This is a genomic window from Ruegeria sp. F5 (assembly GCF_056533845.1).
This window is the reverse complement of the sequence record NZ_JBQFOU010000020.1, coordinates 1-54,583: the sequence shown is the minus strand read 5'-3', so window position 1 is coordinate 54,583 and position 54,583 is coordinate 1. Positions and strand designations below refer to the sequence as shown.

General features: G+C 58.7%; 56 protein-coding genes, 1 tRNA gene and 1 pseudogene (1 of these 58 cut by a window edge). 26 read left to right on the top strand and 32 right to left on the bottom strand.

Annotated features, from left to right (window positions below):
* Window positions 1-790, bottom strand: partial view of a LysR family transcriptional regulator gene (locus ACR0K1_RS21670; RefSeq protein ID WP_480851849.1) — the 5' portion only. 98 nt of this gene lie to the left of the window's left edge; the window shows 790 of its 888 coding nt (coding positions 1-790); it begins with the start codon at window positions 788-790; the stop codon falls past the left edge of the window.
* A gap of 104 nt (window positions 791-894) precedes the next feature.
* Between ACR0K1_RS21670 and ACR0K1_RS21665 the strand changes: the two genes are divergently transcribed.
* Genes ACR0K1_RS21665 through ACR0K1_RS21655 form a run of 3 tightly spaced genes read left to right on the top strand, consistent with a single transcriptional unit; the run spans window position 895 to window position 3,464 of the window.
* A complete protein-coding gene (locus ACR0K1_RS21665; protein ID WP_480851848.1) occupies window positions 895-1,185 on the top strand; it encodes a putative quinol monooxygenase in 291 nt (96 codons plus the stop codon).
* Between the two features lie 26 nt (window positions 1,186-1,211).
* Window positions 1,212-2,225: a zinc-binding alcohol dehydrogenase family protein gene (locus ACR0K1_RS21660; RefSeq protein WP_480851847.1), complete on the top strand. Its 1,014-nt coding sequence runs from the start codon at window positions 1,212-1,214 to the stop codon at window positions 2,223-2,225.
* A complete protein-coding gene (locus tag ACR0K1_RS21655; RefSeq protein ID WP_480851846.1) occupies window positions 2,226-3,464 on the top strand; it encodes a VOC family protein in 1,239 nt (412 codons plus the stop codon).
* A gap of 759 nt (window positions 3,465-4,223) precedes the next feature.
* Here ACR0K1_RS21655 and ACR0K1_RS21650 read toward each other — a convergent pair.
* The 5 genes from ACR0K1_RS21650 to ACR0K1_RS21630 all read right to left on the bottom strand — a co-directional run bounded on the left by ACR0K1_RS21650 (window position 4,224) and on the right by ACR0K1_RS21630 (window position 8,791).
* Window positions 4,224-5,210, bottom strand: coding sequence for a zinc-dependent alcohol dehydrogenase family protein (locus ACR0K1_RS21650; protein WP_480851845.1), 987 nt, complete (start codon window positions 5,208-5,210; stop codon window positions 4,224-4,226).
* An 82-nt stretch (window positions 5,211-5,292) separates the two neighbouring features.
* Window positions 5,293-6,138 carry an enoyl-CoA hydratase/isomerase family protein gene (locus ACR0K1_RS21645; RefSeq protein WP_480851844.1) on the bottom strand — a complete coding sequence of 282 codons (846 nt, stop codon included), beginning with the start codon at window positions 6,136-6,138 and terminating at the stop codon, window positions 5,293-5,295.
* A 94-nt stretch (window positions 6,139-6,232) separates the two neighbouring features.
* The gene (locus ACR0K1_RS21640) at window positions 6,233-7,021 is read right to left on the bottom strand and encodes an SDR family NAD(P)-dependent oxidoreductase (RefSeq protein WP_480851843.1); all 789 of its coding nucleotides are present in this window, start codon (window positions 7,019-7,021) and stop codon (window positions 6,233-6,235) included.
* 13 nt (window positions 7,022-7,034) lie between these two features.
* Complete coding sequence (locus tag ACR0K1_RS21635) at window positions 7,035-8,000, bottom strand: TIGR03571 family LLM class oxidoreductase (RefSeq protein ID WP_480851842.1); 966 nt, start codon at window positions 7,998-8,000, stop codon at window positions 7,035-7,037.
* A 14-nt stretch (window positions 8,001-8,014) separates the two neighbouring features.
* Entirely contained in the window at window positions 8,015-8,791 is a 777-nt protein-coding gene (locus ACR0K1_RS21630) for a CmcJ/NvfI family oxidoreductase (protein ID WP_480851841.1), read from the bottom strand.
* 108 nt (window positions 8,792-8,899) lie between these two features.
* Here ACR0K1_RS21630 and ACR0K1_RS21625 point away from each other — a divergent pair, with 108 nt between their 5' ends.
* On the top strand, window positions 8,900-9,811 hold the full coding sequence (locus tag ACR0K1_RS21625; protein WP_480851840.1) for a LysR family transcriptional regulator: 912 nt from the start codon (window positions 8,900-8,902) through the stop codon (window positions 9,809-9,811).
* Between the two features lie 71 nt (window positions 9,812-9,882).
* Here the strand turns inward: ACR0K1_RS21625 and ACR0K1_RS21620 are convergent, their stop codons facing one another.
* Window positions 9,883-11,415 carry a phospholipase D family protein gene (locus ACR0K1_RS21620; RefSeq protein WP_480851839.1) on the bottom strand — a complete coding sequence of 511 codons (1,533 nt, stop codon included), beginning with the start codon at window positions 11,413-11,415 and terminating at the stop codon, window positions 9,883-9,885.
* Window positions 11,416-11,781: 366 nt separating this feature from the next.
* Between ACR0K1_RS21620 and ACR0K1_RS21615 the strand changes: the two genes are divergently transcribed.
* Window positions 11,782-12,498 carry a hypothetical protein gene (locus ACR0K1_RS21615; protein WP_480851838.1) on the top strand — a complete coding sequence of 239 codons (717 nt, stop codon included), beginning with the start codon at window positions 11,782-11,784 and terminating at the stop codon, window positions 12,496-12,498.
* A gap of 37 nt (window positions 12,499-12,535) precedes the next feature.
* Here the strand turns inward: ACR0K1_RS21615 and ACR0K1_RS21610 are convergent, their stop codons facing one another.
* The 5 genes from ACR0K1_RS21610 to ACR0K1_RS21590 all read right to left on the bottom strand — a co-directional run bounded on the left by ACR0K1_RS21610 (window position 12,536) and on the right by ACR0K1_RS21590 (window position 17,082).
* Complete coding sequence (locus ACR0K1_RS21610) at window positions 12,536-12,985, bottom strand: MarR family winged helix-turn-helix transcriptional regulator (RefSeq protein WP_480851837.1); 450 nt, start codon at window positions 12,983-12,985, stop codon at window positions 12,536-12,538.
* On the bottom strand, window positions 12,975-14,075 hold the full coding sequence (locus tag ACR0K1_RS21605; RefSeq protein ID WP_480851836.1) for an Acg family FMN-binding oxidoreductase: 1,101 nt from the start codon (window positions 14,073-14,075) through the stop codon (window positions 12,975-12,977). The genes ACR0K1_RS21610 and ACR0K1_RS21605 overlap by 11 nt, the downstream gene beginning before the upstream one ends.
* Window positions 14,076-14,291: 216 nt before the next feature.
* Complete coding sequence (locus ACR0K1_RS21600) at window positions 14,292-14,969, bottom strand: GntR family transcriptional regulator (RefSeq protein WP_480617017.1); 678 nt, start codon at window positions 14,967-14,969, stop codon at window positions 14,292-14,294.
* Window positions 14,966-15,997 carry a Gfo/Idh/MocA family protein gene (locus tag ACR0K1_RS21595; protein ID WP_480851835.1) on the bottom strand — a complete coding sequence of 344 codons (1,032 nt, stop codon included), beginning with the start codon at window positions 15,995-15,997 and terminating at the stop codon, window positions 14,966-14,968. The genes ACR0K1_RS21600 and ACR0K1_RS21595 overlap by 4 nt, the downstream gene beginning before the upstream one ends.
* A complete protein-coding gene (locus ACR0K1_RS21590) occupies window positions 15,994-17,082 on the bottom strand; it encodes an isocitrate/isopropylmalate dehydrogenase family protein (RefSeq protein ID WP_480617019.1) in 1,089 nt (362 codons plus the stop codon). Before ACR0K1_RS21590 ends, ACR0K1_RS21595 begins: the two co-directional genes overlap by 4 nt.
* A 136-nt stretch (window positions 17,083-17,218) precedes the next feature.
* Between ACR0K1_RS21590 and ACR0K1_RS21585 the strand changes: the two genes are divergently transcribed.
* From ACR0K1_RS21585 to otnC, 7 genes are read left to right on the top strand one after another with little or no spacing between them, the layout of a single operon-like run.
* Entirely contained in the window at window positions 17,219-18,226 is a 1,008-nt protein-coding gene (locus ACR0K1_RS21585; protein ID WP_480617020.1) for a Bug family tripartite tricarboxylate transporter substrate binding protein, read from the top strand.
* A gap of 57 nt (window positions 18,227-18,283) precedes the next feature.
* Window positions 18,284-19,033 (top strand): hypothetical protein, encoded by a 750-nt coding sequence (locus tag ACR0K1_RS21580; RefSeq protein ID WP_480617021.1) that lies wholly within the window; start codon window positions 18,284-18,286, stop codon window positions 19,031-19,033.
* Between the two features lie 4 nt (window positions 19,034-19,037).
* Entirely contained in the window at window positions 19,038-20,549 is a 1,512-nt protein-coding gene (locus tag ACR0K1_RS21575) for a tripartite tricarboxylate transporter permease (protein WP_480617022.1), read from the top strand.
* A complete protein-coding gene (locus ACR0K1_RS21570) occupies window positions 20,549-20,836 on the top strand; it encodes a putative quinol monooxygenase (protein ID WP_480617023.1) in 288 nt (95 codons plus the stop codon). Before ACR0K1_RS21575 ends, ACR0K1_RS21570 begins: the two co-directional genes overlap by 1 nt.
* Window positions 20,833-21,630 carry an N-acyl homoserine lactonase family protein gene (locus ACR0K1_RS21565; protein ID WP_480617024.1) on the top strand — a complete coding sequence of 266 codons (798 nt, stop codon included), beginning with the start codon at window positions 20,833-20,835 and terminating at the stop codon, window positions 21,628-21,630. Before ACR0K1_RS21570 ends, ACR0K1_RS21565 begins: the two co-directional genes overlap by 4 nt.
* Entirely contained in the window at window positions 21,627-22,904 is a 1,278-nt protein-coding gene (otnK, locus tag ACR0K1_RS21560; protein WP_480851834.1) for a 3-oxo-tetronate kinase, read from the top strand. Before ACR0K1_RS21565 ends, otnK begins: the two co-directional genes overlap by 4 nt.
* The gene (gene otnC / locus ACR0K1_RS21555; protein ID WP_480851833.1) at window positions 22,901-23,542 is read left to right on the top strand and encodes a 3-oxo-tetronate 4-phosphate decarboxylase; all 642 of its coding nucleotides are present in this window, start codon (window positions 22,901-22,903) and stop codon (window positions 23,540-23,542) included. Before otnK ends, otnC begins: the two co-directional genes overlap by 4 nt.
* Before the next feature lie 94 nt (window positions 23,543-23,636).
* Here the strand turns inward: otnC and ACR0K1_RS21550 are convergent, their stop codons facing one another.
* Complete coding sequence (locus tag ACR0K1_RS21550) at window positions 23,637-24,482, bottom strand: LysR family transcriptional regulator (protein WP_480851832.1); 846 nt, start codon at window positions 24,480-24,482, stop codon at window positions 23,637-23,639.
* A gap of 86 nt (window positions 24,483-24,568) precedes the next feature.
* Between ACR0K1_RS21550 and ACR0K1_RS21545 the strand changes: the two genes are divergently transcribed.
* Complete coding sequence (locus ACR0K1_RS21545; protein ID WP_480617028.1) at window positions 24,569-25,036, top strand: c-type cytochrome; 468 nt, start codon at window positions 24,569-24,571, stop codon at window positions 25,034-25,036.
* 10 nt (window positions 25,037-25,046) lie between these two features.
* On the top strand, window positions 25,047-25,958 hold the full coding sequence (locus ACR0K1_RS21540) for a c-type cytochrome (RefSeq protein ID WP_480617029.1): 912 nt from the start codon (window positions 25,047-25,049) through the stop codon (window positions 25,956-25,958).
* 44 nt (window positions 25,959-26,002) lie between these two features.
* Here the strand turns inward: ACR0K1_RS21540 and ACR0K1_RS21535 are convergent, their stop codons facing one another.
* Window positions 26,003-26,761, bottom strand: coding sequence for an SDR family NAD(P)-dependent oxidoreductase (locus ACR0K1_RS21535; RefSeq protein WP_480617030.1), 759 nt, complete (start codon window positions 26,759-26,761; stop codon window positions 26,003-26,005).
* Window positions 26,762-26,888: 127 nt separating this feature from the next.
* Window positions 26,889-27,782 (bottom strand): AraC family transcriptional regulator, encoded by an 894-nt coding sequence (locus tag ACR0K1_RS21530; protein ID WP_480617031.1) that lies wholly within the window; start codon window positions 27,780-27,782, stop codon window positions 26,889-26,891.
* Between the two features lie 167 nt (window positions 27,783-27,949).
* Between ACR0K1_RS21530 and ACR0K1_RS21525 the strand changes: the two genes are divergently transcribed.
* The gene (locus ACR0K1_RS21525; RefSeq protein WP_480617032.1) at window positions 27,950-28,900 is read left to right on the top strand and encodes an SDR family oxidoreductase; all 951 of its coding nucleotides are present in this window, start codon (window positions 27,950-27,952) and stop codon (window positions 28,898-28,900) included.
* 218 nt (window positions 28,901-29,118) lie between these two features.
* On the opposite strand, the pseudogene ACR0K1_RS21520 reads toward ACR0K1_RS21525, so the two are convergent.
* Window positions 29,119-29,997 (bottom strand): annotated as a pseudogene (locus tag ACR0K1_RS21520) (LysR substrate-binding domain-containing protein).
* 117 nt (window positions 29,998-30,114) lie between these two features.
* Here ACR0K1_RS21520 and ACR0K1_RS21515 point away from each other — a divergent pair.
* Together ACR0K1_RS21515 and ACR0K1_RS21510 are read left to right on the top strand one after the other, a co-directional pair.
* Window positions 30,115-30,864 carry an SDR family oxidoreductase gene (locus tag ACR0K1_RS21515; protein ID WP_480617034.1) on the top strand — a complete coding sequence of 250 codons (750 nt, stop codon included), beginning with the start codon at window positions 30,115-30,117 and terminating at the stop codon, window positions 30,862-30,864.
* Window positions 30,865-30,881: 17 nt separating this feature from the next.
* A complete protein-coding gene (locus ACR0K1_RS21510; RefSeq protein ID WP_480851831.1) occupies window positions 30,882-31,289 on the top strand; it encodes an ectoine synthase in 408 nt (135 codons plus the stop codon).
* A 9-nt stretch (window positions 31,290-31,298) separates the two neighbouring features.
* Here ACR0K1_RS21510 and ACR0K1_RS21505 read toward each other — a convergent pair whose 3' ends face one another.
* Window positions 31,299-32,267, bottom strand: coding sequence for a hypothetical protein (locus ACR0K1_RS21505; RefSeq protein WP_480617036.1), 969 nt, complete (start codon window positions 32,265-32,267; stop codon window positions 31,299-31,301).
* Window positions 32,268-32,383: 116 nt separating this feature from the next.
* Window positions 32,384-32,797, bottom strand: coding sequence for a hypothetical protein (locus ACR0K1_RS21500; protein WP_480851830.1), 414 nt, complete (start codon window positions 32,795-32,797; stop codon window positions 32,384-32,386).
* Between the two features lie 247 nt (window positions 32,798-33,044).
* Between ACR0K1_RS21500 and htpX the strand changes: the two genes are divergently transcribed.
* Window positions 33,045-33,944: a zinc metalloprotease HtpX gene (htpX, locus tag ACR0K1_RS21495; RefSeq protein WP_480617038.1), complete on the top strand. Its 900-nt coding sequence runs from the start codon at window positions 33,045-33,047 to the stop codon at window positions 33,942-33,944.
* Between the two features lie 169 nt (window positions 33,945-34,113).
* On the opposite strand, the gene ACR0K1_RS21490 is transcribed toward htpX, so the two are convergent.
* The 4 genes from ACR0K1_RS21490 to ACR0K1_RS21475 all read right to left on the bottom strand — a co-directional run bounded on the left by ACR0K1_RS21490 (window position 34,114) and on the right by ACR0K1_RS21475 (window position 39,434).
* Window positions 34,114-34,854 carry an aspartate/glutamate racemase family protein gene (locus tag ACR0K1_RS21490; RefSeq protein ID WP_480851829.1) on the bottom strand — a complete coding sequence of 247 codons (741 nt, stop codon included), beginning with the start codon at window positions 34,852-34,854 and terminating at the stop codon, window positions 34,114-34,116.
* 35 nt (window positions 34,855-34,889) lie between these two features.
* Window positions 34,890-36,128 carry an NAD(P)/FAD-dependent oxidoreductase gene (locus ACR0K1_RS21485; protein WP_480617040.1) on the bottom strand — a complete coding sequence of 413 codons (1,239 nt, stop codon included), beginning with the start codon at window positions 36,126-36,128 and terminating at the stop codon, window positions 34,890-34,892.
* A 4-nt stretch (window positions 36,129-36,132) separates the two neighbouring features.
* Window positions 36,133-38,346 carry a TRAP transporter permease gene (locus tag ACR0K1_RS21480; protein WP_480851828.1) on the bottom strand — a complete coding sequence of 738 codons (2,214 nt, stop codon included), beginning with the start codon at window positions 38,344-38,346 and terminating at the stop codon, window positions 36,133-36,135.
* Between the two features lie 80 nt (window positions 38,347-38,426).
* On the bottom strand, window positions 38,427-39,434 hold the full coding sequence (locus ACR0K1_RS21475) for a TAXI family TRAP transporter solute-binding subunit (RefSeq protein WP_480617042.1): 1,008 nt from the start codon (window positions 39,432-39,434) through the stop codon (window positions 38,427-38,429).
* A 121-nt stretch (window positions 39,435-39,555) separates the two neighbouring features.
* On the opposite strand from ACR0K1_RS21475, the gene ACR0K1_RS21470 reads away from it, so the two are divergent.
* Window positions 39,556-40,497 (top strand): LysR family transcriptional regulator, encoded by a 942-nt coding sequence (locus ACR0K1_RS21470; RefSeq protein WP_480851827.1) that lies wholly within the window; start codon window positions 39,556-39,558, stop codon window positions 40,495-40,497.
* 52 nt (window positions 40,498-40,549) lie between these two features.
* Here the strand turns inward: ACR0K1_RS21470 and ACR0K1_RS21465 are convergent, their stop codons facing one another.
* Window positions 40,550-40,846 (bottom strand): antibiotic biosynthesis monooxygenase family protein, encoded by a 297-nt coding sequence (locus ACR0K1_RS21465; protein WP_480851826.1) that lies wholly within the window; start codon window positions 40,844-40,846, stop codon window positions 40,550-40,552.
* A 102-nt stretch (window positions 40,847-40,948) separates the two neighbouring features.
* A complete protein-coding gene (locus ACR0K1_RS21460; protein WP_480617045.1) occupies window positions 40,949-41,407 on the bottom strand; it encodes an Lrp/AsnC family transcriptional regulator in 459 nt (152 codons plus the stop codon).
* 119 nt (window positions 41,408-41,526) lie between these two features.
* Between ACR0K1_RS21460 and ACR0K1_RS21455 the strand changes: the two genes are divergently transcribed.
* Window positions 41,527-42,327, top strand: coding sequence for a phenylalanine 4-monooxygenase (locus ACR0K1_RS21455; RefSeq protein ID WP_480617046.1), 801 nt, complete (start codon window positions 41,527-41,529; stop codon window positions 42,325-42,327).
* 15 nt (window positions 42,328-42,342) lie between these two features.
* Here ACR0K1_RS21455 and ACR0K1_RS21450 read toward each other — a convergent pair whose 3' ends face one another.
* The 5 genes from ACR0K1_RS21450 to ACR0K1_RS21430 all read right to left on the bottom strand — a co-directional run bounded on the left by ACR0K1_RS21450 (window position 42,343) and on the right by ACR0K1_RS21430 (window position 45,129).
* The gene (locus ACR0K1_RS21450; protein WP_480851825.1) at window positions 42,343-42,873 is read right to left on the bottom strand and encodes an N-acetyltransferase family protein; all 531 of its coding nucleotides are present in this window, start codon (window positions 42,871-42,873) and stop codon (window positions 42,343-42,345) included.
* Window positions 42,870-43,424, bottom strand: coding sequence for a helix-turn-helix domain-containing protein (locus ACR0K1_RS21445; RefSeq protein WP_480617048.1), 555 nt, complete (start codon window positions 43,422-43,424; stop codon window positions 42,870-42,872). The genes ACR0K1_RS21450 and ACR0K1_RS21445 overlap by 4 nt, the downstream gene beginning before the upstream one ends.
* 122 nt (window positions 43,425-43,546) lie before the next feature.
* Window positions 43,547-44,563, bottom strand: a complete 1,017-nt coding sequence (locus ACR0K1_RS21440) for a Fe(3+) ABC transporter substrate-binding protein (protein WP_480617049.1) — start codon at window positions 44,561-44,563, stop codon at window positions 43,547-43,549.
* Window positions 44,564-44,837: 274 nt separating this feature from the next.
* A complete protein-coding gene (ykgO, locus tag ACR0K1_RS21435) occupies window positions 44,838-44,963 on the bottom strand; it encodes a type B 50S ribosomal protein L36 (protein WP_008755722.1) in 126 nt (41 codons plus the stop codon).
* Window positions 44,964-45,054: 91 nt separating this feature from the next.
* A tRNA-Val gene (locus ACR0K1_RS21430) sits at window positions 45,055-45,129 on the bottom strand.
* A gap of 147 nt (window positions 45,130-45,276) precedes the next feature.
* Here ACR0K1_RS21430 and ACR0K1_RS21425 point away from each other — a divergent pair.
* A complete protein-coding gene (locus ACR0K1_RS21425; RefSeq protein ID WP_480617050.1) occupies window positions 45,277-46,137 on the top strand; it encodes an N-formylglutamate amidohydrolase in 861 nt (286 codons plus the stop codon).
* Between the two features lie 2 nt (window positions 46,138-46,139).
* Here the strand turns inward: ACR0K1_RS21425 and ACR0K1_RS21420 are convergent, their stop codons facing one another.
* Both ACR0K1_RS21420 and pyrF read right to left on the bottom strand, forming a co-directional pair.
* Window positions 46,140-47,393 carry a DNA polymerase IV gene (locus ACR0K1_RS21420; RefSeq protein ID WP_480617059.1) on the bottom strand — a complete coding sequence of 418 codons (1,254 nt, stop codon included), beginning with the start codon at window positions 47,391-47,393 and terminating at the stop codon, window positions 46,140-46,142.
* A 344-nt stretch (window positions 47,394-47,737) separates the two neighbouring features.
* Window positions 47,738-48,442: an orotidine-5'-phosphate decarboxylase gene (gene pyrF, locus ACR0K1_RS21415; protein ID WP_480851824.1), complete on the bottom strand. Its 705-nt coding sequence runs from the start codon at window positions 48,440-48,442 to the stop codon at window positions 47,738-47,740.
* 155 nt (window positions 48,443-48,597) lie between these two features.
* Between pyrF and ACR0K1_RS21410 the strand changes: the two genes are divergently transcribed.
* Complete coding sequence (locus ACR0K1_RS21410; protein ID WP_480617052.1) at window positions 48,598-48,918, top strand: hypothetical protein; 321 nt, start codon at window positions 48,598-48,600, stop codon at window positions 48,916-48,918.
* A gap of 126 nt (window positions 48,919-49,044) precedes the next feature.
* Window positions 49,045-51,663, top strand: a complete 2,619-nt coding sequence (gene clpB, locus ACR0K1_RS21405) for an ATP-dependent chaperone ClpB (RefSeq protein WP_480851823.1) — start codon at window positions 49,045-49,047, stop codon at window positions 51,661-51,663.
* An 80-nt stretch (window positions 51,664-51,743) separates the two neighbouring features.
* Here the strand turns inward: clpB and ACR0K1_RS21400 are convergent, their stop codons facing one another.
* Window positions 51,744-52,121, bottom strand: coding sequence for a VOC family protein (locus tag ACR0K1_RS21400; protein WP_480851822.1), 378 nt, complete (start codon window positions 52,119-52,121; stop codon window positions 51,744-51,746).
* A gap of 40 nt (window positions 52,122-52,161) precedes the next feature.
* On the opposite strand from ACR0K1_RS21400, the gene ACR0K1_RS21395 reads away from it, so the two are divergent.
* The 3 genes from ACR0K1_RS21395 (at window position 52,162) to msrQ (ending at window position 54,331) form a co-directional block, all read left to right on the top strand.
* Window positions 52,162-52,701 carry a winged helix-turn-helix transcriptional regulator gene (locus tag ACR0K1_RS21395; RefSeq protein ID WP_480617055.1) on the top strand — a complete coding sequence of 180 codons (540 nt, stop codon included), beginning with the start codon at window positions 52,162-52,164 and terminating at the stop codon, window positions 52,699-52,701.
* A 108-nt stretch (window positions 52,702-52,809) separates the two neighbouring features.
* A complete protein-coding gene (gene msrP, locus ACR0K1_RS21390; protein WP_480617056.1) occupies window positions 52,810-53,712 on the top strand; it encodes a protein-methionine-sulfoxide reductase catalytic subunit MsrP in 903 nt (300 codons plus the stop codon).
* Window positions 53,713-53,716: 4 nt separating this feature from the next.
* The gene (gene msrQ, locus ACR0K1_RS21385; protein ID WP_480851821.1) at window positions 53,717-54,331 is read left to right on the top strand and encodes a protein-methionine-sulfoxide reductase heme-binding subunit MsrQ; all 615 of its coding nucleotides are present in this window, start codon (window positions 53,717-53,719) and stop codon (window positions 54,329-54,331) included.
* Window positions 54,332-54,583: the final 252 nt, after the last annotated feature.

Genomic DNA, 54,583 nt, shown 5'->3' with positions numbered 1-54,583 from the left:
GCGGTGGCAGGAAGTCGCGCAAGACAGAAATAAGTCTGCCAGATCGAACATCGTCGCCGACATCCAGCTCCGACTTCAAGACGACCCCATGGCCTGCAATCGCCCAATCGCGGATGAGTGAACCATCATTGACTATTCGATTTCCCTTTACCGATACGCGTTGGGCATTTGCTCCTGATCCAAACTCCCAAACGTTGTCGATCATGTCGCCAAACCTCATGACCAAGCAGTTGTGGTTTAATAGATCTTCTGGTTTTTCAGGCGTTCCGAATGAGGTCAGGTAACTTGGGGACGCACATACGAAACGTTGGTAGTTCCCTAGATTTCGCAACCTGAGCGAGCTGTCTGTGATGTTGCCGAAACGAACGGCGAGGTCGAAACCCTGGCCCACAAGGTCGACATAGCCGTCCGAGAGGGACAGTTCGATTGAGACCGCAGGGTTCTCTTCGGTGAATTCGGCAATAACCTTGGAAACAATGCTGCGTCCCAAGTCAATCGGCGTGCATATGCGAATTGGACCAGACAGAGTTTCAGCGCCGTGCCGAACAAGTGTATCTAGGTCCGCAACCTCACTGAGTACGTTTCTCGCTCCGTCAGCGAGTGTCCGGCCTTCTTCGGTCAGGCTAATGGAACGGGTGGTGCGGTTGAACAAAACCACACCGTAATGTGCCTCCAGAGCGGCGAGCCGCTCGGACACTGTCGTGCTCGACATCCCCGTCTCGCGCGCCGCGGCCACAAGACTGCCTTTCTCGGCTATCGTCAGAAACAAGCGAAGATTGTCTAAAAGCATTAAACGGATTTTCCGGATTATATGTTCGAAAAAGTCCTATTTATCCCAAAAAAACGGCGGAGTAAATCTGGCACATCGCTCATAAACACAAGGAACCGAATCCAATGGCCAAGCTGACAATCGTCGCCAACATCATAGCCAACCCCGACAAGATCGACCTCGTAAAGGGTGAGCTGATCAAGCTCATCGACATAACCCGTGCCGAAGAGGGTTGCATTAACTACGACCTGCACCAGGACAACGACAACCCGGCTCATTTCGTGTTCTACGAAAATTGGGAAAGCCGGGAGCTTTGGCAAACCCACATGGGTGCTCAGCACCTTGCGGCTTATCTGGAAGCAACAGAGGGCGCCGTTGCAGAATTCACGCTGAATGAAATGACAGTCATCGGTTGATACAGAACGGGACAAAGGAGCACGTTATGAAAGCCGTTGGATACAGTGAGACAGGGCCTATTGATCGGGCGGACGCCTTAATCGACTTTGAGGCTGACAAACCGACGCCGAAGGGGCACGACTTGTTGGTGAAGGTGCAGGCGGTGTCAGTGAACCCAGTCGATACGAAAATTCGGCAAAAACGTGCTCCTATAGGTCCAGAACCTGATATTCTGGGGTGGGACGCAGTAGGGATCGTCGAAGCAGCCGGCGAAACGGTTGAGACTTTCAGTCCGGGAGATACAGTTTGGTATGCCGGGGCGATCAACCGACCGGGAACCAATGCCGAGTTTCATCTGGTGGATGAACGCATTGTCGGAGCCGCGCCAAAATCCATAACAGCGACAGCGGCTGCGGCGATGCCGCTTACGACGCTTACTGCTTTTGAGATGTTGTTCGACCGCCTGCGAGTCCAAGATACTGTTTCCGGCGGGACCAATACGTTGCTGGTTATTGGTGGCGCAGGCGGTGTCGGGTCAATCACCATTCAATTGGCGCGGGCTCTCACTGACTTGACGGTGATTGCCACTGCGTCCCGACCCGAGACACAAAACTGGGTTCGAGAGCTTGGCGCACACCATGTCATCAACCATGCGGAAACTTTCGGCTCACAACTCGAGGCTCTCGGTATCGAAAGTGTGGATTTCATCTATTCAACAAACCATTCCCAGCTCTATGCGTCTCAAGCTGGAGAGGTGATGACACCCCAAGGTCGCTTTGGGTTGATTGATGATCCTGAGGCCTTTGACATCGCGCAATTCAAACCCAAATCGATCTCGTTGCATTGGGAGTTCATGTACACGCGGTCGCTTTTTGGGACTGGAGATATGAATCGTCAAAGCGAAATCCTGAATCAGGTCGCCGTGTTGATAGACGATGGAAAGATCAAATCCACAGCAACCGATACACTTGGTAGGATCAATGCCACAAACTTAATGAAAGCGCATGCTATCCTCGAAAGCGGAAAAGCCAAAGGTAAGCTTGTGCTTGAGGGCTTCTAGATGAGAATAGAACGGCTGGATCATGTGAATATCGTGACGACCAGGTTGCTTGATATGGTGGCATGGTATGAAGAGATCTTGGGTTTAAAACCTGGGCCCCGCCCTGATTTCCCTTTTCCCGGAGCTTGGTTGTATGCGGGCGATCACGCCGTGGTCCACCTTGTGGGCCATGATGGAACGCCGAACGTTGGCTCTGAAGTGAAGCTCAAACTCGAGCATTTTGCGCTCTCAGCCACAGGCCTGAGCGAATTGGAAGAAAAACTGATTTCGTGTCGGATCCAGTATCGCAAAACTGACGTCCCGGGGGCTCGAATGGTGCGTTTGGTGCAATATCTACGCGATTTCGACATCCCTCTAAAAAGGTCACTGGATTACCATCTTCTTGCGGTTGAGAGCCTGCTGGGAGAGGAGATCGCGACATCTAAGCTTCTGGATCTATTGCCCGGAGGTAGCAATGACTCAGATCATTGGATCGGCGCTCTCCATTCTCCTTCACTGTCGCCCATTAACGAGCAGTGGAAGAGTGCAGTTCTTTTAGATCACGCCGGCTTATATGGCCTATATGGCGTTACACCTGATGAGATCAGCTTTGCCACACGCCGATCATGGATTGCTCATTTGCCAATTCGCCTGAGCGAATGGCGGCAGAAAGTGAATCTGGATCCGGAGTTCAAGAATTTTGAAGTAGTCATTAATCTCGCACTTTCGCGCCATACAATGGATTCCGGTATGAGTTTGGAGTCGCTTACTAGTGATGAAGAATCCGTGGAAGGCCAGGTGGATATTGGCTCGCTTTCGATTTTTGGTGGCATTTCCGAGGGGCGCATCCGAAACATACTGTCCAGCGGCGAAAGCTGTCTTGTAAAGGCCGAGCAGGGTGTAACTGCATCGAGTGCTGCTCAATGGCTTAAAGGTCGGAAGGAATACTACCCTTCAATTTGGGAAAAGCCGGATGACGTTACACCAACCTTGCCCAGCATAGATTTCGAAGATGAAGTGGTTTTCGTTCCGGTGGCTACCGATAACTCTTATTTCCACCCTCGTCTGGCTCGAGGCGGTAAATTCACAATTGGGGCCAAGGGGGAGGAGATTCAGTATGACACCTATGACGAAGCGCTTGCCGAACTTCAGAAGATGGCCACTCCGCGTTGGCGTCGACCAAATGGATCGGGAAACTGGGGCATCGTTTCCGGACGGGATTGGAAGAGAGTCGAGCGTCGCAAACTGCCCGTAACATAGTTTGGCGGGTTGGACGCTTCGTACTCAGCGTTCCGCCACTTCCTTGTTGTTTCTTAGCGGCAAGAAGTCAGAAACCACCACAATTGAACGGTAATGAAATCGCCGACCCGACTAGGCGGTTTCATCAAAACCAAACCTAGAGGGTAAGCATGGCACACCAACGGTGTTCCGACTGTCTTCGGACAGTCTATATGGATGATGATAGAGAAACAGACTACCCAGATGCTACTGGACTTTGTTCCTCTTGCGCGGAAGAACGGCAGCGGCAGGAAGAGGATTATTGGGACGACTAGAACCTGACATCACAGGTTGAGGCTATGTGTATGGAGTTTCATCAAAACTATACCGCCTTTTTAGTCCCCTGGTGTCTTTAGACGGGCGTCGTTTCAGGTTCATTGCCAATAACCGGTGGCAAACTTTCCGCAACCAAGTGTTGAAGCTTGCTAGCTTAGATGTACTTATAGCTGTAAGTCGCTGGCTTTGGGTCAGTTTTGCGAGCACCTAACGACAGAAGTCAGAGTGCTTTCGACTCGGAGTGCAGGCTTTTGGGCAAATCGTGCAAAATTATGCGCAAACGTCGCGCAAAGTTATGGGCGAGTACTCTTGAATTTCATGAATAAAATCAGTGACTGGAACGCAGCGTTATGCGCGTCTCTACAGCGGCCTTTTCGACCACTCCACAGCCAGTGAAACACATCATCAAGACGCTGCGTTGGTGCGCAAGATCATCAATTGCGCACCAACCTCCGCGTGATCAAATCACAGGTCTATGACTACTTTCCCGACTGCGGATCCATTCACTAGGTGGCTGTAAGCTGCGTCGGCACTGGTCCACCCAAACTGCTGTTTGTCCACAATTGGTTTCAGCTCTCCCGCATCCGCCATGTGCGCCATTTTTTTCAGGATGTCGCCATGGGTTTGCCGCCCGACATCGTGAATCATTGGGATCAGCATGAAGACGACGTGCAGGGACAGGCCTTTGAAATGCACGGGCGTCAAGTCGATCTCGACCATTGCAACCGTCGAGGCGACATGGCCATTGAGCCTGGCGGCTTCGAACGAGTTCGTCATATTCGGCCCGCCCACGCTGTCGAACACCATATCGAAGCCAACACCACCGGTATGCGCGGCCACATAGTCCTCGACTTTTTGTGTTGTGAAATCCAGGGGACGCGCGCCGAGACCTTCGAGCAGGGCCATCTGATCCGCACCGCGACCTGTTGCGGACACGGTGGCGCCAAGATGGCGCGCGATTTGAACGGCGACATGGCCAACACCGCCGGCGCCACCCTGAACCAGCACGGTCTGCCCTTCGCCAACTCCGGCGCGGGTCAGGCCTTCGTAGGCGGTTATACCGACGAGAGGCAAGGCAGCGGCTTCGCGCATGCTCAGCGTCTTGGGTTTGTGCGCAATCAGGCGGGCATCCGCGTTGATAAATTCTGCCAGAGTGCCCGGCAGGTCCATCAAACCACCGGCGCAGCCATACACCTCATCGCCTATGGCAAAACCTGTCACGCCGTCGCCGATTGCGACGACCGTGCCGGCAAAGTCCATGCCAAGCAGGGCGGGCAATGCGGGGGACAGGGACAGGTCCGCGCCCATGTTCCGGATCATTGTGTCGACTGTGTTGACGCTGGTCGCGGCCACTTTGACGACCACATGCCCGGATGTTGCGACCGGGTCGGGCATTTCGGTAAGCTCGAACGGCGCGTCGGGGCCGTAGGCGTTCAGTACCATTGCTTTCATTGGGGTATTCCTTTTTGTGACATCGCGGCAGGGGCGCGTGGCAGCAACGCGCACCTGACGAGATCATTGGGTTGGGAGTAGTTCAGTTGATGTCCTGCACCTGCATCACCAGATCGCTCCAGTTGCGCTGGTTTTCGATGTCGTGTTCCAGGCCTTGGTCATCCGCGATTTGGAAACGTTTGACCGCCGGTGTCTTGCTGGTGGCCTGATACAGCCAATAGGCTTCGGCCTTCAGCGCCTCATCAATGGGTTTGTCGATGGATTCGTAGACCATCTGCTTGCAGGCATTGATCGACTCGGACGGGAATTTTGCGATCCGTTCGGCCAACGCCGTCACATATGGGCCAATTTCATCCGGCTCCAGGGCCTTGTTGATGGTGCCCAGACGCTCTGCATTATCCGCATCGTAGTCTTGCGCGCTCAGGATGATCTCAAGCGCTTTGCCCAGACCGGTCTGGCGCGCCATGCGCGAGGCGCCGCCGCCGCAGGGCAGGATGCCCATGCCGACCTCCATCTGCATGAATTTGTACTTGCCCCGCGCGGCAAAGCGCATGTCGAGCGCCAGGGCCAATTCGTGCCCGCCGCCGCGCGCAAACCCTTCGAGCTTTGCGATGGTGGCCTGTGGCACTTTGCTGATCCGTTCGCATACCGATTGCAGGTCCAGAAGCTGCGCATCCTCGCGGGATACCGGCTCGGTCGACATGTCCTTGAGCAGATCGGTGTCGTAGTGGCAGACCCAAATCTCCGGATTGGCGGATTGAAAGATCACGACCTTGGTGTCGCGGTCCCGCTCCAGCCGCATGGCCAGACTGTTGAGATCGGCCAGCATTTCCTGGCCCTGCACGTTCACGGCGCCAAAGTTGAACGTCACCGTGGCGATGCCGTTTTCCACAGCTACGTCAAAGGTTTGAGAGTTTTCGTATTTCATCAGGCAGTCCTTTCTTGGGCCCCAAAACGCGGCAGGCGTGCGGGGGTGGGAAGAGGTAAAGGTGGATGTATATGGCGCTGTCGCGCCGTGTGGGTCAGCCGGTCTGGCCGATCAGGCCTTTGATGGTGCCCATGACCTCGGCAACGTGGCTTTCATCCAGTGCAGCGGCATGCGGGTTCGCAAAAGCGCCGCTGTCATTGTCGAAATAGGCACCTGACGCGCCGGCGAACCGTTCGCCCAGGGCCGCATCGATCAAAATATCGGCGCCAATGTTCACGTCGTTCCCGGCAACGCCAAAACCCTCTTGCACCATTTTCGAAGCCAGAAGGGATCCGGGATTTACCGCAACCATCACCGGCAAATCGGAGTGCGATTTTACCCATTCGCGGGTCCAGATGGTGATCGCCAGCTTGCTTTGGGCGTAAGCGTCCATATCCGCCAGCGGCACATTGCCCTGCATGGCCTTTATGTTGACCGGGGCCTGAGCCGCGGATGACAGGTTCACAACGCGCCCGTCGGCGGGGATGATCGGCAGCAGCAATTCGGTCAGCAGATATGGCGCAAGCGTGTTGACCACAAAGCGGATGTCCTGCCCGTTCGCAAGCACGGTTTGCGGGGCTTTCAGCACCCCTGCGTTGTTGATCAGCACATCCAGTCGGTCATGATTGGCCGCTACGCTTTCGGCCAGTTCCCGAACCGCCGACAGATCGCTGAGATCGGCGGCATAGGTTTCGACATCGCCGCCGACGGCGGCGGCCGCGCTTTCCAATTTCGGCAAACTGCGACCATGCAAAAGCACTTTGTGCCCGTCGACTGCCAGTTTCTGCGCCGTGAGCAAGCCAATGCCGTCGGTGGAACCTGTAATGAGGATGGTTTTGGTCATATATCTGTTCCTTCTAGGAAAAGTCGGGCAGCACAGTGTCCGCCAGATGTTCGAGGGTTGCATCGATGGGAGCCTGATTGAACCGTAGGTTCAGGGCGACGTGATTGACCCCGAGCGTTTCTATTTCACGCAGATAGCTGCGCAGGAAATCGGTGCCGGACTGAAACCCAAGGTGGATCGGGTGCGGAGGTGCGGCGGGATCAGCAGCGACATCGACGTAAAGCGATTGCATGACAGGCTTGTCCGGTTGACCCGCCTCTTTCACACGCCGCCGGTACTCCGCGATGACCTGGCCCTGAGCCGCCGCGTTGCGCGGATAAGTCATCCAGCCGTCTCCGTTCTGCGCCACCCAATCGGGTGTTTGCTGGCTACCCCCGGTGATGAGCACCGGCAGGCGCGCGCCATGCGGCTTTGGCAACAGGTCCATCCCGCCGGACAGTGTGCCCTGCGCACTTTCATGCCTGGGATAGTCCGATTCAACCGCGCGGATATAGTCAATGCTGTCGCGGAACCGCGCCCCGCGGTCATCATAGCTGTGGTTCATCGCCGGATACTCTTCGGGCCGATCACCGGAGGCAACGCCCAACAGCAACCGCCCGCCCGAGAGCACATCTGCCGTCGCTGCCGCCTTGGCGACATGTGCCGGGTGGCGCAGTGGCAGGATCACGCTGGATGTTCCAAGCGCAATCCGGTTTGTCGCTGTTGCCAGCGCACCCAGATAGACAAACGGATCGAAAACCTGTCCGGGATCCCCGAAGCTGGGGACATTGAAGGGCACATCGCGCAACCAAAGGGCCGCAAACCCAAGGTCCTCGGCCCGCCGCGCCGCGTCCAGATGATCCTGCAGCGTCGGTGCGGCGCCAACGGCGTATGTTTCGAGCGGCAACACAAGGCCAAGGCTCAGCCGCCCGGGACGAAACACCCGGTTATAGGCCAGGTTGATCTGAGTAAACTCAGCGGGCTGCATTTCATCCAACATGTCTCGGGCCCCCTTTAGTAGCGCACCAAAGTGCGGCTCTCGACGCTTTTGCGAATAGTGGTGAGGTCTGGATCCTCGACCATATCGAGCGCGCTATGCGCGATCGACGGCAGGCCGTGATTGTCATAGATGTTGAAGATCGCGACCTCGTCCGGTGTCATCCTGGATTGATAGATCCACTCATGCTCGGGATTGCCCACCAGCCCCATGATTTGTCCCTTGCGGTCGGGATAGATCAGGTCCAGCAGAATCCAGTCGGACGGATCAACAGACGACGGGCGGACAAAGCCAAGGGGCGCTGAATTGATTGTCTCACCCACAGGGCGCCAGACATTGACAAAGGCATAGTGACCTTGCGCCCATTCAGCCGCAGTCTCGGCCCCCAACAGATCGACAAGGCGTCGCTCGGCCCCGTCCTTGCTGTAGTCGCTGTGCACGTTACGCGCAGGTTTGCGCGTCGCATCAGGGTCGTCCATCCGAACGGTGTGATCAAAAATCACAACCTCGCCCACACCCAGCCTGCGCCGAAGCAACGCTGTCAGTTCCGCATCATATGTCTGTTGCCAGGCGTCACCTGAAAAGTCCCGGACCTGCGTTGCCAGCGACGTGAATTCGACAGCATCAGATGCAAACGAGACCGACGCGGTCGTCGCACGGTTGTCTGCCAGCGCAACGGATGCCGGGGCCAGTTCGGGGGAAATCAGGTTCCCCGCAATCCCGCCTGCATCCAGTTCAAAGGCTTGCCTGTAGGGCTTGTGAACATGGTAGTTGACTGTGGCCGTCCGTGTCATTTGCCCCTCTTGCATAGGCTCTGTTGCGGTCATGAATAGGGATGTAACTTCAAACGAATTGCAGATAAACTGCCGGATAGTGGGTTCATAATTCGGGTTTCACATATAATGGGCCTAGACACAGACGCGCTCCGATTGTTCGTGAAGGCGGCGGAAATGCTGAATATCAGCGGGGCAGGGCGTGCCTTGGACATGGCCCCGGCCGTTTCGAGTGCAAAGCTTGCCAAGCTGGAACAGAATCTGGGGTCCGAACTCTTGCACCGCACGACGCGCAAAGTGTCGCTGTCTGTCGAAGGTGCCGATTTCCTGCCCTTCGCCCGCGAGATTATCGCGCAGGAAGAGGCCGCACTTGCGGCCCTTGGCAAGCAGACCACATCGATCAAGGGCACTTTGCGGGTCGCCGCGCCCAGCACTTTTGCGCAGCTCTACATCGCGCCGATCCTGCCGAAGTTTCTGCAAAATCACCCCGACCTTACGCTCGATCTGCGCCTGTCGGATGTGCAGTTCGACCTTATTGAAGGAAGCTACGACCTTGCACTCAGAAACGCGCCACTGTTCGACACCAGCCTGAAGGGCCGAAAGCTGGCCGATGACCGGCGTATCCTGTGTGCCGCCCCGCGCTATCTGGAAATCTACGGGACACCTGAAACCCCCGCTGATCTGGCAAATCACCATTTGATCGCCTTCCAAAATCGCCAACCCCGCCCACTGACCGGACCTTCAGGCGAGACGGCGGTTTTCGACCCTGCAGGGGCCAGGGGTCAGTTGATTATCGACGACGGCCAAAGCCAGGTCCAAGCCACGCTGGCCGGGGCCGGTATTTCCCTGAACGCGTTATGGAGCGTGCATGATCAACTGAAATCAGGCCGTCTGACACGGGTTCTGCCGAGTTTTGAGGCCGAGAAAGGCAATGTCCTGTGGCTGATCTATCCCAAGTCCAATGTGCTATCCCCCAAGGTGCGGGTGTTCATCGACTTTCTGATCGCAGAGATCGGCGCAAAGCCACCTTGGGGAATGTGACCGAAGAGAAACCGCGCGGGGGAGCGCTTCCCAAGCGGGGTGACAAGCCGCCCAAGTATTCCTCAGAATCCTTAAAGCTGAGATCCGATTGGTAAAATGCTTAGAAACCCGGCAACGATGTGATCCCAGGTCGATCCTGTCGGCTCGGATTGATATTCAAGAATGGTGCCATCATCGCCTCTGGTCGTCCATTTAAGCTGACCAGCTTGTTCCAGCGTTACGTGGTAAGTGTATGCCGGTAGCGCGTCATCCAACGCACCCATGGTCTGTGCGGTCAATGCCGGCGAGTCGATCAGTATTCCCATCTCGGTGTTGATGTTGACGGACCGCGGGTCCCAGTTGAACGATCCCACGAACAGGTATCGGTCATCGACCGCGAACGCCTTGGAGTGCAGGCCCGATCTGGACTCAGCCCAGTTGATACCGCGACGTTGCACTTGATACGCGTCGGGCCGCAGTTCGTAGAGTTCTACTCCACCGCGCAGAAGTGCCCGCCGTTTCTTGGCGTAATGCGCGTAAACGGGTGCGACGTCGTTGGATGCCAGCGAATTGGTCACGACTTTTACGTCGACGCCGCGTGCCTCCAGTTCGGTCAGCCATTTCACACCGTTGTTGCGCGGTACGAAATAGGCGGACACGATATTCACTTCGCTGCTGGCATTCTCAAAATACGGAAGCAGTTGAGATGCAAGAATGGGGTCTGAATCCCCAAGACCGGCGGCTTTTGAAGGCGGATCAGCATAAAGTTTCGCTGGAAGCCAATCCAGTGACAGGGCACCGTCGGCAAAGTTCTCTTGTGCCGACTTTCTGAGGGCCGTGCCGTACTGCGTTTGTTTCGCGTCCTCGACCAGTTCATTCAGCCTGCTTCGCTCATCGCCAAGGTCAAAGTCTTCGGGTTCACCAACGACCACGCGCGCCGGAACGGCGAACTCGCTGTTCCAGTAGGCGTCAAAGCTATGCGATACTTCGCGTACAACGGGGCCTGCGGCCAGCACATCCAGATCGGCATAGTTCATTTCTTCACGGGCCAGAAAATACTCGGCACCGATGTTTCGCCCGCCCACAATCGTGAATACGTTGTCTGCGGTCATGGACTTGTTGTGCATTCTGCGATTGATGCGTTTGAAATCCGTCAGACCCGCAATCAACAGGCTTTGGTCCCGCCAGAACGGATTGAACAGCCTGATTTCAATGTTTTCGTGATTGTCCAATGCTGCCGTCATCGCGTCATAGCCGGACGTATCCATGTCATCCAGCAACAGCCGGACACGAACACCCCGATCTGCGGCCTGCAAAAGACTGGCTGCGAAAAGGTGGCCGGTGGGGTCGTCGTGCAGAAGGTAGTATTGCGCATCTATAGTCCGCTCGGCCGCAGCGGCCATCAACAGCCGTGAGACAAGCGCTTCTTCGCCATCACTGATCAGCCTGACGCCTGACCGACCGTCTTTGGGGTCCCCAAGACGGTTGGCCGCCTGACCCAGCGATGTGCCAGAATGGGCCGGCAGCGCAGATGATACCGTCTTTTCATAGGTGCGGGTTTTAGGGGCGCAAGCGGCAACAGCCAGCGCGCACCAGACACAAACCACGAATTTCCATCGCACCATAGGCGTCCTCCAACCCCGTGCCCTAGGTGACTACGCGCAAGCACGCGAATGCAAGTTTGTTCTATGAAGCCTTGGGTTGTTTCGTATCTCAGTGGTGATTTCGCAAACTCCACACCCGCCGCGCTGTCGGTTCGCGATTTTGACGCAACCCCAATTCAAACGTACTCTGGCAGAACCACACGGTTTGCAGCCAGTTTCCGCGTTCCAGACCTCTCGGGTCAGTTAAAGGGATGCTCTCTGTTTCAAGGAGTTCAGGTGCTTGACCCGTCGCGATACCGACCCACCTTTCTGATGCAGATTTCAGGAGCATCCCCAGTGTTTGCGAGGACCATAGCCTTACTGATCTGCGCCGCGTCTGCCCCGGCCATGGCATTGCAGCTTCGCGAAACCGGGCGCTACGCGCTCAATCAGCCCGCAAGTCTCGACTACGACCCGACGTTTTGCGGGTTGTGGATCGCAAACGAGGGGCCCGAGGCAATTCTTGTTACCTTACAAGGGGATGAGTTGCGCCGCATATCCAGCGATCTCTTCCGGATCAAGGCAGTTGCCGTTGAAGGGGATCACTTGTTGCTGGGCGATGGTCTTGGCCGTCTTCAACGTGTCACCAAGGACGGATCGCGCCTGGGCGCACCTTTTGAACTGGAAGGTGGCTTCGCAGACACCGAAGGGATCGCGATCAACGCCAAGGGGCAGATCGTGACCGTAGAGGATGACCCCGAACGGTTGTCCTGGTTCACCTCAGAGGGTGTTCTGACGGCGAGGTTGGATACCATGAAACTGTCTCCTCCGTTAAGTGAGGCGCAGGGCATCGCGATCGATCCGCGTACCGGCCACATGCTGATTGTTGATGACTGGGAAGGGTCAAACAGCCTGTACGAATTCACCGCAGATGGCCGGCTGCTTGCCCAGCAAAGCTTGCTGCAGTTCGGAACCGACCCGGAAGGCATCGCCATCAGACCGGGATCCAACCAACTGTTCGTGGCCTTCGACGGTGGCGCGAAGATTGTGACATTCGACTATACGCCCACCTTGCCCGCAGGATCACCGCCGCTGCCCCCGGGCGCAGATTGCATGATGTTCTGAAAATTTGGCCTCGTGTTGCGACTGAGGCTGGTTTTGCCTAGTCCCGTTCGCTGTCCAAGGCTTCGCGTATGAGCGTCAGATCAGGCAGCGAATTGTGAAATGGACCGGGCCCAAGTTCGGACAAAACCGGACCAAGGGCTTGCGACATCTGCCCCATGCAAGCGTTCAGAAACTCCGCGCCTTGCGGGGTCGACCGGGCAATTTTTGAGCGCTTGTCCCTGGGGTTGGCCTCAAGGGTGATCAGCGCATGATTTTCAAGGCTGGCGAGCATATGCGTCATCGACGTTTTGGGCACTTGAAACGCGTTCGAAAGCTGCAGCGGAGTTTCCCCCTCGGGGCGCCGGACCAAATGGCCCAATATGCCAAATTGGGTTGCCGTCATTCTGCCAGGCAAGAACGCTTCAAGCTTGGTCGAGATCAGCTGATTGATGATCCCGACCTCGGTGAAGAACCGGTAAACTTCCTTGGTCTCGTCTTCAGACGTCATTCAGAATTCGTGTCTCCAGCGGCCAGCGGGGTGTGGCAATTGGTTCGGGCCCATACCCCAAACGCAGCAACATTTGCACTGTGTGGCCGGGCGAGGCAAGAAGCTCATGTGCCAGAGCGTATTCCTCTGCCATCTCGGGATATTCCTGAAGGGCCTGACTGACCGGATGAACGCCCAGGCCCATTTCGGTTGTTTTCAGGTAGAAGCGCATCAACCGGCGCCCGGCATCAAGCTGATCCTTTCGCGTGTTGGTGGCGGTCGTGAGGACGGCATAATGTGGCGTTGCGTCCAGCATGGCGAAGTAACCGCGCATATGTGACTGAGTGCCCGGGTGATCGACGTTCATCAGGGTCTCATTGTCCAGAAAACCGGTAAGTCGAAGCGTTTCCAGTATGGGATCGCGCAGTTCGATCCCGTCCGGATTGGCGTTGATTTCCGCCTTGCCGATGCGCATCAGATCGACGGATTCCTTAAGGGTCTGCGGTGTACGCATTTCGATCTCAAAGGCACGTTTTGTCAGGTCTCGAATACGGACCACCAAATCGTCGTCGGTAATCAGGGTGGCATAGTTGCCAAGCGCAGACATTTCGGCGGCCGAGAGGCGCTGTTCTTTGTACGGTTCCTTGTTGGAATGCCGGTTGAGGATTTGAGCCGCGAGCGGGTCGGGTGCGCCACCCGGTACAAGCACTGCCTCAGCAACAGGCCCGTCATCCCCTTCCGGCAGCAATGTGAGTTTGGTATCAAATCCCTGAGCACCAGCTGCCAGGACCATCGTCTCAACAAAGGCGCCGAGGCCAATATAAAGCTGGCGATGGAACGGATCGGTTTCGGGAAGCTCGCGATCAGTGTCACGGTGGATGCGCAGCTTGTCCTGCCCGGCCAACTCGACCAGCCAAGGTTGCAGGTTGTGCGGGTTGGGGGCGAGAATTGCGTAAGACAACGCGGTTTTGCGCGGGTCGTCATAGGGTTTTGGCGTCCAGGGAGCCAGGGCGCGATGGGGCGTACGGGTCGAGAGGAACCCAACCGCGCCCGTTGCCGCCAGAATTGTGCCTCCGCCCAGAATTTTGAGAAAACGTCTTCTGTTCGGCATCTTGAATCTCCATTAGTACGATATCGTACTAAATAATGCGAAATCGTACTAAATCAACCCCTATGGGTGTTTTGAGTGTTTGAGTGACGCGGAGAAACGAAAATCAAAACAGCCGGGCGCCCTTCGCGGGTGCCCGCTTCCGACACGTATTGGGGATACCGAAGAGGTCGAAAATAAGCTGTTATTTCTACGGCTTAAAGATAGGGTACGAAAAAATCAGAGGCTATTTAATCGATGCTTTTCGAGTATCCCGCAAAGCATGGCCTTGGCTTGCAGCCTGTGTTCGCGATGGCGTTCACGGGCGACATCCGGTCGGCCTTCCCTGATCGCCTGGAAAACGACGCGGTGATCTTCATTGGATTTGACGGGCAGGGGTCTGATGAACAGCGTCGTTGCGCGCGCGCGGCGTACCTGGTCGCTCATCATCGCGACAATCGCTTCGACCCGTTTGTTACCGCCCAACCGGACGAGTTCCTGATGAAAGAGCTCATCGGCCTCGGCCCAGGCTTCCAGGTCTTCGGTTTCGATGGCTTGATCCATTCGTTCGATTGATCCGGCAAGTACCGCCAGTTCATCTTCTGAATACCCCGCTTCGGCGGCGCGCTGCGCGGCAAGGCTTTCGAGTTCCGTGAGTATGTCGTAGATTTCGCGCATGTCGTCCGATGAAACGGGCAGTATCCGCACACCTTTGCGGGGCCGCATTTCCAGCAACCCCTTGCTTTCCAACATCAGCGCAGCTTCCCGTATCGGGGTGCGGGACATGCCCAGAGTTTCGGCGAGTTCCGATTCCAGATGGTCGGTCCCGGCCGCAAGCTCGCCGGACAGGATCATCCGCCGCAAGTCCCTGACAGCGCGCTGTGTATTTGAAAGAGATTTGGTGTCCTGATCCTTCACGGCGTCTCCAGCTTGATCTTTCGTCCCTCCGCAGCCGAAAGATAGATCTTCTCTTCGATGCGGATCACGTCCAAATAATCGCGGGCCGTGTTTTCCAGCGGCGTGCCCCGTAGAAGGCCTGAAACAACGTGACTTTGCAAGGCGTGGACGCAATCTCCGCCAAATCCATCATGATCGCTTGCAGGCAGAATCTGCTGTCGCGCCTGTTTTCCAAAAGCGCGGAGTTCTACGGAACCGTCACCGTTCAGAACCAGCGATCCTTCCGTTCCTTCGATAAGTGCCTCGCCCATGGTTTGGCGCAGGTCTTCCGCGCTGTGGTCAAGGCATCTGTTCCCATCGAACAGGGTTTTCAAACCGTTGGGGTGGTCAAACAGGATGTAGCCTGCGTCTTCGCCCGCGATCACGGGGTTCACTTGACGCAGGTCCGCGTAAACGGCGCTGGGCGCACCGAACAAAAACCTGAACGTATCTACCCAGTGAACCGCCGTTTCGTGAACAAGGAAACGCGGCATATCCTGAAAGTACGGTTGGCGGTCAAGATAGGCATGCGGCCCCTGTCCGTCGCCGGGCCGAAGCCGGAATGTCGCTTGCAGAGGTGTTCCAATCCGACCCTCGGCCAGTGCCTCTTTGATTGCGCGATACCAGGGTTGAAAGCGAAAATTCTCATGCACAATGATAGTTGCCCCGGCGGTTTCAGCCTCTGACGCGATCTTCTCAGCTTCGTCCAGAGATTTGCAGAACGGTTTTTGACAGATCAGCCACTTGATGCCTGCGTGCAGTACCGTTCGGATGGCGTCAGCCTGTGCCACGGGTGGAAGGATGATGTCCACGAGATCCGGTTTTTCCACCTCCAGCATTGTCGACAGATCATCATAAGCCGTCAGTCCTGTTTCTTTCGCCTTGTTGATATCACGGTTGCAGGATGCCACCGGAACGGCGCCGGGCATTCGGGACCAGCTTTCGTAGTGAAACCTGCTGAAATATCCCGCACCCACACAGGCGACTCTTATGGTTTGTTCAGTAGTCATGCTCGCAACGCTTCCAACACTGATGAAGCCGCGTCCTGCGTTCCGGCCGTGCCCCCCAGGTCGCGCGTCAGGTTGTGGCCATTTGTCGTCACCTTTTCCACGGCCTCGCGCAACCGTGCGCCGTCCTTGGACAGGTCTGGATGATCATGGGTCAAACCCAACCACTCAAGCATCATTGCCGCAGACAGGATCATCGCAAAGGGGTTGGCAATCCCCTGTCCCGCAATGTCCGGAGCAGAGCCGTGGCAGGGTTGGAACACAGCGTGGTTCAACCCGATATCCGCGGATGGAGCCAGTCCAAGACCGCCCATAAGACCCGCGCCAAGGTCGGACAGGATGTCTCCGAACATGTTCTCGGTCACCAAAACATCGAATTCCCAGGGCTTCTGGACCATCCACAAAGCGGTGGCATCAACATAGGCATGATCCGCCTGCAATTCGGGATGGCGGGCGGCTTCCGCGTCAAACATCGATCTGAAGAATGCAAAGGCGCGGAACACATTGGCTTTGTCGACACATGTAACCCGTCCCCGTCCCCGCCCGGAAGTCTTGCGGTTGTTGGCGAGTTCAAACGCGAAGCGGAATAGCTTTTCAGAGACCTCGCGGGTGATCAAAAGGGTTTCCCGCGCCTCGTCTTCCGTGACTTCACCCGTGCCTTGGGTGAAAAACAAACCTTCCGTGCTCTCGCGGATCAAGACAAAGTCGACCTCTTTTCCGTTCGGAAGCGACAAGGGGGTCGTTTGTCCGCTGCTTACCTTTACAGGACGCACGCCGGCAAACAGGCCAAGCTGCTTTCGCAGGTCGATCTGCGGTGAAATCTCGGTTCCGTCCGGGTAGCGCACATCCGGCAATCCCATTGCAGACAGCAGTATCGCGTCTGCCCTGCGTGCCATTTCAAGGGATCCCAAAGGAAACGATTCTCCGGTTTTTGCGTAGTGCGAGGCGCCTGCCGGTGCGTCCATGAACGTCAGATCGTAGCCGGGATTGTTGCCGGAGAGCTGGCACAGGATTTCAAGCGTAGGGGCCATTATTTCAGGGCCGATTCCATCCCCGTGGAACACTGCGACATCGTATGTCTTTTTCATTTTCGCCCGCTTCCTTCCCGTTTCGCCTTCATAGCGCGATCGCAGCTTTCACTACAGTCCGTTGACAATGCATTCTTTAATGTATACGCAAATAAATGCAATAAGAAACGCGAAGTTGTTTTGGGAGGACTTGGAAATGAAACTCAAGCTAGGGCGGTTGGCGGCCGCGGCCGTGATGGCGACCGGGATTGCAGGGGCTGCTGCCGCGCAGGATTACCCCTATCGGGATATCACCACAGCCGTGGTCTGGGGGGCCGGTGGCGGCACCGACACGATCAACCGGATGATCATGGCCGAGATGGAAAAGCACCTTCCGGTTTCGATCAATGTGATCAACCAGACAGGCGGTGTCGCAGGCTCCAACGGTATGGTCTATGTCATGAACCAACCAGACGATGGCTATACATTGGTTGGCCTGTCCGAGTCGAACGTCACCGCTGCAGTGCAGGGTGGCTGGGACAAGAAATTTGATTTTTGGTATCCGTTTATTGTCGGCGGATCGCCTGATCTGATCTCGGTCCCGGCGGACAGCCCTTACAATACGCTGGAAGAACTGGTCGACGCCGCCAAGGCTGCCCCGGGCACTATTCCAGCCGCGGCATCCGGGGCGGGGTCTATCCACCACCTGAACCTTCTCGCAATCGAAAAGGGGTCCGGGGCGGAGTTCAAGTTTGTTCCGTACAAAGGCTCGGCACCGGGGCAGGAAGCGGCGATCGCGGGCGAGGTTGCGCTGGTTGTAACGTCGCTGGCTGAACAGGCCCCCTTGATCGAAGGCGGTCAGCTGAAACCGCTTGCGATGCTGACGCCGGAAGATGCGCAAATCGCAGGAGCCACGGTGCCATCTGCCTTTGGCATCTATGACGGTCTCGATCAGTATCTGCCGCTCAAACAGGCCATCGGATTTGCCGTTCACAGTTCCGCCGGAGATGACGTGAAGGCCGCGCTTGGCGATGCGTTCGAGCAGGCGATAGCATCCGACACCGTCGCCGAATGGGCCGCGGCAAACAATTACGATGTCGGCGGTCAGCACGGCGAAGAGGCGCAGGAACTGTTTGCGAACCTCGAGGCGACCTTTGCCTATACCCTGCAGGATCTGGGCGCTGCCACGGTCGATCCGGCCTCGCTGGGTATCGAGAAGCCCTGATCCGATCAATTTTGAAAGGGCGCGCCTGATCGCGCCCTTTCCTGCAGGAGGGCGGCAATGGACAAACCTGACGAAACACAGGTCATGCGCGCGCGCGACTTTTGGGCCGCGATTGTTCTGACAGCAGTGTCGGTCTTTTTCCTTTGGAAGACGTTGGACATCCCCCTTTGGGGTGAAAACCGCGCAGGTGTAAGCGGGTCGGACTGGTACAACTCGGCTGCAATTGTACCGTTGTTCATCTTCGGTGGACTGCTTGTCCTGTCCTTCGTTTTGCTGGCCATTTCGATCCGCTCGGGCGGAGCCCAAAACGCGCTGAGCACTCTGGGGATCGGATGGGACAAATCGGAAGCCTATCGAGTTTCAACAATCGGCCTGATCCTGCTTGCCTATGTCGTCGGGCTGGTGCCCCGGGTGGACTTCATACTGTGCTCGGGGTTGCTGATTACAGCTTTGACCTACGGCTACTACGGCGGCCATGCCCGGCGGGCTTTGGTGGCCTGTATCGCAGTTGTCTCTGCCGGACTATTTGCGTTTGCCGTTTTTCCCGCGCAGGCGGACTGGAACGCACATGGTGATGATTGGTTTACATTGGCCTTATGGGTCGCACTGACACTTGTGGTGCTGACCAAAGCGGCTTCCGAACGCGTTTTGCGGTTCGTTCCATTGGTCGCGATGCTGGCACCGCTCATCCTTGTTTGCGCGATGGCCTTTGTCTTCCGGCAAAACGTTCCCGCGCGCGGCGGGCTGATCTTCAAACAAATCGAATACCACTACTACGTGACGCTTCGTCCGCTATGGAAAGACTGACCGGATGGACTTTATCCTTTCGCAACTGGCTGGGTTTGGCGCTGCCTTCGCGGGTCTGGCAGCGGACCCGCTGACCTATCTGTATTTGATCGCATCCGTGTTCCTGGGCATCACATTCGGCGCGTTGCCCGGCCTGACGGCAACACTGGCGGTGACGATCCTGACGGGTTTCTTCGGCAACAAGATCCCATTGGACTATTCGCTCATCGCCTTGCTCGGGGCCTATGTCGGCGCGATTTACGGTGGCTCTTATCCGTCAATCCTGTTGAACATTCCCGGCACGGCAGCCAGCGCGGCGACGGCCATGGATGGCTACCCTTTGGCCAAAGCGGGGCGAGGCGGCGAAGCACTTGGGCTGACCACGACAGCCAGCTTCATTGGCACAGTTATCGGGACCATCACGCTTTTGATTTTCGTCTGGGCGCTGCTTTTGGTCTCAAAAAACATCGCAAGCCCTGAAAAAGCGCTGCTGGCCCTGTTCGGCATTCTGCTTTCCGGCACATTGATGAGCGAGGACCTGGTGATCAAAGGATGGATCGCCGGACTGATCGGGCTTGCGATGTCCATGGTGGGGCTTGATCCTTTATTGTCTGAACCGCGCTATACTTTCGGCTGGTCATACCTGTTGAGCGGGTTTCAGGTCGTACCCGTTTTGATGGGGGCTTTTGCCATCCCCCAAATCATCGAGGGTCTAAGGCATGTCGAGGCCGGGAAAGTTCTGGCCCTGAAAGGACGTATTCTTCCGAACCTGCGCTCTGTCCGACGCTACCTGCCGACCATTGGCCGGTCCGGCGTGATCGGGACCGGGGTGGGGGCCCTTCCCGGCGTTGGCGAAGATGTCGCCGGTTGGGTCAGCTACGGTGTCGGCAAGACCGTATCCGCCGAGGGCGACAAGTTCGGTCGTGGGTCCTTGGAAGGTCTGTTATGTTCTGAAACGGCCAACAACGCCTGTATTGGCGGCGCGCTGATCCCGCTCTTGGTGTTGGGTATTCCCGGTTCACCACCCGCCGCCGCCTTGATGGGGGCTTTCAAGATCAACAACGTGATCCCGGGTCCGACGATAGATCCCGAGATCATTCTGCGCGTGGTCGCCATACTGGTGCTGGCCTCGCTGACAATGTTCCTGATGGGGCTTTTCACGGCGCGGGTCTTCATAAAGATACTCGCCATCCCGCAGACCGTCTTCCTGCCGGTCGTGATGGTTCTGACAACCATCGGGTCGTTCAGCGTTGGTGGGGGCATCAACGATCTTTACCTGATGCTTGGCGTCGGCGCTGTTGCCTATTTCATGAACCTGATGAAGTACCCGATCGCCCCGCTGGTTATTGGCGTGATTCTGGGAAGCCTGTTTGACGAAACCTTTCGCCGGTCGCTGTTTCTGTCGGACGGGGATATTTCGGTCTTCTTTTCTCGTCCCGGTGCCGCCGTTCTGCTGGTGCTCAACATTGGTCTGATCCTCAGCCAATTGCCCGCCGCGAAACGCGCGTTTTCTCGTCTGAAAGGACTGTCTGTCTGATGTTTGTGGTAACTGTCACTTTCACTCTCAAACCCGGTACCAGGGAAAGTTTTTTGCCGCTGATGGTCGAAAACGCTTCTACCTCTTTGCGGGACGAAGCCGGATGCCGGCAGTTCGACGTTTGCCTGGCCGATGAGCCCGAGACGGTGTTCCTCTACGAGGTTTATGATGACAGCGCGGCATTCTCCGCCCACGTGGAAAGCGCGCATTTCAAGACCTTTGATAGGGCGGTGGCTGATATGATCGCCACCAAGACAGTTCACCAGTATTCCGAGGTCATCCGATGAACGATTGGGAAATTCACGCCGTCAAATACGCGGATCGCAATGCCCGCACGCGAGCTGACAGTTTCATCGTCGATGACAATCACGACGCACCTCATGCCATGGATTATTTCATTTGGGTATTGAAGCGCGGCGACGAAGTCATTCTGGTTGATACCGGCTACGATTCCGATGAGGCCGTCGCCCGTAGCCGTCCCATCGCGATGGACCCTCGCGAGGCTCTGCGCCCCCTGGACATCACGCCGGACGCGGTGACAGAGGTCATCGTGACCCATCTTCACTATGACCACGCAGGAGGGCTGCATATGTTCCCGAACGCGAAGTTGCACATGCAGTCGGCGGAAATGGCCTTCGCCACAGGTCCATGCATGTGCCATGACCACCTGCGTGCGCCTTTTAGTGCGGGCCATATCTGCGAGGCCGTAAAGCGCCTCTATTCAGGCAAGGTCGCGTTCTACGACGGAGAGGCCGAAATTGCAGATGGGGTGACCGTGCACTGCGTTGGCGGGCATTCGCGCGGGTTGCAATGCGTTCGTGTAAGAACGGCAGCCGGATGGATGGTTCTGGCCTCGGACGCCTCGCATTACTACGAGAATTTCATGGCGCGCAAAGCCTTTCCCATCGTCGTCGATTTGCAGGACATGATGGACGGCTTCAAGACGCTGGAGAGGTTGGCCTCGCATCCCCGGCTTATCGTGCCCGGCCATGATCCACTTGTGCGAGAGGTTTTCCCCGTTGGCGCCGCGCCTCATATCCATCGTTTGGATCCCGGGCCGATGCGGGAGATCGAAATATGAAAATCGGTGTGATCGCCGATGACTTCACCGGTGCGAGCGATATTGCGAACACCTTGGCGAAGGGCGTTGAACCGGAAGGTGGATTAAGAACCGCGCAGTTCCCAGGTATTCCGACGACCCCGGCCAACGAAGAGATCAAAGCGGGTGTGATCTCGCTCAAAAGCCGCACCGCACCTGTCGAAGAAGCTGTTGCAGAAAGCCTGCGGGCCCTGCGGTGGCTTAAGGATCAAGGATGCCAGCAGTTCATCTTCAAGTACTGCTCGACCTTTGACTCCACGATGGAGGGAAACATCGGTCCCGTTGCGGAAGCGCTGGCCAACGAACTGGGCGCGCAAAAAGTGGTTTTCTGCCCGGCCTTTCCGACCACGGGTCGCACCGTCTATCACGGCCATCTTTTTGTGCTCGGCAAGCCGTTGAACGAGTCCGGGATGGAAAACCACCCACTTACTCCGATGACGGATGCGAACCTCAAGCGATGGTTGCAGCATCAGACCGAAGAAGCGGTTGGGCTGGTGTCAATTGACGCCGTGAAGCAAGGATCTGAGGCGATTGCTGATGCGTTACAGAACGCAGACGAGCGCTTAGTAATCGGTGATGCGATTTCGGACGAAGATTTATTAGTCTGGGGCGAAGCTCTAAAGGATGCCAAGCTCATCACCGGGGGATCGGGTATAGCACTGGGGCTACCACGAAATTTCCTGAGAGAGACTTCATCCAAAAGTGCTGGCAGGGTGTTCACCGGTATCGCTGGGCCTGCCGCGATCCTTGCCGGGTCGTGCTCGGGTGCGACCCGAGAGCAGATTGATGTTCATTCGAAATCCCATCCGACGTTCGCCATTGATGTTTCAGGCGTTATGTCCGGGGATGTGACCACGCAAACGCTTCTGGATTTCTTTGAAACGCATCCGGGTCAGGCGCCGCTCGCGTATTCATCAGGAAGCCCGGATGATGTGCGCGCGATCCAAAACAAATTCGGTCAGGACGCTGTGGCGGAAAAGCTGGACAATCTCTTTGCAGATACAGCACGAGAACTTGTTCAGAAGAGCTACACGCGATTGGTGGTGGCGGGAGGAGAGACGTCGGGAGCTGTCGCCAAGGCTGTCTCTGAGGAACTGGGGTCTCCAGCCATGTCAATTGGGCCAGAAATTGACCCGGGCGTGCCAGTCCTGAGTGTTGGAAAAACTGAACCCATTGCGCTGGCTCTAAAGTCTGGAAACTTCGGCGCTCCGGACTTTTTCGCTAAGGCCCTCAGAATGATGGAGGCAAGCAGATGAGCTTTGAAGAACTAGCGCTGCGACAGCAGATGTCGGAACTGTGCGCCTCGCTGTTTGCGCGTGGCTTTTCCGTCGGCACTGCGGGCAATGTCTCCGCGCGTCTACATGACGGAATCCTCATGACACCAACCAACTCCACCTTAGGGAATATCGATCCCGAGCGCATTGCCAAGATTGATTTGGACGGCAACCACGTCTCCGGAGACAAGCCGACCAAGGAGGTCTTTCTGCATCAAGCTTTCTATGAGACGCGGCCACAAGCTGGTGCGGTGGTTCATCTGCATTCGACTTGGGCGACGGCTTTGTCTTGTCTGGAAGACACCGATCCCAATGACTGTATTCCGCCGCTTACACCATACGTGGTCATGCGCGTCGGCACGGTCAAACTGGTTCCATACGTCAAGCCGGGTGACCCGAAATCCGGTGATTTGATCCGTGAACTGGGCGGCAAGTATAGTGCGGTTCTGTTGGCCAATCACGGTCCTGTTGTGTCTGGAAAAGACCTGTTCGGGGCAGTCTGTGCCGCGGAAGAGCTGGAAGAAACGGCCAAGTTGCTGGTGGCTTTGCGCGGCATGCCAACCCGGATGCTGGATGCAGCGCAAGTCGCGGAACTCAAAGAAACATTCGGACGGATTTGATCCGACCCCGAAAAGGTGAACCTGCAGCTTTAGGGATAAACCGCGCTAGGTTTTCCGCCGAGCGAATAATTCACGACCGATCCAAAGTGCGATTTTATCCAACCATGACAGTGGCCAAGCGCTCAACCAACGCGCGTTGCACGACTGCAAACCTTGGGGTGTGCGCTATTTCGTCCAGCGTCGCGACCCAAAGGGGAACCTCAAACTCGGGTGCCGCGTCCTGCAATCTTCGAAGCCGGGAATCTGCGTCGCCCAGGAAAGAAGGCAGAAACGTTTTACCGACGCCCGAAGCGGCCATCTGCTGGAGCACCAGAAAGCTATCCGCCCCGTTCGTCACTTCGTCATCAGAGACGTTTTCTGCCAGCCATTTGGCGGGGAGCGACCGGTTCAACGCGCCTTCAAGCCGCATCCATTTGCGATTGGACGTGCCGTCGTCAAAGACCCCGAACGACAATGTGCCTGCACGCTGCCCGATCAGCCCCTCGCCAAGCTTTATCGACGGGCGCACGGCGATGTCTGCGCTCAGCCGGGATAAATCATGGTGGCTGTTTCCGCTGAGCAAGGTCAGTTTCAGACCGGGATACAGGCGCGTGATCTCATTCAGGATTGCGGGCAGGACAATCTGGCAAAGACTGTCGGTCGATGTAATTCGCACATGACCCACAGGAGAACGATTTGCGCCCACGATTGCCCGCTCGACCGAAAGGACCGCCTCTTCAACGCTTTCCATGGCCGAGAAGATTGCACTGGCTTCGGGCAGAACCGAATATCCTGACGGGCTTTTGTGAAAAATCATGCAGCCGCTTCGCTTTTCGAATGCGGCCACCCTGCGCAGGACCGTGGCGTGCGTGACGCCCATGGCCGCTGCCGCCGCATTCAGCGAACCGTATTTGCTGACGGCAAGGGCGTAGCGAATATCATCCCAATTTTCGTTGTTCATAAATTAACAACAGAAGACCAATAACAAACAATTACAAGAAAATTCGTTCAAGGTAACATCCGACTCATTGAACAGGGAGCCCCACCATGATGAAGAACTTCGCAATCTTCGCGGCAGGTCTGGTGTCAATTGCCGCTATTGGCACCGCCATCGCACATGAAGGTGAAAACCCGGCTGTGAAAGCCCGCACCTCTATCATGCAGCTTTATTCCTTCAATCTTGGCACTCTTGGCGGCATGGCCAAGGGCGAGGTGGAATATGATGCCGAGGCGGCAACACGCGCGGCCAACAACCTGGTCGTTCTGACGCAGATCGATCAATCGGCGATGTGGCCTGCCGGTTCGGATAATGTGTCTGACCCGTCCACACGGGCGCTGCCCGCAATCTGGGAAAACTTCCCGGATGTCGGGGCCAAGGGACAGGCCATGGCTGACGCCGCTGTTGCGATGCAGGCTGCGGCAGGGCAGGATGTCGAAGCCCTGAAAGCGGCAATGGGGGATCTGGGTGGAAGCTGTTCGGCATGTCACAAGGCGTACAGAGCGCCTGAGAACTGATTAGACAGCGATGGCGCGGCGCTTTTTTCTGATTGTCGCGGGTGCTGTTGTCGTGGTCGGGATAGCCGGATTGGTGCTGACCCGGCCACAACGTGTGGATCAGGTTCAACTCGAAGGCGTCACGCCCGATCTTGGCAGAGGTGAGGCCGTTTTCTACGCAGCCGGATGTGCCTCGTGTCACTCGGCACCGGACGCTGACGGCGAAGAAAAGCGCAAACTGGCCGGTGGTCGTCGGTTCGAGACGGATTTTGGCACCTTCATTGCCCCCAACCTATCCAGCGATCCGGCAGCCGGCATCGGCTCATGGTCCGCGCTGGATCTGGCCAACGCCCTGATCCACGGGACCGGACCCGAAGGGCAACACTATTATCCGGCATTTCCGTATACGAATTATGCCAATATGACGGTCGAGGACGTCGCGTCGCTTCACGCCTTCCTCGGCACTTTGCCAGCGGTTGCCACCGAAAGCGCAGCGCATGAGGTTGGTTTCCCCTTCAACGTCAGACGGGGTTTGGGGGTATGGAAACGTTTGTACATGGTGCCGGGTTGGGTGGTTGAGGGCGACCTGACCGACCAACAACTCCGAGGCCGATATCTGGTGGAGGCGTTGGGACATTGCGCTGAATGCCACACGCCACGAGACGGCCTGGGTGGCCTGAAACGCGATCTTTGGCTGACGGGTGCGCCGAACCCAAGCGGGAAGGGCCGTATTCCGGGCCTGACTCCGGAGCAGCTTGACTGGTCCGAGGCTGACATTGCGGAATACCTGAAATCCGGCTTCACACCGGATTATGACAGCGCAGGTGGTGAGATGGTTGAAGTCATCGAAAACACCTCCAGGCTCACTGATGACGACCGTTTGGCAATTGCCGCTTATCTGAAAGCCGTTCCCGCGCAGTCGCCCGAGCCTGCGTCAGAATGACAGCACATTGACACTATGCCGCGGCTTCCCGTTCGAAGCGGGGCTCAATTGAAGTGAATGCCGCCATCCATGACCACCGTTTGTCCGGTGACCGACGGGCTGCGGCAAAAAGTCAGAACCTGTTGGGCGACGTCGTCCAGGCATGTCGTTGCGCCCAATACCGATTTGTCCTTCCACATCGAAACGTACTCATCCGGCGCGCCACCGGACATTTGCGTGCCCTGCATGAGCCCGGGGGAAATGCAGTTGACAGTGACATCCGGCGCCAGTGCCGCTGCCAAAAACCGGGTAAGCGGCACCACGGCTGCCTTGCTGGGCGCGTACGCTGCAGCCGCGCCCCAGGTCCCGTGCCCGATTGTCGAGGAAAGGTTGATCACCCGCCCCCATTCGGACGCGCGAAGAATGGGGGCCGCCGCGCGGGTCAGATAGTAGGGTCCGCTCAGGTTGACATTCAGCAACTCTGTCCAGATTTCCGGGGTCAGAGCGTCCAGATCGCCGTGGGGAAGTTTATGCCCCCCGGACGCCATCCCGGCATTGTTGACCAGAATATCCAGACTGCCAAATGTGCCGATAACATCATCAATGCACCCGGCGACGGACCCCGGGTCGCTGTGATCAACCCTGACCGCTTTCGCCACCTGCCCCTGATCCGTGATGCTCTGGCAGACGGCCTGCGCCCGGTCTGCGCCGCCGTGGAATCCGACGACCACCTTGACGCCATTGGCGGCAAGCAACCGGCAAATTCTTTCGCCAAGCCCGCCGCTGCCACCGCTCACCAAGGCCACGCTGCCTGCAATATCCATCGGTCACCCACCCTTCAGCCTTTGATTGCTTCGAGTATGTACCAAACTTGGCGTCTGTTCACCGTATGGTCATTTGGGGCGTGGTTTTCAGGCTGCCTCCCGTCGCCCTTTTTATCCAGATTACCCCTCAGGCAACGCTTATCGGAGCTTGCTGAGCACTGCCCCAATGTCTCGGCGAGGTTCCGTACATGCGTTTGAACTCTCGGCTGAACTGCGACGGGCTGGCATATCCGACATCCATCGCGGCTTCGTTCACCGTCATCCCGCCTGCGATCTTCATCGCGGCGTTGTTCAGGCGCATGCATTTCACGAATTGGATCGGGGCCATTGTTGTGGCTTCCTTGAACTTTCGGTGAAAGACGGCCCGGCTCATGCCCGCCCGGCTTGCCATGTCATCGATCGAGACCGGAGCCCCGAGATTTGACGACACATGCGCAATGGACCGCGAAATGGCGTTTCCGGCCCCAAAGGCGCGCCGTGCAAAGACACCTGCGTCGCCCTTCAGGATCGCATAGAACAACTCCCGCAACCGTGCCTCGCCCAGAACCGCAGCATCTGTCTGGCTGTCCCCAAGCTGCAGGATGCGCAGAAGCGCGTCTGTGAAACCCTGATCCCATCGCGCGAGGCTGATCCCGTGATCTAGCAAGCTGCCCCTAGCCGCCGGAAGAACACTTCCGGCATTTTCCATCTCCATGGCCAGCGCGGTCATCACGCGCTGGTCCAATGTGATCAGAACGCCGTAAAGCGGTGTTTCAGGCGACGCAGCGGGGCTTCCGGCCTTGACCGGCATCGACATCGGGCAGCACAGGTATTGCCTGTCGTCGTAGACATATCTGTGACCGTCCAGAACCACTTCCTTGGACCCGCCGACGATGGCCACAACGCAGGGTTCATAGACAGCCGGAACGCACGGAATTGCCTGCGTGGCCCGAAACAGGCGCACGCCCGGGACACCGGTCTCGGTCAGGCCGTCCGTATCGGTCCGCGCCGCGATAATACGTCTGATCTCGTCCTTGCTCATACCCCTGACCTAGAGGGTCCGGGTCCGCCTTGGCAACCAGCTTGATACAATCAGGCAAGTAATCGAGATGATTTCGCCTGTTTTAGCGCGGCTCTGAGAGCTATCTGCAACCCTGGGACAAGAAACATGCCGCCCGGTATTGCACCGACGCGCGATGGAGCAAGACAATGCCAGACACAACATTCGGACCAGAAGGTTGGACGCCACAGCGTCTCGGGGACCTCACGGACAAGACCTACCTCATCACTGGTGCCAACGCAGGTACAGGTTTTCAGGCCGCGCGGACGCTGCTGAGCAAGGGGGCGAACGTGGTGATGCTGAACCGTTCCGCCGACAAGTCCCGGTCCGCCGTTGCCGAATTGAAGGAAGAATTTGGCAACACCGCCGATGTGAGCTTCGTTCGCATGGACCTTGCATCGCTCGCCAGCGTGCGCGAGGCGGCAGCGGACGTCCTGAAAACCGTCCCGCGCATTGACGCCATGATCTGCAACGCCGCCATCGCGCAGGTGCCAAAACAGATTCTGACCGAGGACGGCTTTGAAAGCATGCTGGGTACGAACCATTACGGGCACTTCCTGCTCTGCGGTCTGCTGTTCAAGCGGATCGAGGCATCGAAAGGACGGATCGTGGCCGTCAGCAGCCTTGGGTACAACATGGGCATCAAGACCATCCAGTTCGACGATATGAACTGGGACAAGAACTATCACCAGAACCGGACCTATTCACAAAGCAAGCTGGCGCAGATGATGTTTGCCTATGAATTGCAGGATCGGTTGGCGGCAGCGGGGCGGACGGATGTCGCGGTATTTGTCTGTCACCCGGGTTCGTCCCGGACGTCGCTCATCAAAACGAGCGGTAACCTTGCGACGCGGATCATGTTCGGCCTCATGTCCCTGTCGCCAATAGTGCAATCCGCCGAGAAAGGATCGTGGCCCGAAGTGATGTGCGCGACCGAAGACGGGCTGACGCAGCGGGCGCTTTACGGTCCAACGGGCCGCATGGAATTCGTCGGACCCGTCGGCAAGGGCACCCTGCATCCCCACGCCTACGACAAGCCCGTCATGCAGAGGCTTTGGGACGTTTCAGAAGATGCGACAGGGTTCAGTTGGGAACTTTGATCGCACTCGGCTCGATGCTTCCGCCGCTGATCAATCCCACGGGCGGACACAGAAACATCTCGCAACGTCTAAAACTCTGCTGACGTTCGACCGGTTGGTGGTTCGCACTCCGAAAAGGGCAGTTGCCTGCAAGTTCTTGAAGCGTGGGATGCGAACCAAGCTGACATCTGCAGCGCGTGAACGAATAACCGCTTTCGCGAGGCTTCGAGTCCGACAGGTCAAATCGACATCAGCCACTTCCTGAAAATTCTCACCGTGACCCGCTCCTGATCGCCGGGTCGGCAGACGAAGTAGAGCCCGCGATCCAATGGGATAGTACTGTCATCCAGACGGATCAGCCGGCCAAGTTTCAGGTCCCTCTCTGCCAGCAGATGTCTTGCCAATGCCACGCCTTGCCCGTCTATCGCGGCCTCCAACAGCACGGCGCTGTCTACATATTTGATGCTCTGCGCATTGATCCGATCCGCGCTCAGCCCGACCTGCGCGGCCCAGCTTTCCCACCCGACGTTGAAGGCATTGTGCAGCAATGGCAGAGCCGCGACATCCTCGGCCCGCATGGGGGCCCGTGTGTTTTCAACAAGCGACGGGGCGGCAACGACAACCAGTTATTCTTGCCGTATCTGCTCATGATACAGCCCGTCCCAGCCGGGTTCCCCGAACCGCAGCGCGACATCGACCTCGGAGGTTTGGAAATCCGCAAAGGCATCGTTTGTGTCCAGCAGCAACGCGATACCGGGATGGGCCTGCTGAAACGAACTGAGCAGCGGCACAAACCATTTGAGCGCCAGCGATGTCGACAAAGACACGGTAAGGGACTGGCGGTGATGAAGCCGCTTCACCTCCATGACGCCCAGTTGCAAGGCTGAAAACGCCCCGCGTGTGGATTGATACAGGCGTTCCCCGGCTTTGGTTAGTTCGACACCATTGGGGCGGCGATGAAACAGCGTCACGCCCAGATGCAGTTCCAGCAGCTTGATTTGCCGACTGATCGCCCCGTGGGTGACGTTCAGCACATCCGCAGCCTTTGTCAGGCTGGACTGGGTCGCGGTTTCGTCGAACGCCTGAAGGGCGCGAAGATGTCTGAGGTTTTCTGCCATGTGAGAAAACCTAACAGCGCTGTCCCAAAAACTCGATAGCTCTGCTTTGTTCCGGGCAGCTAGACTGAGCGCATCTCAATAAACCTGCCACATCGCCCGCCAGAGAAAGGACATACCATGCCCGACACCAAAGTTGCGCTGATGACGGGGACAGGACAAGGCATAGGCCGGGGCTGCGCAATTGAAATGGCGAAAGCTGGCTACAAGGTCTCGCTGATGTCGCCCTCCAATCGTTCGGTCGAACTCGCCGAAGAACTTGGCGGCATCGGCCGCCGCGGCTCGGTTCTGGATGTCGATGACTTGCAGGCGATGATCGACGACACCATGAGCAGGTATGGACGGATCGATGCGATCGTCAGCAATATGGGCCACGGCGGATCAGTGCCAGAGGCCATCAAGACCGTCGGTTTCGATCCTGATTTCGACGGGCCGCTTTTGGAACTCAGCGACGCGTTGTGGCACGAAAGTCTGGACATGTATGTGCTGAACGTTGTCAAGATTGCCCGCATCGTCACGCCCATCCTGATTGAACAGGGTGGCGGGGCTTTCGTGAACATCTCGTCCATGAATGCGGTCGAACCCCGCGCGCCCTATCCGATGAGCATGCTGCGCGGTGCCTTGCACAGTTTTTCGAAGCTCTACGGGGACCGCTATGCGCGGCATAACATCCGCATGAACAATCTGCTGCCCGGCTTCTGCGAAAACGTGAACCTGTCCGAACGGGCGCGTCGGGAAATCCCCGCTCAGCGGCCCGCAGCCTTCGAAGAAATCGGACAGGCCTGCGTGTTTCTTGCCAGCGATGGCGCGCGGTATATCAACGGTCAGAGTATATTGTCCGATGGCGGGATGAACCGCGCGGTGCGATAGAATCGAGGCGGTGAAACATGATTGTTAAGGCACTCACAGACATTCTTGGCACAGATCGAGACGTTTCAGGTCCGGGGTGGAAAAGCAGGCGGTTGTTGCTGGCCTCGGATGGCATGGGGTTTACGCTGACGGATACGATCATCAAAAAGGGTGCCGTGCTCGAGCTGGAATACACCCATCACCTGGAGGCGTGTTATTGTATCGAGGGCCGGGGTCAGATCAGGGCCTCTGATGAGGAAACCTGGCATCCCCTTGAGCCCTTCACCCTTTATGCACTGGATCAGCATGAGCGGCATGTGGTGCAAGCCACAGATGCCGACCTGAGGCTTGTCTGCGTCTTCACCCCACCGCTCAGCGGGCGTGAAATGCACCGCCCAGACGGCAGCTATGCGCCGTCGAATGCTGATGACTCAGGCGATGTCTGAGCAAGCCGGTCACTTACAGATCGGCAACACCAGCGGAGGTTGTTTCGGCAGCGACTGCCGCCATTGGTTGATGACCGGCTGCAATTTGCTTTTTGGCCAGAACTTGGGCGCGCCGATGGCCTGCAGGCAGGCCGCATTCCAGTAAAGCCCGGCGCGTGACAGCGACTTTCCCTTTTTCACAGCCTTGGCCACCGCATTGATGTCTTTGGATTCCGGATAGATATACAGCGTCGTCGGCTTCCCCTCGACCATCGCCAGGATGTCTTTGGACGCCGATTGCGACCATGTGGTGCATCCGTTGCTACGGCCGCCGGTGTAGTTCACCAGTTTCCCGTAAGGAACATAGCCTTCGGCATCGGCATGCGGGCTTTGCGGGTTCTTGAAGCGGCATTGCCACTTGAGGAACACGGCGGGGTGGCCGCCAATGGCCCGCTCCCGCGCATTGCTGGTTTCGCCCTCGCCATCGAACAGCAGGAAGGTCCGGTAGAACGGTGTCCGTTTGCCCGATTGGCTGTAGTAGCCTTTGAACGAGGTGCGGGATTCTGCGGTCACGTATGACCCGCCCGCCGTCAGTTTCGACCCTTCGGCGTTGCTGAAATTCTTTGCACATTGGCGACCGTTCGAGAAATTCGCCTGCCGCAGTTTGCGCCCGTTGCCGTAGCCGGAGGAAACGGCCCGGAAGAGTTTTTGAGATTCGCAAATGACGTAAAACCGCCGCCCCGGATTGCCACCGGGTGAGGTGCTGGGGCGTGTGGCATCCTTGGCAAGGTAACAGGGGTTTCTGACCGCACCCTGACGGCGTTTTTCCTGATAAAGCGCCCGCGCCCGTTGCAGAACCACCGGCGCGATCTGGCCGTCACCGGTTCCCACATGTTTCTGCAGCCAGGCGGGAATGCCGGACGACAGGGCATGTGCCGAGGTTGACGAGACTGCGACAGCCAAAACGGCGGCGGCAAGGCGGAGCGGCTTGGTCAGCAACGGGAAAACTCCTGCTAGAATGTCCTCGGGTCCAAACTAGCACAGATTGTTCGCCGCAGGGGGTCAATCCTTGGATGATGTCACGGACTGTGGCCGCAAATCCTATACGCCTGGGTTCAGAATATCTCGCAAGCCTGTCCGGCAACCTTGATCACGCGGTCATCACCGGCCTTGATGCACTGCGCCGGTACCGCACCGCCCAGTTCTTTCTTGGGCGAGATCATCCAGAAGGCGCGCTGCCACGGTGTCATGCCGCGCGGCAGGGCCCGTAGCACCTTTTCCATCAGCGGCAGGGGCGTGCCATCCTCGGCGAATTGAAAGGACGGGTAGGCGTCAGTGCCTTGATAAGGCAGCGAAAGTATCTTTCCGGTCCGTTTCCAGATATCGCCGATCCGCGTCAGATGCCACGCACCGCCTTTCCACTGCGCGTGCACGGCGCTGTCATCCAGCAAAGGATACGTCCGCGCGAAATCGTCTTTCTGGGTGTTTCTTACGGCGTCACTCCGCCCTTCGATTTTCGACAAATACATCAAAGAACTCACACTTTTCACTCACCACGGCTCAAGCATACTACCGCAAAGCGATTCTTGCCAAAGTGAAACACTTCACACTGTTTCAACAGAATGAGCGCGTGGCCGAGGTTTTTTGTCGACAGACCCTGAGACTGCGCCGGGCGCACGCTTCCCGGTATTGTCACGGATCGGGGCAATACCTACCTCAATCGCAACGCGTTCACGGCGTTTCTGCCAAGGGGCGCATCCTGAGGGTTTGCAACAGATGGGTTACACGAAAACGGCAATGCTGATGGCCGCCATGACGGGTTTGTTCATGGGGCTGGGATATCTTCTGGCCGGGTCCGGCGGCATGGTGCTGGCTCTGGTCTTTGCTGCGGGCATGAACGTGTTCACCTGGTGGAACTCGGACAAGATGGTGCTGCGCATGCACAATGCGCAACCTGTTCCAAGCGGGGATCGTCTGGGCCTGTCGCAGATGGTGCAGGATCTTGCGCGCAATGCCGGCATGCCGACGCCTGCTGTGTATCTGCTGGACACCCCGCAGCCGAACGCATTTGCAACCGGGCGCAATCCGAACAATGCCGCCGTTGCCGTGACCTCGGGCCTGATCCGGACTCTGTCGCGAGAGGAGCTGGCAGGCGTCGTGGCCCACGAGCTTGCGCATATCAAGAACCACGACACCGCGATCATGACCGTTACCGCGACTTTTGCGGGCGCGATCACGATGCTGGCGAATTTCGCGCTGTTCTTTGGCGGGCGCAGGGACAACGGGATTGGCCTGATCGGGACCATCGCGCTGATGATCCTGGCCCCGCTGGCTGCGGGCCTTGTGCAGATGGCGATCAGCCGGACGCGGGAATACGCAGCCGACCGGCTGGGAGCCCAGATTTGCGGCCAGCCGCTGGCGCTTGCCTCCGCACTGGAGCGGATTCAACAGGGCGCGGCCCGCATCGACAACGACGCGGCCGAGCGGAACCCGGCCACGGCGCATATGTTCATCATCAACCCCCTGCATGCGCATACGCGCGACAAGCTGTTTTCGACACACCCATCGACAGCGAACCGGATAGCCGCCCTGCGCAAGCTGGCGGGGCAGGGGAATGCGCCCCGTCCGCCCAAACCGGAAAGACCCCGGCGGCCCGGCAGCGGGCCTTGGGGGTAGTGCCTGTTACTGCTCGCGTGAAACCTGCAATTCGCCCTGATACCCGAACAAGGCGGGCCGCCCGCTGGTTAGCATCAAGACCAGCTTTTGATCGGATGTAATGCGCTTTGCGCCCAGAATTGTCGCCAGCAGCCCATTGCCCGAGGCGTCGGTCCCATATTCGGGACATTCACTCCCAGGGCATGATCCCGGAATAGGGAGCGCGCGTGGTCACGGTATGCGCCATCTGCGCCAGCGTTGTCAGATCGAAGACCGGCAGCTTTAGTGCCTGCTGAATTTGCGCGGCGTAGGGCGGCAAGTCGGTGCATTCCAGAACGATCGACCGTACGTCCGGCGCATCGCGTTTCAGGTCTTGGGCGGCTTGCAGAACCTCGGCCTCGATCAGGTCGGTGTCCATTCGGGTGCGGGTGTTGCGTAGGATGACCTCGGCGAATTCATGCGTGGCTTCCAGCCCTTTAACCGCCACTGGAATACCCGCCGCGCCCACACCTTGGAAATGGCGCGGGGTCAGGGCCGAGGCGTCTGCTGTCAGGACCCCGACTGGCGCGCTGGCCCCCGTCATGTGATAGGCCAGCGGCACCTGAATCAGGCTTGACGCGAAAACAGGCACGGAAACGGCGGCGGCCAGTTCCCGCTGAAACAGGGCCAGAAAGCCGCAACTGCCGGTGATCGCCCTAACGCCTTCGGCCTCGAGCCGTTGCGCGCCTTTGATGAAGGGGTCCAGCAGGTCGGGGCTCGGGTTGTTCAGCAGTGTCGGAACGGTGACGCCGTCGATCATCTCATAAAGCACGGGGAAGGACAGGCCCGAGGGGTTCTTGATATGCCCCGGGGGTTTCGGAAAATAGCTTTCAAGGCACAAAACCCCAATGGATGCCCCGCAGATATTCTGCCCGCCTTGGTAAATCGGCATAAGCTCAGGTCCTTTCGATGATCGTGCGCGGCCCGTCAGAACCGGGCCAGAGAATAGGGCGTCAGGTCGATGTTGAGGCGGCGGTCCGAGACCAGATCGGCCACAAGCTCGCCGGTTTTCGGGGCCATCATCAGCCCGTAATGCGAATGCCCGAAGGCGCCGAACAGGCCCGGTTTTCCGTTGACCTGTCCAATCGCGGGCAGGCTGTCGGGAAAGGAGGGACGCCGCCCCATCCAGAACCGCGTCTGGCTGGTATCGAGGTCGGGCAGCATCGCCTTTGCCTGATCCGTCAGGATCGCCTGCTTGCGCGGATCGGCGGGCGCGTCGATGCTGGCAAACTCGGCTGTGCCCGCGACCCGCAGACCACCTTGCATCGAGCTTGCGACAACCTTGGCATCCACATCCATCACCGAATTGTTCAGGCAGGCCGACGGGTTTGGAAACTCAACATGGTATCCCCGTTCGGCCACCAGCGGAACGGACAGCCCCAGCGGTTTCAGAAGGTCGGCGGACCAGACGCCGGCGGACAGAACGACCGTGTTCGCGTGCAAGGTCTTGGTGGGGGTTTGCAGATGCCAGCCTTCACCATCGGCGCTGTTCAGCCCTGTGACCTCGGTCTTCAGGAACTCGGCCCCCTGCTGTCGGGCCTTTTCGGCCAGAACCGCCCCGACACGTCCGGGCGATGTGATCCGGGCCTGGCCTTTGATCAGAATGGCGGCCTTGTAATCCCGGCTCAGCGCGGGCTCGATGCGGCGCAGGTCTTCGCCGTCGATACGTTCCAGCTGACCGCCTTTCTCGGTCCGGATCAGGTAATCCAGGCCCTCCAGATTGGCCTGTTCGGGGCGGCGGAAGGCGTGGATGTAGTTGCTGTCGACAATCAGGTCTTTATGGCCGGTGCCCTGCAGATGCATGCGGTACAGCTCGATTGACGGGCGGCAAAGCAGTTCCATCGCGTCCGACACCTCGCGCACGGTCTTTTCGCCCGCATTCGCAAGGAACCGCATGCCCCACGGGATCATTCTGGGCCAGAAGGACATCCGGACCGACAAGGCGCCTTTGGGGTCCAGCAGCATGTGTGGCAGTTTCTTCCAGATCCCCGGCGTCGACTGGGGGACAATCGACCAGGGCGACACCACCCCTGCATTGCCAAAGGATGTCTCCTGCCCCGGCTCGCCCCGGTCGATCAGCCGAACCCGGATGCCCCGGTCCTGCAGCGACAGGGCGCAGCAGAGGCCGACAATCCCCGCGCCGATGATTGTGACCTGCTCTGCCATCGGGTCAGGCCGCGGAATGGCTGCGGCTGCGCGCGATCAGTTGCGTCACGATCACCGGAGAGGCCACGGCCAGCGCAATCAGATCGGCAGTCAGGGAGGGGGCGACAAAGATCACCCCGGCGATCGCCATCAGGATGCGCGACACCATGTTCAGAGGTTGCAGCCAGTAACCCACCACAGCCGCCGACAGGGCGATCACCCCAGCGATGCAGCTGGATGCGGTATAGGTGAACTCCCACAGATTGAACCCGGTCGAGGACACGAACAGCAGAACCGGCGCGTAGACAAATGCCATCGGTGCGATGACTTTCCCCAGCCCGAGGGTGAAGGCCGACAGGCCGGTTCGGAACGGGTTCGAATTGGCAATCGCCGCCGCCGCATAGGCCGAGGTACAGACCGGCGGCGTAATCTCGGACACCACGCCATAGTACAAAACGAACAGGTGGCTTGCGATGGGCGGCACGCCCAGTTGCGCCAGCGCGGGCTGCGCCACCGAGACCAGCATGATGTAAAGCGCCGTTGTCGGGATGCCCGCGCCCATCAGGATGCAGACCACCGCGATGAAGACCAGCGAGATGAACAGTTGCAGGTCTTCCATCGCAAACAGTTGGAAGCTGCCGAACGAGATCATGTTGTACAGGTCCGAGGCCAGATTGCCCGCCCCCTGCGTCACCATGAACCCGATGCGGAAGCCGATGCCGGTGGTGTTGATCACACCGACCACGATGCCCACGGCCGCCGCCGCCGCACCCACGGCCAGCGAGTATTTCACGCCCAGCTCGACCGCCTGCAGCATCTCGGGCACTTCGATGCGTTTCTGCGGGTTGAGCGTGGCGATGACGGACAGCGCGCACAGGATCGCGGTCATGGTCAGATCGAAGCCGCCATCCGAGAATTTCCACAGCACAAAGGCCAAGAACGCCGCCGCATAGATCAGGGTCGGCGGTTGCTTGATCCGCGACATGCCCGCGATGACGGCCAGAGAGATGCCGCAAAAGGCCGACATGAACGGCGTGTAGCCGGAAAACAGCACCACCAGCAGGCCGATCAGCGGGACAACATTGGCCCAGCCCTCGGCCCAGACCGCTTTCAGTTGCGGCAACTGCTCTTTCGCCAGCCCCTGCAGGTTCAGCTTGCGCGCCATCAGGTGCACGACGGCGAAGACGCCGACATAATGCAGGATCGCTGGGAAGATCGCGGCGATCACGATAGTGGTGTAGGGCACCTCAAGGAATTCAGCCATGATGAAGGCTGCGGCCCCCATGATCGGCGGGGTGATCTGGCCGCCGGCGGAGGATGCAGCCTCGACCCCGCCTGCGAAATGGCCGGGATAGCCCAGACGTTTCATATTCGGAATGGTCAGCGCCCCGGTGGAGACGGTGTTGGCAACCGACGAGCCCGAGATGGTTCCGAAAAAGGCCGAGGATACGACGGACACTTTTGCAGGTCCGCCGGTGTAGCGCCCGGCCAGAATGGTTGCGTTGTCGATGAACAATTGTCCCAGGCCGGTGCGCTGGGCAATCACGCCGAATAAGACGAAGTGGAACACGATGGTCGAAACGACCCACAGCGTAACGCCATAGATGCCTTCCTGCGGGAAATACATCGACGAGACGAAGGTTTTGAAATTCACGCCCGGGTGCTGCAGCAAGCCGGGGAAATAAGGGCCCAGCAAGGCATAAGACATGAACACGCAGATGATCAGCGGCAGCACCCATCCCAGCGTGCGGCGCGCGATGTCCAGCACCAGCAGGATGATGACAACGCCCAGAGCCACGTCATAGCTGTTGGGATTGCCCATGCGGAAGGTCTGTTCCTCGATGCCCAGCAACGGGATGCCGCGCCAGGCAACGCCGACATAAAGTGCGGCGACAATGCCAAGCGCCATGAAAACCAGATCGTAAATCGGGATGTTCCCGACCCGAAACCGGCTGACCTTGAGCGCATAGAGGTTCTTGGACCCCACAATCGGGATCGTCGCGTAGACTAGAATGAACAGCAGGGCCAGATAGATGCCCATATGCCAATGGTCCGCGGGCAGGCCGAAACCCGCCGTGAAAAACTCGTAGAACGCAAAGATCAGGGCCACGACCCGCAGGACCTTGCCCGCCGTCGGCGTGACCTGCCGGACGGCGGCACCTTCGTCGAACTGTTCCTCGATGGCGGCCAGTTCCTCGGCCGTCAGTTCGTGGTCATCAAGTTTTTGGGTCTCGGACATGATGGCCCCCTGAGATCGCGCGTTTGGACAGTCCGGTGCCCTTGTCGGGGCACCGGACGGCTTGTTTCAGCAGGTTCGGGTTACTGCAGCAGACCGGCTTCTTTATAGAACTTCTCGGCCCCTGGATGCAGCGGCACGCCCAGGGCCTGAACCCCGTCCAGCGCCGTGTCGGGCGTGATCTGCTTACCCTTGGCATGGCCATTGTCCAGCAGCTTGCGGGTGTTGTCGTTCCACAGGGCCTTGGTCATCTGGTAAACCAAGTCTTCGGACAGGTCCGAGGACACCACCAGCATCGCGCTGACCGCAGGTGTCTTGGTCTCAGAGTCGATGCCTTCGTACACGCCACCCGGAATGGTCGAGGGGATATAGGCCGGAATGATCTCGTTGATCTTGGCCATATCTTCATCCGTGAAGGAATGCAGGTTCATCCCCTTGGTCGAGGACAGTTGCACCATCGCGGCCACCGGCCAGCCCGCCGCATAGAAATAGGCGTCCAGCTGACCGTCGGCCAGGCGCTCGGCGCTTTGGCTGTTGTTCAACTCGGCCTCATCCATGTTGTCGCGATTGACGCCCCAGGCATCCAGCATCTGCAGCACGGCCACTTGTGTGCCGGACCCGGCCTGCGCGATGCCCACGCGCTTGCCTTCCAGATCGCTCAGGTCATTGATCGTCTCGCCCGCCGGAAGCACCAGATGCAGGTCTTCGGGGAACAGGTTGGCGACAATGCGCAGCTTGGGATGGGGTTTGCCGTCGAATTTACCCTCGCCCAGATACATCGAGCGGGTGACGTCAGCCGCCGCAAGCCCGGCTTCCAATTCGCCATTCTGCACGGCAGCGTTGTTGAAGACCGAGGCGGTCGTGGATTGCGCAATCGCGATCAGACCGGGCACACCGCACTGGCCGCCCTCGTCACAGGGGCGCGATCCCGGAGGGGCCGAAATACCGTTGGCGATGGTCCCGCCGATCGGAAAATAAGTGCCGCCCGCGCCGCCGGTGCCGATGCGGAAAAAGGTCGGGTCCTGCGCCAGCGCCGGCGCTGCAATCGCGCCAGCCAAGGCCAGACCGGTCAGACATTTCACAAGTTTCATCACAATCTCCCAGGTTTGGATTCGGTTTTCCCGAATTTCGATCCTGTCAGCGTAGACGCAATTTTCATAAATACAAATTTGTTATATTTCACAATACTAAGGTTTAGCTTATATATCCGGAATGAATCTGACGCAGCTCACCGTATTTCGCGAGGTGATGGAGACGGGCTCCATCTCTCAGACCGCCAGAAAGCTGAACCGCACCCAGCCCGCGATCAGCCTGGCGCTGAAAAATCTTGAAAAAAGCCTTGGCCTGACCTTGTTCGAACGGCGCGGGCGCAGGCTGGTCCCGGTGCCCGAGGCCCATTACCTGCTGGCCGAAACCACCGGCATTCTCGAACGGCTGTCGACCATTTCCAGCACCATGGAGGGGCTGATCAAGGGAACGTCCGGCAGCCTGAACATCGCCACCATGCCGGGCCCCTCGGCCTTTCTGTTTCCGCGCTTCATCAGCGGATCGGTCGGCGAAAACCCCGAGGTCCGTATCACCTTATCGACACGCAGCTCGCCTCAGATCATGGAGCTTGCGGGCAGCCAGAACATCGATTTCGGATTTGCCGACTTCGAACATCCCACCGGCAAGCAGCCTCAGTTTTCAGCCGAGATCATCAGCGCGGATTGCTTTTGCGCCATCGGCCGGGACCACGGCTTTGCCGCCCGCGCCTTCATAACGCTCGCGGATCTGGACGGGGTCCCGATGGGCGGGCTGCATGCCACCCACCCGTTCCAGCGCAAGGTCCGGCAGGAGTTCCAGACGGCCTCGGCCACGTATAATCCGACCGTCACCTGCCAGTATTTTCTGCCGCTGATCCCGTTCATCAGTTCCGGCCAATGTTGCTCCATTGTCGACCCGCTGACCGTTGCGACCGAGCGCGAGATGAACCTGTCCGACGGGAAAATCCTGTTCGTGCCGCTGCAGGCGCCCCTGCGCTATGAATATGCCATTCTGACCCCCACGCACCGGCCGCCGTCGCAATTGTCGCTGAGGATACAGGCCGGCTGGAAAGCCGAAGTCATACAGAAGCTGAACAAGGTGAAAGCCAACCCCCGGACCGAGGCCTAGGGTCGCGTGATCAGGTTGTTGCAGCCCGAACGGCCCGGGCCTTATCCCGGCCTCAGGTTTCGACCAGATCGTAATGCCGGATGATGCGCGAATCGACCAGTTCCGCTTCGGCCGGATCGATATGCGGGGTCGTGTAATCCTCGCCCACAAAGGCTTTCAGGGCCTCAAGATCGCGCCAGACCATGACGAAACTGAATTCGCGCGGGCTTTCCGTCCGGGCTGCGCCGGGCAGGACCGAGACAATCCCGTCCGTTTGGGTCATCAGCGGAATGGCTGTTTCGTGAAAGAATTTCGCAAACTCGGCTTCCTTGCCGGGGCGCGTGACGACCTGAAAAATCCGCATAATCATACCGATACCTCCCAAGTTGGGGGTTTCCTGGCCTATGCCGTGCCTCGGTCGTTTCGAAAACCTGTACCACATCGGGGCCCGGCTGTCGCCTTCGGGCGCGGGTCAGAGGATGGGCAACGGCCCCCGCGTCTTGGTCTGGCGCAGCACGAAATTGCTGCGTGTGTCACGCACCAGCCCGGATTTCAGCAGCCGCTGCATGATGAACACTTCAAGGTCTTCCGGCGTTTTGGCATAGACCTTGAGGATAAAGTCATGATCCCCGGTGATCGAGGCGCATTCGACAATCTGCGGCTCGGTTTCGACCAGCCGCAGGAAGTCCGCGATGCTGTCCTCCTGATGATCCCGCAGCGCGACATGCACATAGGCGATGGCATTCAGCCCCACCGCCTTGGCCGCCACCTGCGCGCGGTAGCCCGAGACAACGCCCGACGCCTCAAGATCGCGGACCCGCCGCCAGCATTGCGAGGCCGAGAGCCCGGTTTTTTCGGCCAGGTCCTGCATGGACAGACGACCGTTGATCTGTAATTCGCGCAGGATGGCTATATCGGCAGGTTGAAGCATATGTTTCGCTTTCCGAACAAAACCAAAATGAATTTGTCAAAATAGACCAAAATCACCTGGAATCAAAACAAATCCACCGCACCCGAACAGGTATCCTGTTAGCAAGCCGGAGGAGAGCTATGCCCAAATCGACCAAATACGTTGCCAAAGTGGCCGATGAACGGGGTCACATCGACTATACCGCCGACGAAGATCGCGTCTGGGCCGATCTTTACGCCGCGCAGGAAGGTAACGTGCAGCGCTACATGGCGCGCGAATATACCGACGGGCTGGCGCGGCTGGAATTGCCGAAGACCAAGGTGCCGTCCTGCGCCGACATTTCCGAGCGTCTGCTGGACCTGACCGGCTGGCGCGTGCAGCCGGTGCCCGCGCTGATCGGGTTCAAGACCTTTTTCGGCATGTTGGCGGACCGGGTGTTCCCGGCGGCCTCCTTCATCCGCTCGCGCGAGGATTTCGACTACATCGAAGAGCCAGACATCTTTCACGAGATTTTCGGACACACGCCGCTGCTGAGCGATAAGCGCTTTGCCGCGTTCAGCCATGCCATCGGAAAGGCAGGCGTTCAGGCGGATGCGAGTGACTATGCCTGGCTGATCCGGCTCTACTGGTTTTCCATCGAATTCGGGCTGCGCCGTCAGGACGGCAAGATCAAGGCGCTGGGCTCCGGGCTGGCCTCTTCCCCGACCGAGCTTGTCTATGCTGTCACCAGCGACATTCCCGACCGGGACCCGTTCGATATCCTGACCATTCTGCGCACGCCGTACCGGATCGACATGCATCAGATGGGGTATTTCGTCCTCGACGACCCCGAGGATCTGTTTGCCGCCGCCGAGCGCGATTTGCTTGCGGATGTGCGGCAGGCCCGTGCGATGGGGTTGCTGCCGAACAAATTTCCCGAAAAGGTCACCGCCGCCGAGTAACGTCTGCGTTTCGCGTCAGACCGCCGATTCGGCAAGGTTTTTGTACATATAGGTAGTCGGCTCCAGCCTGTCTTCGAATGGGTTGCGGCAGTAATCCGGGATTTCCCCGGCGATCTGGAACCCAAGGCTCTGGTACAGAATGCGCGACGGATCGCTGCTGCGGGTATCCAGAACCAGAACGGTGCGCCCCAATTCCGATGCACGATCGGTCAGGGCAGTCATCAGCGCCCGCCCAAGCCCGCGCCGCCGGGCCTGCGGATGCACCAACAACTTGGCCACATCCGCCCGATGCGGCTGGTTCGGCATCGGGGCCGGGATCAACTGGACGGTGCCCTGAATGCGCCCCGCGTCATAGAGGACAAACAGGTCCAGCGCGCCTGTGGCCACGCCGGGCCGGACTCGGTTCTGCCAATAGGCGCGGGCATCGTCGGGCGAAAAGGGCAGGATGAAGCCAATGCTGGCCCCGGTGTGAACGCAGGCGTGCAGAATTTCGGTCAGGTCATCCAACGCGCTGTCGAAATAAGCGTCGGTCAGCCGGGTGATCATACCAGCACCAGAATGTAGCGCGCACCGCGCGCGGGGCCGGTTTCAAACCGGGTCGGACCCGACAGGTGATAGCGCAGGCAATCGCCGCCGTTCAGCACATGTGCGGTGCCGTCGACCGTCTGGGTCAACGCACCATCCAGAACGATCAGGTGATGTTCCTGCCCCGGTTTGGGTGGCGTTTCATAGGTGATCACCGTGTCGCGGGGCAGGTGGCATTCCAGAACCTCTCCGTTCAGGCCGGGGGCAGGGGGCGACACGGCGCGGCGGGTAAAGCCGGTCTCGGGGTCGCGCCATTCGGCCTGACGTTCAAAGGGCACTTTGGGGTCGAAACTGTCCTCGACCATCATCAGCAGGCGCGACATCGGCAGGCCGTAGGCGGCGCACAACCTACCGAGGCTTTCGGCGGTCGGGCTGACGTCACCCTTCTCCATCCGCGACAGCGTCGCCCGGCTGATGCCGCTGTGTTCGGCCAGTTGGTCCAGCGACCAGTTGTGCCCCAGACGGAGGTCCTTCAGGCGAGTGGCGAGGCGGTCAGAGAGGGCATCAAGCATGTATCAAATATGAGATTTTCTTTCGTTTACGAGAATAGTATTCGCCAAACATTAATTCTACGCAACGAAAAAGGGGTGCGAACCAGCATCGCACCCCTGAACTGCCCGATATTTCAGCAGGGTTATTTCCAGCCAACCTCGTTAAAGATTTTCTGCGCCTCGGGGATGTTCTTGGCCACCTCGGACAGGTTGACCTCATCCGCTTTGAACTCGCCCAGAGCCTTCACCGACTCGGCCAGTTCAACGCCTTCGACCGCGGGGAACTCGTCATTGCCAGCCGAGAAATACTGCTGCGCCTGATCGCCGGAGAGATACTCCAGGAACAGGATCGCGTTTTCCTTGTTCGGCGCATGTGCCGCAACGCCGCCGCCCGACAGGTTCATATGCGCGCCATAGCTGTCCTGGTTGGGGAACACCCAGCCGATCATGTCACGGTCTGCCGACAGACCCTTGACGTCTTTGCGGATCGAACGGGCGAAGTAATAGGTGTTCGACACGGCGATGTCGCATTCCCCCGAAACGATGCCGCGCAGCTGGTCGGTATCGCCGCCCTGCGGGTCACGGGCCATGTTGGCGACGATGCCTTCGGCCCAGCCCTTGGCCGCATCCGCGCCCTCATGGGTGATGATCGAGGCCAGCAGGGTCTGGTTGTAGACGTTGCTGGACGACCGGATGCAGATCAGCCCCTGATACTCCGGCTTGGCGAGATCGGCATAGGTGGCGGGCGGGTTGGTGACCTTGTTCTTGTTGTAGAAGATGATCCGCCCGCGCTGCGAGAAGCCGAACCATTGATTGTCGGTGTCCTGCAAGTTGGCCGGAACGCGCTCTTCCAGAACGGCGCTGTCGATGGTTTGCAGCACACCGGCCTCTTTGGCGCGGGCCAGTCGCGAGGTGTCGACCGTCAGCATCACATCCGCCGGAGAGTTCGCGCCCTCGGCCTCCATCCGGGCGATCAGCTCATCGGCTTTGCCCTCGATCCGGTTGATCTTGATGCCTGTAGCCTCTTCAAAATCCGAATACAGACGCTCATCCGTGTCGTAGTGGCGCGAGGAATACAGGTTCAGTTCGCCCTCGGCGGCGGCAGAGGTGGCAATCAGCGCCGTCAGGGCGGCGGCAACGCAGGTAGAGGATTTCAGCATCTTTTTGTCCCAACATTGAAGTGCGTGGCGGGTTATAACCCGACTGATTTGGTCAATTAAACGATTCTGCGGGGGATGCAAGGATTTCCGACCAATTTAGTTGGTCAAATGGTCGCTATCGCGAGAAACGACGGTTTCTTGAAAAGAAACCGTCCCTGAAACTTTGAAAGTTTCAGGCGGGACAGGCTGATGGTCGGTGCATGGCTCATCCCGTCCGCCAACAAAAAAACCGCACCCGAAGGCGCGGTTCTTTCAATTCGGTATTGTGCAGTTCTTAGCCCTGACGAGCCTTGAACTTGCGCTGCGTCTTGTTGATCACGTAGACGCGGCCTTTGCGACGCACAATCCGGCAATCACGGTGCCGGTTCTTGAGCGAGCGGAGCGAGTTCTTGACCTTCATTGGTCTGTCTCCAATCTGCGGCGCCTTCATCAAAGACGTGGCCAGCGCCTGGGTTAGCGGGTGCCCCGGAAAACCCGGAACAGTGAAACGATGGTGGGCGGTACAAGGATCGAACTTGTGACCCCTTCGATGTCAACGAAGTGCTCTACCGCTGAGCTAACCGCCCACGAACCTTTGCGTGCCCTGCCCCATAACGAAATGGGGCGCGGATACCCGCGCAGGTAGCGGGGTCTATAAAAGGAGTCGCAAAGGGGTTCAAGGGGTTTGGAAGAACTATTTTCCGGTCTATGTTAGCTGCGAACACGGAGTAATCATGCAGAACGCAGCCTACACACTGGATATGCCCGAAAACCGCAGCTCATGCGCGGTTTTTTCTTCGCCGCATAGCGGGCGCGACTATCCTGAGGCCTTTCTGAAGCGTTCGGTGCTGAATCCTAATGTGATTCGATCCTCGGAAGATGCGTTTGTCGATCAGCTTTTCGCGCCTGCCGCCGATTGCGGCGCGCCGCTGATCAAGGCCGCGATGCCGCGCGCCTATCTGGACCTCAACCGCAGCGCCGATGAGCTTGACCCGGCGCTGATCAGCGGCGCGCGCAGGCATGGGCACAATCCGCGCGTCGCCTCGGGGCTGGGGGTGATTCCGCGGGTGGTGGCAAATGGGCGCGCGATTTATCGCGGCAAGCTGACCATGGACGAGGCGCGCTTGCGCATCGACACCCATTGGCGGCCCTACCACGCGCGCCTGAAATCCCTGCTGGCGGAATCGCACGAGAAATTCGGGCAGGCGATTCTGGTCGATTGCCATTCGATGCCGCATGAGGCCGTGGCGATGGCCAGCGCCGCGCATAGCAAGCGGCCCGAGATCGTGCTGGGTGACCGGTTCGGCGCATCCGCCTCGGCCGAGATTGTCGAGCGGATCGAATCGGCCTTTGCCTCGGCGGGTCTGGCCGTCGCGCGGAATGCGCCCTTTGCCGGGGCTTATGTCACGCAGACCTATGGGCGTCCGGGGCGGCATCAGCATGCGGTTCAGATCGAGATCGATCGGGCCTTGTACATGGACGAGGAAAAGATCACGCCGAATGCCAACTTCATGGCCTTTGCCAATGTGCTGCGGCAGGTGATCGCCGAGATATCCGCCATCGGTGCAGAGCCGGCGCAATTGGCCGCTGAATAAGTTCAGCGCAGCGCCCGCCCCTTCACGATCGCATCGGTTCCGAATTTCCTGCGAATCTCGTCCGTCGCCCGCTCGGCTTGTGACCGTCGCGCCGCACCCGGGTCCAGCAAATCGCCCGAGATATCGGCCTGATCTTCCGGGCACAGATCGGACAACCCGCAGCCCAGCAGGCGATAGGGTCCCTGATCGCCAACCTGATCGAACAATGCGCGTGCGGTCCGGTAAATCCGGTCGGCGATCTGGGTCGCGTCGCGCAGGGACACGCGCCGGGTCAGGATCTTGTGGTTAGCTTTCTTCAGCTTCAGCGTGACAACCCGCCCCGCCAGCCCCTTGGCCTTGGCGCGATCCGAGACTTTCAGGGCCATGCGCCACAGGTGCCCGTCCAGAATCTCGGTGCTCGAGGTGTCTTCGAAAAACGTCATCTCATTGCTGATCGACTTCATCGGTTCGTGGGCCGAGACGCGGCGCTTGTCCTGTCCGCGGGCCAGATGCCACAGGCGGTAGCCCATCGATCCGAACCGGGCGGTCAGCGCTTCCTGATCCCAGCGCAGCAGGTCTGAAAATGTGCGGATGCCAGCTCGGTCCAGCGACTCCTGCGCCGCCGGGCCAATACCCCAGATCAGCCGCACCGGTTTGTCATGCAGAAACGCGGCGGTTTCGGCCTTGCCGATCACCGAAAACCCGCGCGGTTTGTCGAGGTCCGAGGCGACCTTGGCCAGAAACTTGTTGTGGCTCAGGCCGATGGACCCGGTCAGGCCCAGTTCGTCTTTCATCCGCTTGACCAGCCGCGCCAGCATCACCGCAGGCGGCGCGCCGTGCAGGCGTTGCGTGCCCGACAGGTCCATGAACGCCTCGTCCAGCGACAGGGGTTCAACGTCCGGGGTCAGCTCATCCATCATCGCGCGGATTTCGCGCGAGACCTTGGCATAGACCGACATGCGCGGTTTGATCACCACCGCCTCGGGGCACAACTGCAGGGCCTTGAACATCGGCATGGCCGAGCGCACGCCCCTGATCCGCGCTACGTAACAGGCGGTGGATACGACGCCACGCTTGCCGCCGCCGATGATCACCGGCTTGTCCGCCAGATCGGGGTTGTCGCGCTTTTCGACCGAGGCGTAGAACGCGTCGCAATCCATATGCGCAATGGACAGGTCGAACAGTTCGGGATGCGCCAGCACGCGCGGGCTGCCGCAGGACGGGCAGCGCCGCTCATCGTTCAGCGAAGTCAGGCAATCTCGGCACAGACCGGGCATTTGCGTCCACATGCGCAGGGTTCGGGAAACTTCTTATAGCACCCTTTGCGGGTGATCACAGGCCCGTCAGCCGCGCCGGATGTTCCGAAAGAAGACCCCCCGCAACAGGGCGGGGGGAGGTAACGAACCTCAGGAAGAGACGGTTCGTTGGGGAGTGTCTCATCCCCAGAATCGCGCAAAATGCGTGAATGCGATAGCGTGAACACAGCCCATACCTAATGCGGGTTTTGAATGTGTGTTTTCAGGCACAGGGGCAATTTGGCGCGGTGGGCGTGAAAATTGACGTAACGTCAAGAGGTTGCCGCCCGTTCTTGGGCAAATACGGGCTGATTCCCCTGTGCCGTTTAGTGGCGTGTCAAAGAATTTAACTCGTTCAGAACAGCCTCGGCAGCGGCTTTGGGATCGTCTGCCTGATAGATCGGGCGGCCCACAACGATGTGATCGGCCCCGTCGCCGATGGCGCTGGCGGGGGTGGCGACGCGTTTCTGATCGCCCAATGCCGCACCCGCAGGGCGCACGCCGGGGGTCACGATCAGCCGGCCTTCGGCCTGGGGCAGGGCGCGGATCAGGGCGGCCTCTTGCGGGCTGGCGATGACGCCGTCCGCCCCGGCCTCCAACGCGCGGGCGGCGCGTTCGACCACCAGATCCTGCACGTCGCCGTCTTTCAGCAGGCCGGCATCCAGATCGTCGCGGTTAAGCGAGGTCAGGATCGTCACCGCGAGAATTTTCAGGTCCTTGCCCGAAGCCCCTTCCTTGGCCGCCCGCACCACATGCGGGTCGCCATGCACGGTCAGGAAATCCAGATCGAACTGCGCCAGCCCGCGTACGGCGTTTTCGACCGTGTTGCCGATGTCGAACAGCTTCATGTCCAGAAAGATGCGCTTGCCGTGGTCCTGCTTCAGCTCATTGGCCAAAGCCAGCCCGCCACCGGTCAGCATGCCCAGCCCGATCTTGTAAAACGAGACACTGTCGCCCAGCCGTTCGGCCATGGCCAGCCCCTGCAGGGCGTTCGGGACATCGAGGGCTACGATCAGGCGGTCATCGGACATGGGGTGCGCTCCGTTTTTTTGGCAAACGTCTGCGTCCTAACGGGTTCGGGGCGGTCTGTCCATGATCTGGCGACGGTGAACGGGTTCAAGGCGCAGAACGCAGGTTGTGCTATATTGCCCGCAATTCAGGTGAATGATTTGAAAAGGGACAGGACATGAAACATCTGGTTGCACTCGGAATGCTCATCGCACTGGCGGCATGTGATGAGGTCAAGCATGGCGGCGCATCGGATACCGGCGCAGCACCGGCCCCGACCAATGACAATCTGCTGCTGGTGCGCGGCTACCGCTCGGACGACGACTGGTGCCAGTTGACGGGCGAGACAGCCTTTACCGGCGAATTTCTGGACCACACCGCCGATCTTGTTTCCTGCCCCACCGGCAGCGACGCGGAGCAGTCTCTGGTCGATATGTATGACGCGCAGCAGATGGCGGAAACCGGCGGCTACACGGTCTATTCGATCCCGCGCGGATAGGGCCGATTTGTGGCGCTAAGCCTCTTGAACCCGGTCAGATATTTCCCAGATTGAATGTGAGGCTTCGACCGACATGTGCCGCCAGGCGGGCATGTCAAAACGGGGCGCTTGGAAAAGGAGAACAGCATGGACTTGAACAAGTTCACCGAGCGGGCACGGGGAATCGTGCAGGCGGCGCAAACGATTGCGCTGCGCGAGGGGCACCAGAGGCTGGAGCCCACACATATACTCAAGGCATTGATGGATGACGATCAGGGGCTGGCCAGCAACCTGATCAAACGCGCGGGCGGCGCGCCGGGCCGCGTGGTCGAGGCGCTGGATGCCGCGATGGGGAAAATCCCGAAGGTCAGCGGCGATGCGGGCCAGATTTACATGGACGGCCAGACCGCCAAGGTTTTGGACGAGGCTGCAAAGATTGCCACCAAGGCGGGCGACAGTTTTGTGCCGGTCGAGCGGGTGCTGATGGCGTTGTGCATGGTGAAATCCAAAGCCAAAGAGGCGTTGGAGGCCGGAGCCGTATCCGCCCAGAAGCTGAACGAAGCGATCAATGACATCCGCAAGGGCCGCACCGCTGACTCGGCCTCGGCAGAGGAAGGGTATGACGCGCTCAAGAAATACGCGCGCGACCTGACCGAAGCGGCGGCCGAGGGCAAGATCGACCCGATCATCGGGCGGGATGAGGAAATCCGCCGCTCGATGCAGGTTCTGTCGCGCCGGACCAAAAACAACCCGGTTCTGATCGGGGAACCCGGCGTCGGTAAAACCGCGATTGCCGAGGGCATGGCCCTGCGCATCATCAACGGCGACGTGCCGGAATCGCTGAAAGACAAAAAGCTGCTTGCGCTCGACATGGGTGCGCTGATTGCCGGTGCGAAATACCGGGGTGAGTTCGAAGAACGCCTGAAGGCGGTTCTGACCGAAGTGACCGAGGCCGCCGGTGAGATCATCCTGTTTATTGACGAGATGCATACGCTGGTCGGCGCCGGGAAATCCGACGGCGCGATGGATGCCGCCAACCTGATCAAGCCTGCGCTTGCCCGGGGTGAGTTGCACTGTATCGGCGCGACCACTTTGGATGAGTATCGTAATTACGTCGAAAAAGACGCGGCCCTTGCGCGCCGGTTCCAGCCTGTGATGGTCACCGAGCCGACCGTCGAGGACACGATCAGCATCCTGCGCGGCATCAAGGAAAAGTACGAGCTGCACCACGGAGTGCGGATTTCCGACTCGGCGCTGGTGTCGGCGGCAACGCTGTCGCATCGCTATATCACCGACCGCTTCCTGCCCGACAAAGCCATCGACCTTGTCGATGAAGCCGCGTCGCGGTTGCGGATGGAAGTGGACAGCAAGCCAGAGGAACTCGATCAGCTGGATCGCCAGATCCTGCAGATGCAGATCGAGGAAGAGGCGCTGAAGCTTGAGGATGATGCGGCGTCAAAAGATCGTCTGGAAACCTTGCAAAAGGATCTGGCCGACCTGCAGGAGCAATCCGCCGAGATGACCGCCCAGTGGCAGGCCGAACGCGACAAGCTGGCGGGCGCACGCGATCTGAAAGAGCAACTCGACAAGGCGCGGGCCGATCTGGAGATCGCCAAGCGCGAAGGCAATCTGGCAAAAGCCGGTGAGCTGTCCTATGGCATTATCCCAGAGCTTGAGAAGCAGTTGACCGAGGCCGAAAACGCCGAAAGCAACGCCATGATGGCCGAGGAAACGGTGCGTCCCGAACAGATCGCCTCGGTGGTCGAACGCTGGACGGGTATCCCGACCGCAAAGATGCTGGAAGGGGAACGCGAGAAGTTGCTGCGGATGGAAGACGATCTGCATTCCCGCGTGATCGGTCAGGATGCGGCGGTGACTGCCGTTGCCAATGCCGTGCGCCGTGCGCGCGCGGGCCTGAATGATGAGAACCGCCCGCTGGGCTCGTTCCTGTTCCTCGGGCCCACCGGCGTGGGGAAAACAGAACTGACCAAGGCCGTGGCGAATTTCCTGTTTGACGACGACAACGCGATGGTGCGCATCGACATGTCAGAGTTCATGGAGAAACACGCGGTCGCCCGTCTGATCGGTGCTCCTCCGGGCTATGTCGGGTATGACGAAGGCGGTGTGCTGACCGAAGCCGTGCGGCGCCGGCCCTATCAGGTTGTGCTGTTTGATGAGGTCGAAAAGGCGCATCCGGACGTGTTCAACGTGCTGTTGCAGGTTCTCGACGATGGCGTTCTGACCGATGGTCAGGGCCGCACCGTGGACTTCAAGCAGACGCTGATCATCCTGACCTCGAACCTCGGTTCTCAGGCGCTGAGCCAGTTGCCCGAAGGCGCGGACAGCGCGCAGGCACGGCGCGATGTGATGGATGCGGTCCGGGCGCATTTCCGGCCCGAGTTCCTGAACCGTCTGGATGAGACCATCATCTTTGACCGCCTCAAGCGGGCCGATATGGATGGCATTGTCGATATTCAGATGGCGCGTCTGCAAAAGCGTCTGGCCGCCCGCAAGATCGAGCTGGCTCTGGACGATGGCGCGAAGGAATGGCTGGCCAACGAAGGCTATGATCCGGTCTTTGGCGCGCGTCCGCTCAAGCGTGTGATCCAGCGCGCCCTTCAGAACCCGCTGGCCGAGGCTCTGCTGGCCGGTGAGATCAAGGATGGCGAGACCGTTCCTGTAACGGCCGGGGCTGATGGCCTGATCATTGGCGACCGGCTGGGCACTTCGGAACGGCCACGCCCGGATGATGCCGTGGTGCACTGATCTTTAAAAACGGAAAGACCCGCCAAACCGGCGGGTCTTTTAACTTCGCAGATGCAAGAGGGCGGGCTTCTGCGCAAAACTCACGCCTGCCCTGTCAAATCCTGCGCCAACATCATCGCGTTGTTATCCGGATCGTAAAATGTCGCGGTGCTGACCATCCCTTCGATGGTTTCGGTCGGGCCGTCAAAGCGAACCCCTGCGCCTTCAAGCGCGGCGCGGGCCGTGGCGATGTCAGAGATACCAAACACCGGTACAGTGTTCCCGGGCGTAGGTTCCGTCTGTTCACCCAGACCAAGTGTGACCCCATCGGTCTTGGTCAACATCTCGCTCCACCCGGCTTCATCAATGTGATGGATCAGTTCAAATCCAAGTTTCTCGCTATACCAGTGCGCGCTTGCGTGGCGGTCTTTGACGGAAATGGCGAGTGTGATGGTGCTTTCCAAAGAAACAAGGGCCATAGAACTTTCCTTATGTCTAAAAATATGGTAACTATATTTTATGGACATAACGACACTTGTCAAGCTTACATCCCGGGCATGGTCGCTGAACATTCTGGCGCAGTTGCATCACGGTGTCCCCGGCAGGCAGGCGCCTTTGCTGACCGCGACAGGCGCAGGCCGGACGGCCTTTGCCGCAAGCCTTGAGCATCTTGTTGATCTTGGATTGCTTGAAAGGAACCCCGGCCATGGCCATCCCTTGCGCCCCGAGTTCCGATTGACCGAAAAAGGCAGGCAGGCCGCCGCGCTGGCGGCCAGGATCGTTGCGCTGGTCCCCAATGAGGCCGAGTTCACGATGCTCCGCCGCAATTGGACGGTTCCGGTTTTGGCGCTGACGCATCAACCAAGACGCTTTTCAGGTCTCAAATCAGATCTCGGGGCAATTACCGACCGGGCGTTGTCGTCCTCGCTCAGGCAGCTAGAGGGAAAAGACTGGGTGCGGCGTGATATCGACATGTCATCCCGGCAGCCGTTCCCGACCTATCAGGCCGTTAACACCGGGGCCGAGATCAACCGTGCTGTTGGGCTGCAGCTGGGATAAGCGGACCCTAAGTTACAATCTGTTCGCTCAATCGTTACGCCTGTTTCCTTGGCTCTGTGCTATCAGCGGTCTACCTCGTGACCGAGGTGCATATATACGGAGACTTACATGGCGCATCGCTGGACCAACACTTTGACACATGCTGACGTTACCCCAAGGGCGGCGTTTCTGAACCGGCGGCAGGTGATGGCCGGGTTGGCAGGCGTGGGGTTGGCGAGCTTGCCAAATCCGTCCCGGGCGCAGGACGCGCTGGAGCCCAATACCTGGGAAGAGATCACGTCCTACAACAATTACTACGAGTTCGGCACGCGCAAGGACGATCCGGCAAAATATGCCCATACGCTGGTGACTGAACCGTGGAGCATCAAGATCGACGGTCTGGTTGACCGCCCCGGTGACTACCAGTTCGCGGATGTGATGTCCGAGATGACGGTCGAGGAACGCATCTATCGCTTCCGCTGTGTCGAGGCCTGGTCGATGGTAATCCCGTGGAACGGGTTCGAACTGGCCGATCTGCTGAACATGGTGGGCGTGCAGGAGGGGGCCAAATACGTGGCCTTTGAAACGGCGCTGCGCCCCGATGAGATGCCGGGTGTCCGGTTCCCTGTCCTCGAATGGCCCTATCGCGAAGGGCTGCGGCTGGACGAAGCCATGCACCCGCTGACGATCATGGCCACGGGGATTTATGACCGCCCGATTCCGAACCAGAACGGGGCGCCGCTGCGTCTGGTCGTGCCGTGGAAATACGGTTTCAAATCCATCAAGTCGATTGTCCGCATCACGCTGACCGAGGATGAGCCGCCGACAAGCTGGAACATGTCGAACCCGCGCGAATACGGTTTCTATAGTAATGTGAACCCGAACGTGGATCATCCGCGCTGGTCGCAGGCCTCTGAACGCCGCATCGGTGGGGGGCTGTTCGCAAGGCGGGAACCGACGCTGATGTTTAACGGCTACGAGGAAGAGGTCGCGGGCCTTTATGAAGGTATGGATCTGGCAAAGAACTACTAGGATCATGCAGACGGTGAACCAGATACTGCGCCGAATCCCGGTATGGGCGGTTTATATGGCCGGGATTTTGCCTGTGCCCTGGCTGTTCTATCTGGCGCAGACCGGCGGGCTTGGCGTCGAACCCATTGAGGCGCTTGAGCATGAACTGGGCGAACTTGCCCTGCAACTGCTGATCCTGGGTCTGGCCGTCACACCTCTGCGGCGGTATTTCGGGCTGAACCTGATGAAGTTCCGCCGCGCCATCGGGGTTCTGGCTTTCCTCTATGTCGCGCTGCATCTGCTTGTCTGGCTGGTGCTGGATGTGCAGGTGCTGAGCCAGATCTGGGCGGATATCCTCAAGCGCCCCTATATTACGGTGGGGATGGCCGGGTTCCTGCTGATGCTGCCTTTGGCTTTGACCTCCAACAACTGGTCGGTGCGGAAGCTGGGGCCGCAGTGGCGAAGCCTGCACAAACTGGTCTATGGCGCGGCCCTTCTTGGCGGGTTGCATTATGTGATGCTGGCCAAGGGGTTTCAGATCAAACCGTTGATATACCTGACGGTGATCGTCGTCCTGCTGGTCGTCCGATTGCCCGTGCCGCGCCTGTTCACGCGGGTCCGCCGGGCCGATTCCGCCTGAGTCTGCGGTGAGTCTGTGGGCAAGTGTGTGAATAAGCCCTTTGCGGTCGTGATTCCCGGCCTGGGGCTCTGGTTTGATCCCTTGTAATTGGGATCAAACTTGCTGTAACTATATGATAAAAATAAATAAATACTGAAAAATGGAAAAATATCGCGTTTTCCTGTTTTTCCTCTTGCGGCTATTGTTGGTAAACCTTAGAACCCCCTTCACCGGCGCTGCTGAGGCGGTTGCTGGGTTGCTGGAGACGGCGAG

What these genes read in the sequence shown, in the direction of transcription:
- ACR0K1_RS21665 (WP_480851848.1), top strand. Translation starts at nt 895, where the DNA reads ATGGCCAAGCTGACAATCGTCGCCAACATCATAGCCAACCCCGACAAG.
- ACR0K1_RS21660 (WP_480851847.1), top strand. Translation starts at nt 1,212, where the DNA reads ATGAAAGCCGTTGGATACAGTGAGACAGGGCCTATTGATCGGGCGGAC.
- ACR0K1_RS21655 (WP_480851846.1), top strand. Translation starts at nt 2,226, where the DNA reads ATGAGAATAGAACGGCTGGATCATGTGAATATCGTGACGACCAGGTTG.
- ACR0K1_RS21650 (WP_480851845.1), bottom strand. Translation starts at nt 5,210, where the DNA reads ATGAAAGCAATGGTACTGAACGCCTACGGCCCCGACGCGCCGTTCGAG.
- ACR0K1_RS21645 (WP_480851844.1), bottom strand. Translation starts at nt 6,138, where the DNA reads ATGAAATACGAAAACTCTCAAACCTTTGACGTAGCTGTGGAAAACGGC.
- ACR0K1_RS21640 (WP_480851843.1), bottom strand. Translation starts at nt 7,021, where the DNA reads ATGACCAAAACCATCCTCATTACAGGTTCCACCGACGGCATTGGCTTG.
- ACR0K1_RS21635 (WP_480851842.1), bottom strand. Translation starts at nt 8,000, where the DNA reads ATGTTGGATGAAATGCAGCCCGCTGAGTTTACTCAGATCAACCTGGCC.
- ACR0K1_RS21630 (WP_480851841.1), bottom strand. Translation starts at nt 8,791, where the DNA reads ATGACACGGACGGCCACAGTCAACTACCATGTTCACAAGCCCTACAGG.
- ACR0K1_RS21625 (WP_480851840.1), top strand. Translation starts at nt 8,900, where the DNA reads ATGGGCCTAGACACAGACGCGCTCCGATTGTTCGTGAAGGCGGCGGAA.
- ACR0K1_RS21620 (WP_480851839.1), bottom strand. Translation starts at nt 11,415, where the DNA reads ATGGTGCGATGGAAATTCGTGGTTTGTGTCTGGTGCGCGCTGGCTGTT.
- ACR0K1_RS21615 (WP_480851838.1), top strand. Translation starts at nt 11,782, where the DNA reads ATGGCATTGCAGCTTCGCGAAACCGGGCGCTACGCGCTCAATCAGCCC.
- ACR0K1_RS21610 (WP_480851837.1), bottom strand. Translation starts at nt 12,985, where the DNA reads ATGACGTCTGAAGACGAGACCAAGGAAGTTTACCGGTTCTTCACCGAG.
- ACR0K1_RS21605 (WP_480851836.1), bottom strand. Translation starts at nt 14,075, where the DNA reads ATGCCGAACAGAAGACGTTTTCTCAAAATTCTGGGCGGAGGCACAATT.
- ACR0K1_RS21595 (WP_480851835.1), bottom strand. Translation starts at nt 15,997, where the DNA reads ATGACTACTGAACAAACCATAAGAGTCGCCTGTGTGGGTGCGGGATAT.
- ACR0K1_RS21590 (WP_480617019.1), bottom strand. Translation starts at nt 17,082, where the DNA reads ATGAAAAAGACATACGATGTCGCAGTGTTCCACGGGGATGGAATCGGC.
- ACR0K1_RS21585 (WP_480617020.1), top strand. Translation starts at nt 17,219, where the DNA reads ATGAAACTCAAGCTAGGGCGGTTGGCGGCCGCGGCCGTGATGGCGACC.
- ACR0K1_RS21580 (WP_480617021.1), top strand. Translation starts at nt 18,284, where the DNA reads ATGGACAAACCTGACGAAACACAGGTCATGCGCGCGCGCGACTTTTGG.
- ACR0K1_RS21575 (WP_480617022.1), top strand. Translation starts at nt 19,038, where the DNA reads ATGGACTTTATCCTTTCGCAACTGGCTGGGTTTGGCGCTGCCTTCGCG.
- ACR0K1_RS21570 (WP_480617023.1), top strand. Translation starts at nt 20,549, where the DNA reads ATGTTTGTGGTAACTGTCACTTTCACTCTCAAACCCGGTACCAGGGAA.
- ACR0K1_RS21565 (WP_480617024.1), top strand. Translation starts at nt 20,833, where the DNA reads ATGAACGATTGGGAAATTCACGCCGTCAAATACGCGGATCGCAATGCC.
- otnK (WP_480851834.1), top strand. Translation starts at nt 21,627, where the DNA reads ATGAAAATCGGTGTGATCGCCGATGACTTCACCGGTGCGAGCGATATT.
- otnC (WP_480851833.1), top strand. Translation starts at nt 22,901, where the DNA reads ATGAGCTTTGAAGAACTAGCGCTGCGACAGCAGATGTCGGAACTGTGC.
- ACR0K1_RS21550 (WP_480851832.1), bottom strand. Translation starts at nt 24,482, where the DNA reads ATGAACAACGAAAATTGGGATGATATTCGCTACGCCCTTGCCGTCAGC.
- ACR0K1_RS21545 (WP_480617028.1), top strand. Translation starts at nt 24,569, where the DNA reads ATGATGAAGAACTTCGCAATCTTCGCGGCAGGTCTGGTGTCAATTGCC.
- ACR0K1_RS21540 (WP_480617029.1), top strand. Translation starts at nt 25,047, where the DNA reads ATGGCGCGGCGCTTTTTTCTGATTGTCGCGGGTGCTGTTGTCGTGGTC.
- ACR0K1_RS21535 (WP_480617030.1), bottom strand. Translation starts at nt 26,761, where the DNA reads ATGGATATTGCAGGCAGCGTGGCCTTGGTGAGCGGTGGCAGCGGCGGG.
- ACR0K1_RS21530 (WP_480617031.1), bottom strand. Translation starts at nt 27,782, where the DNA reads ATGAGCAAGGACGAGATCAGACGTATTATCGCGGCGCGGACCGATACG.
- ACR0K1_RS21525 (WP_480617032.1), top strand. Translation starts at nt 27,950, where the DNA reads ATGCCAGACACAACATTCGGACCAGAAGGTTGGACGCCACAGCGTCTC.
- ACR0K1_RS21515 (WP_480617034.1), top strand. Translation starts at nt 30,115, where the DNA reads ATGCCCGACACCAAAGTTGCGCTGATGACGGGGACAGGACAAGGCATA.
- ACR0K1_RS21510 (WP_480851831.1), top strand. Translation starts at nt 30,882, where the DNA reads ATGATTGTTAAGGCACTCACAGACATTCTTGGCACAGATCGAGACGTT.
- ACR0K1_RS21500 (WP_480851830.1), bottom strand. Translation starts at nt 32,797, where the DNA reads ATGTATTTGTCGAAAATCGAAGGGCGGAGTGACGCCGTAAGAAACACC.
- htpX (WP_480617038.1), top strand. Translation starts at nt 33,045, where the DNA reads ATGGGTTACACGAAAACGGCAATGCTGATGGCCGCCATGACGGGTTTG.
- ACR0K1_RS21490 (WP_480851829.1), bottom strand. Translation starts at nt 34,854, where the DNA reads ATGCCGATTTACCAAGGCGGGCAGAATATCTGCGGGGCATCCATTGGG.
- ACR0K1_RS21485 (WP_480617040.1), bottom strand. Translation starts at nt 36,128, where the DNA reads ATGGCAGAGCAGGTCACAATCATCGGCGCGGGGATTGTCGGCCTCTGC.
- ACR0K1_RS21480 (WP_480851828.1), bottom strand. Translation starts at nt 38,346, where the DNA reads ATGTCCGAGACCCAAAAACTTGATGACCACGAACTGACGGCCGAGGAA.
- ACR0K1_RS21475 (WP_480617042.1), bottom strand. Translation starts at nt 39,434, where the DNA reads ATGAAACTTGTGAAATGTCTGACCGGTCTGGCCTTGGCTGGCGCGATT.
- ACR0K1_RS21470 (WP_480851827.1), top strand. Translation starts at nt 39,556, where the DNA reads ATGAATCTGACGCAGCTCACCGTATTTCGCGAGGTGATGGAGACGGGC.
- ACR0K1_RS21465 (WP_480851826.1), bottom strand. Translation starts at nt 40,846, where the DNA reads ATGATTATGCGGATTTTTCAGGTCGTCACGCGCCCCGGCAAGGAAGCC.
- ACR0K1_RS21460 (WP_480617045.1), bottom strand. Translation starts at nt 41,407, where the DNA reads ATGCTTCAACCTGCCGATATAGCCATCCTGCGCGAATTACAGATCAAC.
- ACR0K1_RS21455 (WP_480617046.1), top strand. Translation starts at nt 41,527, where the DNA reads ATGCCCAAATCGACCAAATACGTTGCCAAAGTGGCCGATGAACGGGGT.
- ACR0K1_RS21450 (WP_480851825.1), bottom strand. Translation starts at nt 42,873, where the DNA reads ATGATCACCCGGCTGACCGACGCTTATTTCGACAGCGCGTTGGATGAC.
- ACR0K1_RS21445 (WP_480617048.1), bottom strand. Translation starts at nt 43,424, where the DNA reads ATGCTTGATGCCCTCTCTGACCGCCTCGCCACTCGCCTGAAGGACCTC.
- ACR0K1_RS21440 (WP_480617049.1), bottom strand. Translation starts at nt 44,563, where the DNA reads ATGCTGAAATCCTCTACCTGCGTTGCCGCCGCCCTGACGGCGCTGATT.
- ykgO (WP_008755722.1), bottom strand. Translation starts at nt 44,963, where the DNA reads ATGAAGGTCAAGAACTCGCTCCGCTCGCTCAAGAACCGGCACCGTGAT.
- ACR0K1_RS21425 (WP_480617050.1), top strand. Translation starts at nt 45,277, where the DNA reads ATGCAGAACGCAGCCTACACACTGGATATGCCCGAAAACCGCAGCTCA.
- ACR0K1_RS21420 (WP_480617059.1), bottom strand. Translation starts at nt 47,393, where the DNA reads ATGCCCGGTCTGTGCCGAGATTGCCTGACTTCGCTGAACGATGAGCGG.
- pyrF (WP_480851824.1), bottom strand. Translation starts at nt 48,442, where the DNA reads ATGTCCGATGACCGCCTGATCGTAGCCCTCGATGTCCCGAACGCCCTG.
- ACR0K1_RS21410 (WP_480617052.1), top strand. Translation starts at nt 48,598, where the DNA reads ATGAAACATCTGGTTGCACTCGGAATGCTCATCGCACTGGCGGCATGT.
- clpB (WP_480851823.1), top strand. Translation starts at nt 49,045, where the DNA reads ATGGACTTGAACAAGTTCACCGAGCGGGCACGGGGAATCGTGCAGGCG.
- ACR0K1_RS21400 (WP_480851822.1), bottom strand. Translation starts at nt 52,121, where the DNA reads ATGGCCCTTGTTTCTTTGGAAAGCACCATCACACTCGCCATTTCCGTC.
- ACR0K1_RS21395 (WP_480617055.1), top strand. Translation starts at nt 52,162, where the DNA reads ATGGACATAACGACACTTGTCAAGCTTACATCCCGGGCATGGTCGCTG.
- msrP (WP_480617056.1), top strand. Translation starts at nt 52,810, where the DNA reads ATGGCGCATCGCTGGACCAACACTTTGACACATGCTGACGTTACCCCA.
- msrQ (WP_480851821.1), top strand. Translation starts at nt 53,717, where the DNA reads ATGCAGACGGTGAACCAGATACTGCGCCGAATCCCGGTATGGGCGGTT.